Source organism: Oceanobacillus bengalensis (assembly GCF_003628445.1).
In the GTDB taxonomy this organism is placed as follows: Bacteria; Bacillota; Bacilli; order Bacillales; family Amphibacillaceae; genus Oceanobacillus; species Oceanobacillus bengalensis.
Map to the genome: position 1 here is coordinate 1 of NZ_RBZO01000018.1, position 57,671 is coordinate 57,671.

The following is a 57,671-nucleotide window of genomic DNA, read 5'->3' on the forward strand; positions in this document are numbered from 1 at the left end:
TAATCTAAATTAAGTTAGTTCGAAGTTTATACAAAGTCCTCCATTAATTTGAATTTAATGGAGGACTTAAACTTATCGTTCGGATTTTTCTTTACTAAATTTCTTTTGTCCCATCCTCTTTTTATCTAATTCAGAAACAATTGAAGATACAATATGTAGTGAGTCCCACTCACCACTTGAAACTTCTACAATTGGATAAACTTTTGGAAACAGCTTTTTATTTATTTCAACAATCGATTTTCCTTCCGTATACATCTTTTCCACTTCCCCATAAAGATACTCCAAATGATCTAGCTTTTGCTTTAATTTTTCTTTTCCATCTTTAAAATAACCTGCATGTGAACAAAATATGGCTGAGAAATCATATGTTAATAGTTTTCTTATTGAATTCATTATCATCGGTATCGACTCTGTATCCATAATAACCTTTGTCTTCGGTGAAACAAATAAGTCACCAGTAAACATACGGCCAGTTTGTTTATCCAAAAGTGCAACATGATCATCCGCATGACCTGGGGTGTATATTACTTCCCACTCAGCATTTAATGACTTTATTTTACTTCCAAGTGGAGAAGGAGAAAATTCCTCCCGTACACCCCAAGCAACTTGCCGATATTTAGGATATGGGGTCTTCCAGTGGCATACTTGTATACCTTTTGTATGAACATAAATTGGGGTGTTAAGATTTTCTTGTAACCATGATGCTGTCCCAGAATGATCCTCATGGCTATGTGTAAGTGCAACAAGTTGAATCTTATTAGAGTGTTCTTTATAAAATGAAATGATTTCCTTTTCAATGCTTTGTGGACCTGTATCGATCAACATCCCATCAACTAAGAACAGAAAAACTGGCTTACCCTTTCCATCTGCTCTAACTACCTGCATCTTGGCACACATAACATCTTCCATTACTTGTACTTCTAAAATGGCGAATCTCCCCTTTCTCTATTTTGCTAGTTCCTGATTAGGACGCAAAGATTGGTGTTTATTAAGATAAGTTAAGATACTATATGTTGCTTGTATGGTTGGTACCGATATTTCTAACTCCTGCGCTTTTCGCATCACATATCCGCAAACCGATTCCACTTCCATTTGTTTCCCACTCATTCGGTCTTGTAGCATTGACGTTTGATGTATTCTTGCACGTTCTGCATTTTTAAAAATGGTTGACATCGTTTGGTCAGTATCAATTGGAATGCCTACTTTGATAGCAACTTCCATCGCCTCCTTACATACGGACTCAGCTGTTGTTCGTAAAGGCTTGTTATCGAGTATGTCACCAACAGTTGCCGTTGAAATTGCTGACAACGGATTAAAGGTTATATTCCAAAGTAATTTCCGCCATTTTTTCTCAAAAATATTTCCTGTATACGTTGCATCAATACCAGCTTGGTTGAAACAGGTTACAATTTCAGAACACTTTTCTCTAGCTGAATGGTCAAGTTCTCCAATTACTAACGCAACCCTACCTTGTTGGTTCACTACTCCAGGTTCTTCGATGGCAGTTTGTACATATGTTGCACAGGAGAAAATTCGCTGGAACCCAAATATTTCCCCTAACCTTTCTTCATTATCAATACCGTTTTGTAGTGTTATTACCTTGGTATCCTTAGATAATATAGGAAGTAATTGCTTTGCCATATTTTCCGTATCATTTGATTTCACACAAAACAAAATGAGCTCTGCGTTTGCTAAATTCTTCGGGTCATCCGTAAATGTGCTATATAGTGTAAAAGTTCCTTCTTCTCTTTTTACAATCAACCCATTCTTTCTCATTGCTTCCAAATGCTTTCCCCTTGCTAAGAAGACTACTTGATGATCCGCTCGATGAAGTAAAGCACCAAAGAAACTCCCTACTGCCCCTGCACCAACAATTCCAATCCTCATAAGTTCATCTCCTTATACTAATCTTATATTTCTTTAATTTCCTTACGATGGTAGGTTGACTCGTCTCTAATGCTTTTGCAATGGCATACGTGTTATCATATTTTTCAGCTGCTAACGTTAGCACATTTTTCTCCGCAATTTCCACAGCATCCTTCAGAGAAACGATCCTATTTATTGTCGTTTCATTTGTTTGTCGGTATTCTGCAGGTAGGTCTTCCTTCGAGATAACCTCCTCATGGGTAGTAACAACCAATCTTTCGATCAAATTAGATAACTCTCTTATATTACCTGGCCAATCATAAGACATGAAAAAACCTTTCAGATTATAATCAAACGCTTTGTTTAAGTGATATTTTTCATTTACTTGCTTTAAGAATAGTTGAATCATTGGTAAAATATCATCACGTCGACCTCTTAATGGGGGTATTTCGATTGGAATTACATTTAAGCGATAGTATAGATCCTCTCTAAAATCCCCTTTTTCTACCATCCTTTGCAGATTACGATTCGTTGCTGTAAGGATACGAACATCTACTTTCTTCGGTCGTGTACCACCTATTCTATTAATTTCTCCCTCCTGCAATACCCTTAACAATTTAACCTGTAGGGATAAAGGCAATTCGCCAATCTCATCCAAAAATAAAATTCCTTTATCTGCTATTTCAAACATACCTGGTTTTCCTTTGCTATTTGCTCCAGTAAATGCTCCACCTTCATAGCCAAATAGTTCTGATTCTAGTAATTCAGGAGGAATTGCACCACAGTTTACTTTTATAAATTCTCCTTCTTTCGACCTTCTACTATTTGAGTAAATAAAATTTGCTAATACATCTTTACCGACACCCGTTTCTCCTAGAATTAAAACTGTCACATCAATGTTAGCAATCCGTTCTGCTGTATCATAAATCAATTTCATTTCTTCACTTTTTGTAATAATATTTTTTAATTGATCTGGTTTATTTTTCAACCGCTGTAATTCTTTTTTATACTTATCATTTAGTTTATTAACTTTCGCTATCTCCACTTGTAGTTCATTTAAGTCAGACAAATCTCGAATATTGGTTACAATCTTCTCAATTTCTCCTTCCTCATTAAAAACAGGACTCCCAGTCAAAATCGTTTCATTACCTGCGTAGTTTTTTTGTACAACAGAAACCGTTCGTTTGTATTCCAATACTTTACTTGTTACAGAATTTTTAAGTATACCTCTTTTAATGAGAGCATTAACATTTTTTCCAATATAATATTCCTTTGGTATACTCGTAATTCTTTCAATCGCAGAGTTGGTTTTTAACGTTACTCCCCTCTTATCCGTGATATAGATACCATCGTAGGAATTTTCAATAATAGCATCTAATTCCCGATTTAAATTTTTAAGGTCTTTATTTTCTTTTAGTAACGCAGCTAATCCATCTGTTTCGATTCCGTACAATATTTTATCTTCTGCATCACTAATTTTCTCTTCTATAAAGGTAAAACTACGGTCCTTATATTCCGCATGAAAAAATTTAGAGCTTGGAGCTTGTTTCCAAACAGTGAAGACATTTGCTATGTTCATACCAGCTATTTTTCTAATCCCAATAATGGATTCCATTATTGGATTACACGTTACAATCTGGTTATTAACATCAAGAGCAATAATAAGAAAAGGGGATTCTTTTAATATGACGTTATCTACTATTTGTTTTATTTAAATCATCTCCTTAAACTTCACGTTCCCTATGATACATAATATTATTAATTACTGTAATTTTCCAACAAAAGAATCCATTACACTCCCTAAGCACTAGAACCAAAATAAAAATAGAACAAGATATAATCCTGTTCTATTTTATGTGAATATAAAATGTGATATTACCTAGAGAAAATAAACATTCCTCTACCATCACGGCACCAAAACAATCTTCCCCACCGTTTGCCTACTCTCCATCAATCGGTGTGCTTCAGCAGTCTCCTGTAATGTAAACTCCCTACTAATAAACAACTGTATCTTCCCATTCTCTAGAAATTCAATTGATTGTTGTGCTGCCTCTTCCAATTCTTCTGGTCGAAACTTTCTATATGTTCCAGTACTATACCCCAAGACAGATCGGCAGGAGGAGTGAAGAAGGTTTGTATCTACCTTTCCACCATCTCCCCCAATTCCATTCCCAAAATTAACAATACGTCCAAAGAATGCGAGGCAATCTATACTTTCCTCAAACATTTTACCAGCATAGGAATCTAGTATGACATCTACCCCCTTCCCACCAGTCAATACGTTTACAAAATCAGCAAAAGATTCTTTGTTGTAATTAATAACGTGATCTGCTCCTGCCTGTTTTGCAATTCCTAATTTTTCATCACTTCCAACCGTTCCGATAACAGATGTTGCACCTAACAACTTCGAAATTTGGGTTGCAATTGTACCAATTCCACCTGCAGCACCGTGAATTAATACACTTTCACCAGGTTGTATGCGCGCTACTTTCTTTAAGAGATTATAAGAAGTAATTGCAACCGTTACATATGCAGCAGCTATTTTTGAATCAACCTCTGGTGAAATCGGATAGGTTAGTAGCTGATCAGCTTTTACGTATGAAGCATAGGAACCATTTTTAGGAAAGGCGATTACCTTTTGGCCAACTTCCAGTCCTTCTACTTCCTCTCCAACAGCCTCAATCATTCCCGAACAATCTAGTCCTGGTATAAATGGCGACTTACTTGCTCGATGATAATTCCCTCTTCTCGCTTTGATGTCTGCAAAATTCACACTAATAGCCTCTACCTTAATTAATACCTCTGTTGGTTCTACGTCCGTCAGATCAACAGTGGTATATTCTAAAACTTCAGGACCACCAAATTTTTCCACAACCACAGCTTCTACATTTTTCAATTACGATAGTCCTCCTTAATCGGTATGTAGATAATTCTACTCCCGTATATTATAACAATTATTAATATTCAGTAAACAAAGAGCAAGACAATCCTTTACATAATAAGACCTTCGCTTTAAAATCTTATTAAAAGATATATCTTGCCCTTTTATATCCTTTTCTCGTAAAATTTATTTCCTCAATTGTTCCTCTTCTCTATACGCCCTCACAACCCCCGCTTCCACCAAACTTTCAATCTGCCCATCACTTTTATCAAGCATCCCCTTTAACACTTCTTCCGTATGTTGACCGAGCAACGGCGGAGCAGACACGACTTCTCCTGGCGTTTCTGAAAACTTAATTGGTATTCCAGTCATTTTTACTTTACCTGCTGTTGGATGATCAGCTTCAACCAGCATTTCTCGTGCAAGTACATGTTCATCTTTATAAATCTCATCAAATCTTAAAACAGGTCCGGATGGAATTCCAACCCCTTCAAATAAATCAATCCAATACTGTGATGTATGTTTAGAAAACTTCCCTTGCAAAAATGGAATTAATTTACTACGGTTTATGACACGATCTTTATTCTCTCGGTATTCTGGATGATTCGACAGTTCAGGTTCATCGATTGCCTCACAGAATTTTTTCCACAGATTTTCATTTCCAACTGCAATATTAAAGTAACCATCACTAGATTCAAAAAGTTGATATGGCACAATATTTGGATGTGCGCCTCCCTGTGGTTCTGGGTTCTTTCCACTTGCGAAATAGTTTCCAGCTAAGTACGTTTGCCAGGAGATAATCGTATCTAGAAGCGAAACATCAACCCATTGTCCCGTTCCTGTTTGATTTCGGTGATGCAATGCTCCCAATATTCCCACAATTGCCCACACACCTGTTCCAACATCAGCAATTGAAAACCCTACCTTAACAGGAGCTTTTCCGGGTTCACCAGTAACACTTGTTATTCCTCCCATCCCTTGGGCGATTACATCATAACCTGGTTTTTGTGAATAAGGGCCAGTCTGCCCATAACCAGAGATAGATGCAAGAATAATTCCAGAATTTACTTCTTTTAATACATCATAATCGATTCCAAGCCTTTTTAACGTGCCAGGTCTGAAATTTTCAACAACAACATCCGCACTTTTCACTAAATCTAATAATATTTCCCTGCCCTCATCTGTTTTTAAATTAATCACAACACTCTTCTTGTTACGATTTATACTAAGGAAGTATGCACTTTCTTCTTCAACAAACGGTGGTCCCCATGCTCTTGTGTCATCTCCATTAGGTGATTCTATTTTGATAACCTCAGCACCCATATCCGCTAAAACCATCGTGCAATAAGGTCCGCTTAGAATCCGAGATAAATCGATTACTTTAATTCCTTCTAGTGCTCTCATTCTTTATCCCTCCATTAATTTGGATTTAACCCGATTAAAGGCCAGTAGAAGTATGCGAGTAATAATGTAATTGGGATGATCGCAAGAAATAGATACATTCCTACAGACGATAAATCCTTTCTCGTATATTGCCCTAAAGCAAATGTCATTAGATTTGCTGGGCTTTGGGATGGTAAAAAGTAACCAATAGAGCAGCTGATGACGACAATTTGCGCTAACCAAACAGGATTAATCGATAATGACTGTGCTAAGCTAATCGAAAATGGTAAAAATACTGCTGTAATACCTAACATATTGGCAAATCCAAAACGGAAGATGGATACAATGATGATCATTACAAGTGCTGTAAGTATTGGGCTATTTTGTGGAATAAATTGCACTAGTCCCGCAGCAACCCAATCTGCTGTACCATTTGTTTGGATTGCTTCTGCTAATGCGTAAGCTGCTCCGAATAAAATGATGACATCCCAGTTTATGGACTTGCTTGCCCGCTTCCATTTCTGCACACCTACTACTGGAAGACAGGACAATAATGCGACGAGCATTGCAGTCATGGATACAGAATATCCATGAAGTGGCTCCGTTATCCAACCGGTTAGCATGATAATACTTAAAAGGAATAATTTCATTTCTTTTGGTGAAATTGTTCCCATTTCCTCCAATTTCAAAGCAATATACGCTCTACCATCAGACCAGCTTGCTTTTTCTAATGGGAATTTCCATAATAGAACCCCCCATAATATTAGGAGCATGAGGATAGCAATGGGTCCATTTACGATAAGCCAATATCCGTATGACCAAAAGAATCCAGTCGTTAACTGAATCGTACTAGCGGCATAAACGGAAGAACTCGAACCTGTAATAATGGCAAATGACATAAAGGAAGAAGTAAACGTAACAGCAATTAAAACGCTTTTTGCATACGATGAACCGCCCCCACTTGCTTTTACTACTTCGATAAGCCCAATACACACAGGGAGAATCATCGCTATTCTTCCAGCTCCTGTTGGTATAAGCAGACCTAATACCGTTAGCGATAAAATGACAACACCAATACTCGCTGCCCCATTTCCTTTCACCAATGACAATATTGCTAGTGCAATCCTTCTACCTAACCCTGTTTCTTCAAAACCTGCCGCAATTACAAAAGTTGCTACAAGCAACCATACAAAGGGTTGCGCATAGCCTTGTAAACCTTCTTCAAACGTAAAGATCCCGAGTATTTCTAAGTATAATAAGATACCTAAGGATATAATTGACTGCGGCCAGACGCCAAATGCCCAGCCACTAAATGCGAAGATTAGGACAATGACCATTAGTGCATGTTCGATTGGAATGACTAGAACAAGAAGCCAGCTCAATAGATTAATTATATAAAAGAAGGATGTGTGATTAATTTTCATCTTCTCTACTATTTAAGTAGTTCTAAATCTTGCTTATAAATTTTCCCTTTTTTCACGTAGCTTTCTGCACCACGAATTAATCGAGCGGATTGTTCCTTTGATAACTGTTTGACCTGTTTTGCAGGTACACCTACCGCAAGCATTCCTTCTTCAACAATCATACCCTCTGTAACTAGCGCACCAGCAGCTACTAATGCTCCCTTTTTTACAACCGCACCGTTTAGTATAGATGCCCCCATTCCAATGAGTGCACCATCTTCTATCGTACATCCATGAATAATCGCATGATGACCAATAACAACATCCTCTCCAATCGTCACTGGTAAGTTTGGATCAACATGGATAACAGCTCCATCTTGTACGTTCGATCTTTTTCCTATTTTAATCGAAGTATTGTCTCCCCTGAGAACAGCATTAAACCAGACGGATGCCTCTTCTTCTAAATAGACTTCTCCAATTACATATGCACCAGGAGCGACGTATGCGGTTTCATGGATAACCGGTTCTTTTTCTTGCAGTCGATAAATCACCTAATCTTCCTCCTCATCGGATAAATTCGATAGATTGCTTGCCGCTGATTCCCAAGCTTTATAGATATGATCTTCAGCAGCTACTTTCGCTTCCTCTGGTTGTTTTTCTACAATTCCTTTAATAATTTTCACGTGCTCTTCAAACACTTCAAATTTACGATTTTCATTGATCCAAGATGTTGCCCTGATTAATGCAATGGACCAGGATAAGGTTCGTCTCATTTTGTCCAAAACGTCATTATCTGCCACTTTAAAAATATAATCATGAAGCGCATTATTTAATGCAATGATCTTGTGATTATCGCCTTTTTCAGAAAGTGCAAATTTCATATCTTCCATCAAGTTTTCGAAATACCTTTTATGTTCATTTGTCATGTTTAAAGCTGCAAGTTTCGCACCTAATCCTTCTAAAACCGCTCTCGTCTCATAATAATCTCGAATATCTTTCTCCGTTAACTTCCTTACGAATACGCCACGATGTGGTTTAGAAATCACAAGACCTTCTTCTTGTAATCGTACAAGTGCATCTCGTATTGGTGTTCTGCTTACTTCCAAATCATTACATAATTCTTTTTCCAGTAAGTGTTGTCCAGCTTTATACTTACCTGAACATATATCAGCTTTTAATCTCTCATATGCTGCAGTTGTTATTGTTTTTGTTTTTAAACTCATATCCATTACCTCGCAATCCAGAATATTCTCTATCACTAGTTACGTTCCTAATTATCTATTATATATGTAACTAGCAAGATATTCCTTAGCTATGCAGCCTTATCTTCATTTATATTTTTGTTAAATAAGCCTTTTATAAATTTAATAAAAGGAATAATGAGCATGACTAAGATTACGATTGTAAGAATTAGTGATACGGGTCTTTGTACGAAAATCAGAAAACTACCTTCAGTGGTAATTAATGTTTGACGAAGTGCATTTTCAGCCATTGGCCCAAGCACTAGAGCCAGCACTACTGCCGCTGGTGAGAAATCATACAATTTCATAAAGAAGCCAATAACACCAAAAGCTAACATAATCCACGTTTCAACCATACTTCCGTGTAAACTAAATGTACCGACCGTACATAGAATTAAAATTACTGGTACTAATAATTTATAAGGTACCCTCATAATTTTGATAAATAATGGAATTGCAAATATGTTTACAAGTATGAGAATAATATTTCCTAAATACATACTTGAAATAAGTCCCCATGCAAATTCAGGTTCTTGTGACATCATTAGCGGCCCTGGTTGTAGTCCCCACATAAGAAAGGCACCTAACAAAACAGCTGTCGCACCAGATCCAGGAATACCAAGTGTTAATAACGGTATCATCGCACCTGCTGACGCTGCATTGTTTGCTGTTTCTGGAGCAACAAGTCCTGGCATGTGTCCTTTACCGAATTTTTCGGATACCTTCGATACCTTTTTTTCCAGAGAATACGATAACAAGGACGCAACTGTAGCACCTGCTCCAGGCAACATCCCGATAAAAAAACCTAAGAAAGATCCTCTTGCAAACGTCCCTTTACTTTCAGACCACTCTTTTTTGCTTGGCCAGAATTCCCCTTTCTTCTTAAAAGAAATCTCTTCTCTATTCCCCTCTTTATGTTGCCCTTGATATATAGAGTAAAATAGTTCACCAAGTCCAAAGAGGCCGATAGCTACTGGTAGAAAGTAAATGCCGTTTATTAACTCAGGATTACCATACGTAAATCGTTGTGTACCCGTAATGACATCTACTCCGACGAGTGATATCGCTAAACCTAACAAGGCTGATATTGCTCCATTGATTTTGTTATCACCCATAACAACAATTAAAGCTAGAAGCCCTATCGCAATAAGCAAGAAGAATTCCGGAGGACCAAATGAACGTGCAACTTTAGCGAATGTAGGGGCAAAGCCTGCTATTAAGATAACACCAATTGTACCCCCAACAAAGGATGCAACAGCCTGCATCACTAATGCTGGGCCAACTCTACCTTTTTTGGCTAATGGATAGCCATCAAAAGTACTAGCCACGGTAGCAGATTCCCCAGGAGTATTTATTAATATAGAAGTGATTGTTCCACCATACATAGAGCCGTAATAGATACCAGCCAACATAATAACTGCAGTTACTGGATCCATTGAAAATGTTAATGATAGCAAAATTGCTATCCCTGCTGTAGGTCCAAAACCTGGAATAATCCCAACGATCATCCCCACAAATGCCCCAATCGTTAAAAACAGTAGATTGATAGGACTAACCGCAACGGAAAATCCCATTAATAGATTTTCTATAATATCCATATGCTTCCTCCTTTCCCTTTATCAAAATCCAAAGATACCTGTTGGAAATCCAGCATTCAACCAAACATCTAGCAATAAATATGTTCCCATCGGTACTGTGACTGAAATAATTGTATTAAGAATTAATCTTTCACGATTTAATATTAAAAGAACAGCAAAAACATATAGTACCATCGCTATTACTGCACCCAACACGTTTAATAATGCAATGAATAGAAAAGTTGCTGCTAATAATAGAAGAATGCTGTTTAGATGAATAGGTTTACGAAAGGATACCTTCTCCTTTAAAACAACCTTTAAATCTTTAAAGAAAGCAATTCCAGTAAAAACCACTAATAATATACCAATCCAAAGCGGAAAGAAACCCGGTCCAACTTGCCCTGAATGATTTACATAATCATATTCAAAACCTTTAATGGTAAAGTAAATCGAAAAGATAAATAAAATCCCTGAGAAAATTGCCCTCATAGCTATCCTCCTTAACATTTTATTAGAGGGGAACAGGTCATTATTTCCCCTCCTCCTATTTCTTCTATTCTTCTATAACACCTAGTTCACTAAGAATGTCATTAAATACAGATGTTGTTTCATCAAGGTATTCTGTGAAATCATCCCCATATAGAATCGTTTCACTTAAGTAGTTCTTCGAGATATATTCTGCCCATTCATCCGTTTCCGCTACCTTCTTCATCGTGTCAATCCACCACTGACGAACTTCCTCGTCTACCTCACCAGCAAGAATTACGCCACGTGGCATTGAAATATTTACTTCATATCCAGATTCAATGAACGTTGGGATATCTGCATAATCTGGTAATCTTTCAACACCACTAAATGCAAGGGCGCGCATGTCTCCAGATTCTAATTGGCCGATAACACCACTTGGGTTAGCAACAATAGCATCTAATGTATTAGAAAGCATTGCCGATTGTAATTGACCCTCTGCATTAAAAGAAACATATTCATATTCAAGTTCAGCTTCTTTACCAAATGTTTCAACAATCATACGATCAACGTTCGCAACACCAATTCCACCAATGTTCATTTTCTTATCTTTCGCAGCTGCAATAAAATCATCTAACGTTTCGTAGTCAGAATTGCCTGGCACAACCAAGAACATATCATCAGTTGCCATTAATGCAACATGTGTGAATGACTCATAATCCCAACCTGGATCAGATTGAAGTGGTGTTGTGATAAAGCTTCCACTTGTCGTAGAAATTTGGTATGGATCCCCTACATTTTGTTGCATATACCCCCAACCAACTGCTCCACTTCCGCCTTCACGGTTCTCAGGTACAATATCACCTGGGTATAGATCATACTGTTCCATAATTTTTATCATTTCTCTCGCCATAACATCGTTTCCACCACCTGGCCCAAAGGCAATTGTCCAATCAAGTGTTTCTGATTCAGAGGGATAATCTTCCCCTGAATCACTAGATGCCTGATCACCTGAACATGCACTAATGAATAAAGCGACGGTTATCATTAATACCAACAACATCATTTTCTTTTTCATATTAATCCCCCTTGTTTGAACAGCATGAAAGCGTTTTAAATTCACGGTATATTAATTTTTAAATAATTAATATATTGTTTAGTTTCAGATAATTATAAAGGAAAATGTAGTTATTTGTATAATCTTCTACCAGTTTATAAGAAATCCTGCTTTTCCGCTATGATTCTTACAACAGAATAAGAATTCCAAACAGTGGAATCCCTATTCTGCTTTTAACCATGTTGCTGTAGCAGTAGCTGCCAATTTACCTTTTTCATTAAATAAATCGGATTTTAATGCAATTATCTTCCTGCCCTTTTTAATAAAACTAGATTTACAATAAATTTCTCCTTCTCCAACGGGTCTTAGGTACTGTGTATTCATTTCTAATGTAACAGCGGTCCCTAAATGTCTTTTACATAAATGCCCCATCGAAACATCCAAGATAAAAACGATAACCCCTCCATGCAGGGAACCTTGTGGATTAAACATGAAATCCTTGCTAACCAAGGATACGATACAGTTTTCCTCTTGATAATCAAATTGAAGTCCGAAGAATTTTGATAGGAAAAAGTTTTCGAATTCAGCTTTTTCGTTTTCTATTGCATGATTAAAGTTCTCTTTTGCTTCCAATCGATTCATGATGATCAGCCCTTAAGAAAATGTAAATTGTGGTTTTCTCTTTTCGAGGAAAGCCTGAACACCCTCATGATAATCTTCTGTATCAAAAGAACCGTTCCTGAGTTGTTCCGTGTATTCATTGTCTTCTGTTTGACCTTGTAATATAAAGCCAATAATTTCTTTCATGCTTCGTACGGTAAATTGCGCTTTCTTACATAAACCTTCCGCAAATTTATATGTTTCTTCTACAATTTCCTCTGGAGAAAACACTTGATCCACTAATCCAATACGAAGTGCATGATCTACATCTAGATGTTTTCCACTAAGTAAAATATACTTTGCTTGGGATGGCCCCACTAGATCTACAAGTTGTTTCGTAGCAGTTAAACTATAAACAAGACCTAGATTTGCTGGTGTAATTCCAAATCTACCATTCGTATCCGTGAAACGTAAGTCACAAGCCAAAGCAATCTCACATCCACCGCCAATACACCAACTTTGAATCATAGCAATGCTTGGTTTTTTCATTGTTGCAATTGCTCGTTCTGCTTTATGGGTTGCATCATTATAAATCTTTGCACCTGCTGAATCTGCACGCAAGGTTTTAAACTCACTAATATCCGCTCCTGCAGCAAAAGATGTATGGTCTGCACCGCGTACAACTAATACTTTAATGTTCCTATCGTTTTCTACATCTTCTACTAGACCGGGAATTTCCTTCCACATCTCATGTGTTAATGCGTTTCTTTTTTCTGGTCTGTTAAAGATAATTGTTGCAATCTCACCGTTTTTTTCTAATAAAACATCTTTTTTAGCCATGAATACCTTCCTCCGCTTCCTCATACTTATTGTAAACGATTCCATTTTCATACATTTCTACTATCTCGTCTTCCGTATATCCTGCTTCTATTAATTTTTCGGTTGTATGCTGACCTAACCAAGGTGCAGGTGATTTAATTTGCAACGGCGTTTTTGAGAACTTCGCCGGAATACCAATTGTTTTAATTGGTCCGAGTTTCGGATGTTCCATTTCGACAATCATATTTCTTGCATTAACATGTGGATCATTTAATGTTTGATCATACGTATAAACTGGGCCTGCAGGAATTCCTGCTTTATCCAATCTATCCACCCAATATTCCATTGTTTCCGTAACGAAAATGGTTTCGATTTCTTGCTCAAGTTCATCGATATGATCCATTCGATTCATCAATGTTTTATATCTTGGGTCATCAATCCATTCTGGCTTATTAACTACTCCTTTGCAGAAAAGCTCCCACAGTTTCTGATTTCCAGCACCCACCGTTACATAGCCATCTTTTGCTTGATACGATTGATATGGAGTAGAACGGCGGTGCCTTGTTCCTGTTGCACTGGCAACCTCACCAGATCCGAAGTATGCTGCTGATTCCCAAATCGTCCATGCTAATCCCGCATCAACCAATGATGTATCAATGTATTGACCTTCTCCACTTTTTAGGCGATGAACATAAGCTCCTAGAATGCTATAGATTGCAGTTGCCCCAGCCGCAATATCATTAATTGCAATTCCAACTTTAGCTGGTTTTCCATTCGGTTCGCCTGTCATACGCATTAATCCAGTAATACCTTGGGCGATAATATCAAAGCCACCTTTTTGACTATAGGGACCAGTTTGTCCGAACCCAGAGATGGAACAATAAATAATTGAAGGATTTTTCTTTTCAATTGTTTCATAATCAATCCCCAGTTTTTTTACCACACCTGGTCGGAAGTTTTCGATAATAACATCCGCTTCCTCAGCTAATTTATGAAAAATCTCCTTCCCTTTATCAGATTTCAAATCTAGTGCTAGACTCTTTTTATTTCGATTTGGCATCGCAAAAGGGTATCCTTCATCATTAATAAATGGTCCTAACCTTCGAGAATCATCTCCTCCTGGAAATCTCTCAATTTTTGTTACTTCTGCACCCATATCAGAAAGTACCATTGTGCAATATGGTCCTGCTAGAAACTGAGTTAAGTCAAGAATTTTCACTCCATCTAATGGAAGCATCTAACCACCCCTTCTATAAATTGTATACAATATATAATATATATAACCACCTTTAATATGTCAATAATATTTAGAAAAATATTAAAATAAAAAATATAATAATAATTAATAGCGATATTTTTCTGATAGATTACAGTTTTAGTACTAATAAAATAACAGGGAGATTTAATGTGTAAACATTAAATCTCCCTGTTATTTTTATACCATATTTCATGCATACCTTAATGGATAGAAACGTATTTATTCATCTACTTCCCAACCCCACAAGCCTCCGCCAACAATTCAACAATATGAACAACCTCTATTCGATCAGATAGTCCTTCTTTCTCGACACCAAGCTTCATTTGCAGGTGGCAACCAGGGTTTGTCGTGACAATCATTTCAGGAGAAACCTTTCCAACATGTTTCATTTTCTCATCAAGGACATCCATTGATTCCTCGTAGTTAACAATGTTATAGATTCCAGCAGACCCACAGCACATGTCTTTGTTCGGAAGTTCCAAATACGTAATACCTGGTATCGATTTTAATAGATTAAGCGGTTCATTCACCCGCTTCTGTACATTTGACATGTGACATGACGGTTGATAGGTTACTACTTTATTCATTTCCTTCTCAAACTCTAAACGTAACTGTCCAAGGATGACACTTATATCCACATTCTTTTCCGCAAAGCGCTTCGCACGGTCTGCCCACTCTGCGTCATTTTCAAATAGTTTATCATATTCAACAAGTTGAGCACCACAGCCACCAATGCTGTTAACAATATAATCAAATTCATATTTTTCGAATGCTCGGATGTTTTCTTTCGCTAACTTTTTCGTGATTTCAGTTTCACCACTATGGTTTTGCAGGGCTCCACAACAGGTCTGTTCTTTAATTACTGTCACATCACAACCTGCACGTTGTAGCAACTTAATACTTTGTGTATTAATCGAAGAAAACATCGTATCCATCACACATCCCGTGAAAAAGCCGATTCGAAATGCAGGTTTTAGTTCTGCTGGATAATGCTCCCCACGTTTATTCCTTTCTATTAACCCCTCCACATTGGGCAAAACCTTCTCAAATGCACGTAAGTTTTCAGGTAAAATGTTCAGTGCCTTTGTTTTTCTTGCTACCTTTTGTAGGCCTGACTTCTGGTATAGCGCAATTCCACCACCAGCTGTATGGAGCATTTTCTTATTTGGAATTGCTTTATCAAAGACAAACTCCTGGAATAGCTTTGCTCGTTTTGTAATCCGCTTTTTCTTATCCTCTTGAATCACTTCCTTTGCTGATTCAAGGATTTTACCGTATTGCACATTCGTTGGGCATACAACTTCACATGCGCGACACCCTAGACATAAATTGATTGGCCCTTCTAATTCCGAGTAGGAAATATGACCTTCCGCAGCCATTTTCACTAAATTAATGCGCCCTCTTGGGGAATGTGTTTCTTTGCCCATCGTTAAATAAGTAGGACATGCAGGTAAGCAATAACCACATTGGACACAATCAAATGTTTCTTCGTATGCTAGTTCAGCCATTTGTTAACACCAACCTTTGACCAGGTTTTGGAAAGATTTTTCCAGGATTTAAAATGTTATTCGGATCCCAGCTTTCTTTGATTCGCTTCATCATATCTAGGCCAACTTCTCCAAGTTCCATTTCCATAAATGGCGCTTTCAATGTACCGATTCCGTGTTCACCTGATAACGTACCACCAAGTTCGATTGCAGCCTCAAATATTTCTTCTACTGCTTGCTCAACACGGCGCATTTCTTCCTCATCGCGTTTATCAGCAATAATATTTGGATGTAAGTTTCCATCTCCTGCATGGCCGAAAACAACAAGATCAACTTTAAACTTTTCACGTATTTCCCTTAGTCGTTTGAACATTGCAGGAATCTGACTTCTCGGAACAGTTGCATCTTCTGAGATTTTTGTTGGTTTTTCACGTACAATCGCAGGGGAAACAAGCTTTCGCGCTCGCCATAATTCTGCTGCCTCCTCACTCGTATTCGCAACACGCACATCTCTCGCTGCTGACTCTTTGCATACCGTTTCAACCCGCTGTATCTCATCCTCAATTGCAACTGGATGTCCATCTAATTCTATTAAAAGTAGTGCTTCTGCATCTGTTGGTAATCCGAGTGGTTCATATTCTTCCACTGCCACAATTGTGCCATTATCCATAATTTCTAACTTAGACGGCAAAATTCCCGAGCTTAAAATTCTAGTGATTGCACGGCCTGAGTCGACAATATCATCAAATACGGCCATCATTGTTTTCGTTGCTTGTGGTTTCGGAAATAATCGAAGTGTCGCTTCTGTGATGATGCCAAGCGTCCCTTCTGACCCAACGATGAGTTTTGTTAGGTCATATCCGGTCACATTTTTCACCGTTCTACCGCCAGTACGGATAATTTCCCCTTCAGGTGTAACGACTTCAAGTCCAATGACATAATCCTTGGTTACGCCATATTTCAAGCCCCTAGGTCCTCCTGAGTTCTCTGCTAAATTACCACCAATTGTCGATACATTCGAGCTACTTGGATCTGGTGGATAGATTAAGCCAAATTTCAATGCGGCATCATTAATATCTGCTGTCAACACTCCAGGTGAAACGACAGCAACCATATCCTCATGATCGACATCTAACTTCTCATCCCATTTCGATAGATCAAGTACGATACCCCCATTAACTGGTAGTGGCCCACCACTTAAACTCGTTCCTTGCCCACGTGGATACACAGGAATTGCCTGTTCATTTGCGAGTTTCATAATCGCCGCTACTTCATTTGTCTGCTTTGGTTGGACGACAATATCTGGAAGGTGAACACCGAATGATGCATCAAATGAATAACTATATAAATCTACTTTATCCGTAAGAATTCTTTTCTCTTCCACGACAATATTCTTTAGTAGCCCTGCTAACCTTTCTTGATTCAAATCCCTTCCCCCATTCTCGTTAAACGACTTTGCACATGCCGTTCCTTAATTTTCTGATGATGCTCCCACATGGCCTTTCTGGCTGCCTCTGGATTTTTTTCTATTATCGCTGTAAAGATATTTTCGTGTTCCTTCATTACTTGTTGATTTAAATCCTTATCTTTAATCGAATGCTGTCTACTCTCTTTTAAATTAGCCATTATCTTATCTGAAACTAAGTTGATCATGTCTAACATGACTGGATTACAGGAGGATTCTACAATTGCATAATGAAATGCATAATCCTCTTCAAGTGCAATCATCCCTTTCATTTCAACTTCAAGGAGCTGATGATAAATATTCGTTAATTTCATTTTTTGTTCCGTTGTCATTCGACATGCCGCATGGTAAGCGGCATCTCCTTCAATTGCTTGTCTGAGCTCAATAAGGTCGATAAAGTCGGACCCTTTTTCGTCCATTATTTGGGAAAATTTATGTAATAAATCATGTTGTGTGACTTCATTTAAGAACATCCCGACCCCTGCACGAACAGTGATAATACCTGATGATTCAAGAACGGTAACTGCCTCTTTTACCGATGTTCTTGAAACAGCGAATTGCTCTGCTAAGGCCCTTTCAGATGGTAGTTTTTCGCCTGGCTTAAGACTTCCATCTGCAATCGACTCTTTAATTTGTCCGATAATTGTTTGATAGATTCTTTTACGCTTCCCAATTGGTTTAAAACCCAACGTTACCCCTCCCATCTGTCTAGTGGCATAGTGGACAGTCCAGAATAATTTTAAGAAAAAGAAACAATATCATTTGTTTCTTTTTCCTTAGACTTTTTTGAAAAGTTTATTTCTTATTCATTTCATTTTGGACTTATTTAATTCAGAATTTTGTAGCTCTCGCTTTCACTTATTAATGTTATGCGCTGTCTTTCGCTCCGACAGAATACTTCGCTTTCCACGGGAACGGCACGAGCCCACTCGTGATGCCAATAACGCTTCTTCCTGGTCTTCGGACACGTGTTGTTCCCGTAGGACAAGGAATGCTTCGACAGCAACACATCGCACGAAGAAAATTGTTCTTTATTTTCGAGGAGTCTTCGTATTCTGCCTACGCTAAGATAGATTTTCTGATAGCTTTAGCCTTTTAAGTTACGTTTATAATATTTCTCATATCACTTAGATATCTAGTCTACATACAAGTAGAGCAGGATCTGAGTGGAGGAAAGACACGTAGACTTCTGCGGGAGGACAGGCCTAGGTGAGACTACGAAGTGCGTTAGCACGGAGGAGGCTCACCAGCCGCCCGCGAAAAGCGAAGTGTCTTTCCGGAACGACGTCTTTAGGACTATTCTGAATTAAATATGTCTACACTTTATATAAATAGTGACTAATTGTATCTTTCCTTAAGTAAATGCTCGCTTATATTTTACTTACCGTGAAACTTCCCTTCACTTCATTTCCCCATTTCAGCACATATTCATCCTTATCAGTGATCGCTTGAACGCCCTCTGGTGTACCTGTGTAGATAATATCCCCCTTACCTAAACCAAATTTCTCGTGAATATATTCTAAAATCGTTTGAAAGTCAAAAATCACAGATTGTATATTGCCATGCTGGACTGTTTCCTCATTACAAAGGAGCGAGAAGTCTGTTTCTTTACACGTTTCAACTCCTGGAAAATCCCAAAAGTCCGTAATTACTGCAGAATTTTTAAATCCTTTTGCAATAAGCCATGGATGTCCCTTCTTTTTCTGTACGGATTGAACATCCCTTAATGTAAAGTCAATTCCTAATGCCATGTTTGTAACAACATCATCAACCTTAAAACCTTCTTCTACATCGTTACCAATGTAAAGGACAAGCTCTAATTCATGATGTATATCCCCCTGATCATTCGGATAAGAAATAACACTTCCATCCCCTTTAACAAGTGCATGAGTTGGTTTAGAAAATACCATCGGCGTATCTGGCACATCATTCCCTAGTTCTAAAGCATGATCCTTATAATTGCGTCCAATACAAAATATATTTTTAATTTCCATCGTTGCCCTCATTCCCATCTTTTTTCATCACTCTTTTATCATGTAGTTTGATTCGTGCATTGGTTAAATGGTTAATAACGGCATTTCTTGCTGCCGCCCCATCCCTTTCTTTAATTGCTTCATATATTTTCTCATGTTCTAAATACACTTCTTTTCGTTTTGCTGTCCAACCGAGATTTTTTTCTAAAGAAAACTTTAGTGCGCGTTGATGAAGATCAGACAGGTGATCCATTGTTTGTGTTAAAAACGGATTATATGCCGCTTTCACCAATGCAATGTGGAATACATAATCTGCTTCATATCCTACTGCCTGCTCGTCATTCATCACCTTTTTAAAAGCATCCAAACTCGTTTTTAAATAGGTAAGATCCTTCTCTTTTCGTCTGTTTGCTGCAAGATATGCAGCTTCTGATTCTACAATCGTTCGCATTTCTAGTAAATCTTGCACCTGCCTAACATCAACCATTTCAAATTGAACGGGATCAAGCATTGTAGCTAAGTTTACTTCCCTGACCCAGCTACCGCCACCTTGTTTCGACTCAATAACCCCACTTGCTTCTAACACACTTAATGCTTCTCTTAGTGGAACGCGACTTACACCAAATCTTTTAGCGAGTTCGTTTTCGGTTGGAAGCTTACTGTTAGGAGGTATTTCACCAGATTTAATTAATGAAATGATTTCTTCACGTACTAATTCGGACACTTTTTTTCTTTGAATCTGCAATAAAGACACCCCCTAGGTAAACTAACATTTAACTTGCCTCAGTCTCTTGCGCGGCAATAGCTCCCACTTTCTTAGAACGAATAATATGCCATGCAAGTAGTAAAATACCGATGACTAAACCAATCGTATCTGTTAAAAGACCTGGTTTAATTAATAGGAATGCAATGGAGAAGAATCCAATTCTTTCAATAATATTGAGCTTCACTCTAAAGAAATTAAAAACTGCAATTGATAGTGCAAATACACCTAATAATGCTGTGATAAACACCACTATACCATCTAAGAAGGATGCAACCTCTCCTGTTTCCGTTTGCATAACCATAATTGGGTTATAAGCAATCATAAACGGTATGAGAAATCCTGGTAAACATAATTTCAGTGCGGTCCATGATGTCTTCATCGGATCTGAACCAGATATTCCTGCAGCAGTGTATGCTGCAAGTGCTACAGGTGGTGTAATATTAGATAATGCACCAAACCAGAACACGAAGAAATGTGCTGCAACTGGGTTTACACCCGCTTCTACCAATGCTGGTGCAGCAGTTACTGCTACGACAATGTAAAGTGCAGTTGAAGGTAGACCCATACTCAAAATGATACAAGTGATCATTACAAGAACTAAGATAATCGCTAACACGCCACCTGATAATTCAATAATGTTATATGCTAGTGTTGATCCAAGACCAGTCATCGTAACAACTGCAATAAGAATCCCTACAGAAGCACAGGCAACAGCTACTTGAATGGTTCCTTTAGCACCATCAATAAGCGCTTTCCCTGCTTTCATAATGGTAATTCGGTTTTCTTTATCCTTTGTCAACCAGCTTGCAATAATTGCAGCGGCAATACCTGCGAATCCAGCAGCAATAGGCGTTCTTCCTGATAACAACGTACCGATTACAATGACAAGTGGTACAAGTAAAATTCCGCCTTCTTTAAGCACAGCCCATACTTGAGGAATCGAATCTTTGCTCATTCCTTTAAGTCCTTGCTTTTTCGCTTCAATATCAATTGCAATAATTAGACCAGCATAATAAAGAAGTGCGGGAATAATTGCTGCAATAATAATGACGTTATAGCTAACACCTAGAAACCCGGCCATAATGAATGCTGCTGCCCCCATGATTGGTGGCATGATCATTCCGCCTGTGGATGCTGCTGCTTCAACCGCACCTGCAAATCGAGGTTTCAATCCTAGACCTTTCATTAATGGAATGGTAAATGTACCTGTTGTTGCAACGTTGGCAACCGCACTTCCGCTTAAAGAGCCTGTTAAAGCACTCGATATAACCGCTACTTGAGCTGGTCCACCACGACGTTGTCCAGCAATCGCAATGGCAAGGTCATTAAATAATTTTGTTGCTCCACTCGCATTTAGGAAAGCCCCAAATAGGATAAAGAGGATGATATAAGTGGTTGCAATGGAGAAGGTCATTCCAAAGATACCTTCTGTCGTCATATAAAAACGGAATAATAACCGTTCTAGTGTAAATCCTGCATGACCGAATACCCCTGGAAAATATGGTCCGAACAATGCGTATACAATTGCTAAAAGCGAGAGAATTGGAATAAAAATACCTATACTTCTTCTAGCAACCTCTAATAAAACAATTAGTGTAATAATCGCAAACACATAATCTATCACAATTGGCTGCGACATTCTCACATTATGAATGACAGAGTAATTAATAAGTATATAAATAACCCCTGACAACCCAGCTAATACTAGGGCAACATCAACATAAGAAAATTTTTCTTTGTTTCCTTTCTTCGTTGCTGGATGTAAGAAGAAACCCAATACGAAGATGAAACCTAGAAATATGATATTACGATAAATCTCTTGAATGTTCATAAAACTATTCACATAAATAGAGAATATCGATAAACCTAAGGCAAAGGCTGCAACAATTGTTGCTTGCTTTCCTATTAACTGCCTACCGCCCCCGCCACCTTCTTTATCCAAATCTATATTTTGGCTGTCATCTGCTGTCTTCTTTTTAAATAGCATTGTTTTCACCTTCATTTCTAACAAAATTTTATCGTGTAAAGGCTGGAGGGTATCACCTCCAACCTACTTATATGCGTGCAGTCCGTACGTTACTGAACCGGCGATTTCGCTTTTCTTATTACTTCGCTTCTTCTGGAATTAGTTCTTCTGGGATTTCTAAACCTTGTTCCTCAAAATATTTGTACGCTCCAACGTGAAGTGGCGCTGGTAATCCATCTAATGCAGTTTCTAGTAAAACTTCTTTTGCCGAATTATGAATTTCATGTACTTGATCTAGATTTTCATACATCGTCTTTGTTAATTCATAAACCATATCTTCATCTAAATCAGCTGGAACACCTAGGAAGTTAGGCATTGCAATTGTATTAATATCTTCTTCCTGACCAGGATAGGTTTCACTAGGAATGACAAAGCGGTACCACGTATTGTAGATACTATTGATTGATTCAAGTTGCTCATCCGTAATATCTAGTACTCGTGCATCAACGCCACTTGCATACATATCCATAATTGCTGATACAGGCGTTCCACCAGGTGTCGATCCCCCATCTAGTCGACCATCACGCATAGCAGAAACAGCATCATCATAACCTAAGTATTCAGGAGTAATATCGTCTTTCGTAAGTCCTACACCTTCCATCATGATAAGGGTAGACTGCTCTGTCCCACTCGCCTGTGGCCCAACTGAGAAGGTATTCCCAGCAATATCTTCAATTGTTCCTGTTTCTACTTTGTCATTCATTAATACAAAATGCTCTACATTTCCCCAAAGCATTGAAATCGAACGTAAATCTTCATAAGCATTTCCTTCAAAGTTTCCTGTTCCCCCAACTGCTTGTGCACCAATTAACCCTTGTAAAATAGCCATATCAGCTTCTCCATTTCGGAGTAGATCAATATTTTCTACAGAACCCGCAGATGATTGACCTGTAGCATTCATCCCATCAATATGTTCTGTCCAAAGATTACCCAATCCTACCCCGATTGGATAGTATGTACCGCCAGATGATGCAGTAGCGATAGTTAGATATTTCGTCCCTCCACTACCTTCTTCTCCACCTCCACATGCAGCTAAAACGATTGCAACGACAATTAAAATCGGTGCTAATAACTTTCTCATGAATTTTCCCCCTATTTCGTTTATTGTGTAATGTAAGCGCTTTTCTAAAGTTGTAATATGATTATATAATATGACGAATATAGAATCAACAGTTTTTTGTCAATTGTTAAAAAATTAGGTATATTTACTGATGAGTATATTAAATGTCGGTTATCGGAATTACTTCATGACGTTTTTTAGGGCATAATAAAGAGCTGATACCGAAATCTCGTATCAGCTCTTAAGTCCATTAAACCTTTATAAAGCCTTAACCAACCCACCATCAACAACAAAGGACTGACCTGTAACATACGTATTTGCACCAGAACATAGAAAAACTACCATTTTCGCAAATTCATCTGGACGGCCATATCTGCCAATCGGGATGGATTTTTCCGTTTGCGCTCTTAATTCTTCATACGAAACTCCTGTTGCTTTTGCTCTGATCTCATCAAGCTCAGCTACTCTATCTGTTGCAATTCGACCAGGGCCAACAGTATTGATCATAATGTTATCTTTCGCCAGTTCCTGTGATAGACTCTTCGCTAAACCGACAATTCCTGCTCTAAAAGTGTTTGATAAAATTAAGTTATCCAATGTTTGTTTAATAGAAGAAGAAGCAAAGTTAACAATTCTACCAGCACCTGTTTCGCGCATATGTGGCAATACTTCTCTAATTAAACGAACAAAACTTAATAGATTTAATTCATACGCTTTTTGCCAATCCTCATCTGAGAACTTATCAAATCCCCCTGCTGGTGGTCCTCCAGCATTGTTAATAAGTACATCGACCGTACCATTCCATTCTACGGCTGTTTCTACTACTGCTTTTATTTGCTCAAGGCTAGTAATATCACACACTTGATAACGGACATTATCATTGCCTGTTTGTTCTTTAATTTCTGCTACTGTTTTTTCTAATTCTGCTTCATTTCGGCTGGAAATCAGTACATGTGCACCCTCTTCAGCGAATTGTAATGCTGATGCTTTTCCTAGCCCTTTACTACCTGCCGTTATAATGACTGATTTTCCTTTTAATCCTAAATCCATCGTAATCGCTCCTTTTTATTTTGGCTCTTTTCTAAAAGATTGTTGCTTTTGACACAATAGATATAATCTGCGAGGTAACATCGAACTTAAAAAAATATCTTGTTTGTACTCTCAAGATCAATAAAGAATTATGAATGCCAATACTCAACGGAGCTATCAAAATTGAAATAGAGCAAAATCCTCTTCAAATGAACTTGATAAGCCTTCTCAAGATTGAAATAGAGCAAAACCCTCTTCAAATGAACTTGATAAGCCTTCTCAAGATTGAAATAGAGCAAAATCCTCATGAAATGAACTTGATAAGCTCTCTCAAGATTGAAATAGAGCAAGATTCTCATGAAATGAACTTGATAAGCCTTCTCAAGATTGAAATAGAGCAAAATTCTCTTCAAATGAACTTGATAAGCCTTCTCAAGATTGAAATTGAGCAAAATTCTCTTCAAATGAACTTGATAAGCCTTCTCAAGATTGAAATAGAGCAAGATTCTCTTGAAATGAACTTGATAAGCCTTCTCAAGATTAAAATTGAGCAAAATTCTCTTGAAATGAACTTGATAACCCTTCTCAAGATTAAAATTGAGCAAAATTCGCTTCAAATGAACTTGATAACCCTTCTCAAGATTGAAATAGAGCAAAATTCTCTTCAAATGAACTTGATAACCCTTCTCAAGATTGAAATTGAGCAAAATTCTCTTCAAATGAACTTGATAAGCCTTCTCAAGATTAAAATAGAGCAAAATTCTCTTCAAATGAACTTGATAAGCTCTCTCAAGAAAATTCCCCAAATTATTGTTACTTCGCAGTTTACATCAACTACGAGACCAAAGAAACAACAAACATTATGAAAACAATCTTATTTTACTTTTAGATCTTTTACTGTATTTGATAGGGTAGTAAACCCATCGATTTCACATGCAACAACATCTCCGTCACGAATAACGACCGCGCCTGGGGTACCAGTTGAGATAATATCCCCTGGTAATAATGTCATCACTTTCGAATGGAAGGATACGAGATTCCATGGAGTAAATGTCATATTCGAAACAACGTTCTTGCGATGTAACTCGCCATTAATAACAGTAGAAACTTCTAATGCATTCACATCTTCTACCTCATCCGTCGTTACCAATTCTGGTCCAAAACTAAAAAACGTGTCAAAGCTTTTCGAGCGCGTTAAGTAACGGGGATTTTTTTGCAAAATATCTTCTGCAGTCATATCAATAATTGTCGTATAGCCCGCAACATAATTGATTGCAGCTTCTTCAGAAACATCTTTACATTCTTTGCCGATAATAATGCCAAGCTCTGACTCAGCAGTTGTTCGTTCCGACTGATGCGGCACGTTTATCGTATCGTTCGGTCCAATAATTGTCGTATCAGGCTTCATAAAACTTGCTGGTTCTGTGTTTGGTGCTTTTTCACTTAAATCAGATGCATGTTCCACATAGTTTAATCCGATTCCCCAAATCTTCCGTGGATGACGATATAGAGGGCCATATGTAACGTCATTCCCGTTTAAAGCTTCCACGTTTTCCAGTTCATTTTTCCCTTCTGCCTGATACCAATCTCGTAAGCTATCTAACTCGCCCTTTTTGATAAGATTAAATAAATTGGTGCTCCATTCTTTTCCAAGTTTTTTGTTCACACTTTCAACTAAATAAACTTTCTCACCAACAATGATTGCAGCTTTTTCATTATGTTCTTTTATACTAGCTAAACGCATGCTTCCACTCTCCTCATACTATTAGTTTGTGATCTCTAATCCTTCTGGAATGTTGACCTGATATTTGATGCTAATATCCTTTAATTGTCCAATAACTTCATCAGATACTGGAATCCCTTCTAGTTCCCGCTTCTTAGAAAGCTCCCATTCGATTTCACCAGGGAGGTAAATCCGACTTACATTCTCCATCTTGTCCACATTTCTTATTTCTTCCACTAATTTATCCATCCGGTTTTTGAATACATGCAAGTCTTCAAATAAATCAGCACGCATGACGAAGAAAAATTGTCCGACATCTTGTTTGTTCTCGAAATCATGAAATAAATTACTAATGTGCGGTCCATATGTTGCACCTGTAAATAATGATGATAAGACCTCAACGAAGAAAGTAATCCCATATCCCTTTGGTCCACCACTTGGGAGGATCATTCCTTCGAGTGCTTCCTTTGGATCGGTTGTATCCTTGCCATCTTTGGTAATTGCCCAGCCTAATGGGATTTTTCGATTTTCCATTTCCGCCAAAACAATTTTTCCTTTTGCAACAATGGTTGTTGCCATATCAAAGACGATATTCATTTCTTCCCCAGTTGGTATCCCATAAGAGATTGGATTTGTCCCAAAGAATTTTTCTTTCCCACCCCATGGTGCCATGGATGGTGCTGCATTTGTCGTAGCTAATGCAATACAGTCATTGGCCGCTGCATAACTTGTATAAGCAGCAAGCATGCCCCCATGGTTGGAATGTTTAACTCCTACGATACCAACACCTGATTTCACAGCTTTCCGGGTAGCTAATTCCATTCCCTTTGTTGCAAGTGGAATCCCCATGCTGTTTTGTCCATCAATCAAGGCACTTACAGGTGTTTCTTTTTCGATGGAATACGTTAAATCCATATTAACAATTTTTTTCTCTAATCTTTTTGAATAAATATCAACCTTACTAACCCCATGAGAATCTACCCCGCGTAAATTAGCTAATACAAGGTGGTTAGAAATGGTAGCTGCTTGGTTCTCTCCCATTCCCATCCCACAGAAAATATCTTTCACCCAGTCCGTTAAAATCTCCCGCTTTACTTGCATAAAGCTACTCCCCCTATTTATGTACCGCTTAATGGGCAGCTAGTAATCGATTACTAAATTCCCCATTTTCGAATTGTAATTCTAGCTTTCTAATGATCTTAAAGTCTACTTTTTCTTTATTAATTTTGTTTAGTGCACTCTCGGAAATATATAACCTACTTAAATGAAGCGTATTGGGAACTTGGATTAAGTCAATTTCGTCACGATTTACTTCTGGCCCCAAGCTCGTGATCGCTGCTTCTAGCGCTTCCTCCTCCGTTGCATAGTGCATTGGAAACATAACCCTTCTTAAAAATGTGCTTGTGATTGCATTCATATAGGTAGGTTTTCGGTCAATCTTATTGATAAAATTCTCCGTCGTAAAATCAGCCAGTCCAATTCCTTGTGCATTACCATGTGATGGCTCTGATAAATCTAGAACAAGAATCCGTGCGATATTGATATCTGTCGGTTCCTCTACACCTTCGATTCGCATTCGGCCAATAATATTCGGATCCATCCCAGTACCACTATAGTTTTTCCCCATTTCTTCTACGACTAGAACATCAAGGTCTGATAATGGCAAAGAAGGCATGAAATCCTTTGATTGTTTCAGTAATGCTTCTTCTTGTTTATGCCAGTCCTTTACAGTGACACCTTTAATGACAGCTGTTTGGTCATAGCCATTTTCGATAATAGCAAGCCCCATACAGATTGGTGAATGTGCTATTGCGTATTTCGAAACTTCCATAATATTGTGCTCCATATTATTCGCACCTTGGGTATGTACGAAGCTTGCACCTTTTTGTTTGCCTAATCCGATTGTTACCATTTTACTTAATCCACTTTCTACCTTTCCATGAAAGGCAGTGTGTGCTTTCACTCGATTGATAACAATAATTCCATCTGCCTCGTAAGCGTTTTTATCCATGTAGACAGGTAGATCATCAGGAGTCGTTCCTAAATGCAACACTTCCATTGATGAACGTATCGGAACCCCCATTGATATTTCCGTAATCCCCAAGTGGTGGAGTACTTCTACTTGCCCCTCGGCAGTTGCACCACCATGACTTCCCATCGATGGGACGATAAATGGCTTATAATTCTTATCTTTTAGGTATAAAACAATTTCTTTTAAAATGAGAACGATATTCTCGATTCCTCTACTCCCTGCTGTAATCGCAATTTCTGCCTGTTCTGGAAGTGTGTTTAGTTGCTTATTTGCTTGTAATTCTGCCCATACGGTTTCTTTGATATCGGTAACTTTTTCACCTTTGAATGTTTGCTCGATTTCGTATAGTTGCAATGATATCCCCCCTTATACAGTGATTGCACATCATGAAAGTGCTATCATTTATAAACGTATCATATGAATTTGGAAGTCAATGAATAGTATGTATTACAGTGAACGCTAACAATCCTTAGATCGGTTCATTGAAAAATTTCTTGTTAGAGGTGAATTTCTTTGGTGGATCACTTGTCAGCTCATAAAGGGCAAGTTCATAACTTACTGCCATATGTCCCTTCATATATTCAGCAGCTTTTACCCCGTCCCTTTCTTTAATAGCAGCAGCGATTAGCAAATGATAATCGGCAGCTCTCTCTTTCATACCATAAATATTCGTATGTGCTCTCCCCTGCCTTAATTGTGCTCTGCCACGCGTTAATTGTGGCTGTAAATTCTCATAAAGATGTATCGCATGGTCATTATGCGTTGCATAGGCAATGAGTAAATGGAATTTCAAATCCTCATCGATTGTTGGCGAGTTACTTTCAACAAGCTCCGACATTCTAGTAGCTGAATCACTAATAGCGTCTATTTCATTTTGATATGCTAATTTAGCAGCAGTTTCAGCATAAGTTGGTTCAATCATCATTCGAAATTCAATTAACTTTAGAAGTTCAAAAACGGATGAAGCTGGAACACTTTTTTCTTCATCTGGTAGTTCTGATGATACAAATGTACCCCTACCTTGTTGAATTGTGATATACCTTCTACTCTCTAATACTTTTAAAACTTCCCTTGCTGTCGATACGCTCACATTGTATTCACTAGCTAATTCAGGTAAAATCGGTATTTTCTCCCCCTTACCCCATGTACCTTCCATGATTCGATTCGTCATGTCATCTAACATCTGATGATATTGTGTTTTTTTCATGCATTTCATTCCTATTCTGTTGATGATTTTATTATACATACAATGATTTAATGCGTCAATATAATATCTGTAAATTCGGAAGGTTATAACGTCTATACTTTATCGCATTAATACACTTTGGGGATACAGAGATATTAACAAAATATATAGACTTTGGATCTATTTAATTCAGTATTGTGCAAAACACATCGTTCCGGAAACACACTTCGCTTTCCACGGGCGGCTGGTGAGCCTTCTTCGTGCTAACGCACTACGTAGTCTCACCTAGGCCTATCCTCCCGTAGGAGTCTCCGTGTGTTTCCTCCACTGAGTTTAAGTTACTAACCATTATCTCCTGCGATATGGAAAGTCGAAAGCATTGTACTACCTCACCAGTCCGGGAGAGTGGAGGGCGGTGACTCCTCGAAAATAAAGAGCCATTTTCTTCGTGCGATGTAACGCTGACGAAGCTTTCCTTGTCCTGCGGGAATAGCACGTGTCCGAAGACCCCGCAGCGGCGTTTTTTCCGCGAGGAGGGCTGAGGCCGTGCCCTAAGGTCCGCATCCGCCCGGAGCGATCCCGGACGGCGAGACTTGCTCCGATTTAAGATATTCTGAATTAAATTAGTCCGAAGTTTACATAGATTGCAAAAATGCACAATAAAACTTACGAAAAGTTTAATCATCTTTATAGTATTACACCTCTTCCAAAAATTTTGATTATTTATTGACAGTATGAATGCAAGCCATTTATGATTGAATCATTCATTACATTCATCCATCCTATCACCAAAAGATGGGATGAATTTTAACAAGGAGGAGATCCACATGAAAAAAAGTACTTCCTACGGTGATGCAGGTTTTAGTAATTTTATCAAAATGGCTTTTCAACGGCATTTGGGTTATGACGAGCAGGATTTTAATAAACCAATTATCGGAATAGCAAATACATATAGTGAAATCAACCGTTGCCATAGCCATGTTCAGCCAATGGTACAAGCAATTAAACACGGAATCATTATGGCAGGCGGTATTCCTCTCGAATTCCCAACGATTTCTGTCGGGGAAATGTTTACAAGTCCAACAACAATGCTTTACCGAAACCTTGTGGCAATGGATACCGAAGAAATGATTACCGCACAACCAATTGACGGTGTTGTACTAATCGGTGGGTGTGACAAAATGGCGCCAGCTCAATTAATGGGTGCAGCAAGTGCGAATAAGCCTGCAATCCTGTTCACTGGTGGGCCAATGGATAACGGAGAATATAATGGAAAGACACTTGGTGCTTGCTCTGACTGTCGCTTCTTCTGGCAAGAGTATCAAGGTGGAACCGTTGATGAAAAGGAAATCAACGAAATCAATGAACAATTAGCCCCTACTGCAGGACATTGTATGGTAATGGGCTCGGCAAGTACGATTGCATCATGTGCTGAAGCCTTAGGGATGATGTTACCAGGTGCTGCCGCTGCACCAGCAACAGTTAATGAACGGCTACGTCTTGCGAAAGAAACTGGAAAAGCAATTGTCCATTTGGTAGAAAAAGATATTCGGCCATCAGATATAATGACAGAGAAAGCCTTTGATAATGCTGTTCGAACATTGATGGCAATTGGCGGTTCAACAAACGCTGTCATACATTTAATTGCAATCGCTAGAAGACTAGGAATTAACTTAACATTAGATCGATTCGATGAACTAAGTAAAACTACTCCATTTCTAGCCAATCTAAGGCCGGCTGGAGAATACCAAATGAAAGAATTTTACTATGCAGGCGGGGTTCCTGTTGTATTAAAGGAACTTTCTCCACTCCTTCACCTTGATGAGCGAACAGTTACAGGAGAAACATTAAAAGATAATTTAGCAAGTACCTGGCGTAATCCAACCTATGATCATGTGATTCGTCCTTATGAGGCACCGTTATATGAAGAAGGTGGCATTGCTGTCTTAAAAGGAAACCTCTCTCCAAATGGATCGGTTATCAAACCAAAGGCAATTGTCAATGAAAGGTTTTTAAAACATAAAGGAAAGGCCGTTGTTTTCACATCCCTTGAAGACATGGAAAAACGTGTGAATGATCCAGACCTTGAAGTGGATGAAAACAGTGTGCTTGTGCTGCAAAACGCAGGGCCAGTTGGTGCACCAGGGATGCCAGAGGCGGGAATGATTCCGATCCCTAAGAAACTTTTAAAAGAGGGTGTTCGGGATATGGTAAGACTTTCTGACTGCCGAATGAGTGGGACAGCATTTGGTACGGTTATTTTGCATGTCGCCCCAGAGGCTGCGGTCGGTGGCCCAATTGGATTAATACGTGATGGTGATTGGATTGAGCTTGATGTAGCGAATCGAAAGCTAGCATTACTTGTTTCTGATGAAGTGCTTGCAGAGAGAAAAAATGCATGGCATGCCCCTGAAACTGCCCCAGAGAATAAGCGAGGATACAAATGGTTATACCGCAGGCACGTTCTTCAAGCAGATGAAGGATGTGACTTTGATTTTGCCTTACCAGAAGGGAAAGAAACAATGGAATTAACCACTGCGAAAAGCGGTGATACGATATGATGATTTATTTAAATGAGCATATTCATCCTGAAGCATTGGAGACGGTAGGGCGTCATGCTGAAATTGTGCAAGACTATAGCCAAATAGAAGAAATTCATGCAATTATCGTTCGTACAGAGCCCGTAACCCGTGAAATTATTGAAAAGGCAAAGAATTTAAAAGTAATCGGGAAACATGGGATTGGTTATGACAACATTGATGTGGAGGCTGCCAAGGAACTTGGTGTGAGCGTTGTCTACACGCCAACAGCAAACTTCCAAGCTGTTGCTGAGTTAATTGTGACACTTATGTCTTCCACATCTCGAAATATTGTTCAGAATGTGGAGAGAATAAAAGGTGGAAAGCTTACGACAAACGCACCAGCTGATTTAGTAGGGACCGAAATGGTTGGGAAAACCGTTGCCCTCATTGGAATGGGAAATGTTGCTTTAACCGCTGCGGCTATCTTAAGGAACGGTTATCAAATGAATATTACCGGATATGACCCTTTTGTTAGCAATGAAAAGGCAACATCCCTAGGAATTAAAAAATACGATTCTGTTGCCGAACTATTGCCTGAAGCAGATTATATTAATGTAAGTGTTCCACTAACAGATACAACAAGAAACATTATTTCAGAGAATGAATTACGCTTATGTAAAAGAAGTGCTATTTTAATCAACACCTCTCGTGGTGGAACGGTAAATGAAACGGACTTGTATCAAGCATTAAAAGATGGAACAATTCGAGCTGCCGCAAGTGATGTATTCGTAACGGAGCCGCCAACATTGGATCATCCATTAATACAGTTGGAAAACTTTGTCCCTACTCCGCACATCGGCGCTTCAACAGAAGAATCCATGTATCGCATGGGAACAACGGTTGTTAGGGAAGTATTAACGGTATTAGCTGGTGATAAAGCGAAATATCACGTTTTGTAAACATAGAAAAAGACGAATGACATAGCAAAAACCTTTTTCACTATAGACGAACGTTTCAACTAATGCCGGGTATGCTGAATACCGTGTAACGGATGTAAACACAGGAAAATCTATGTTGGTAGACCGAGTAACTATCGCAAAAAGAATTTATAAAAAACCATTCATATACTACCTAAACGGGTACGCATTAAGAGAAAAGAGAATTCTGGTTTAAATCTATCAAAAAGCATCAGCTTAATTGCTAATGCTTTTTGTATTTCCATTTTTCTTATTATAATAACTATACAATATAACTGTAACGCAAACTGAATAATAAATGATGCTGAACCAGAGGTTAGAGGGATATATCAGTACCAGATAAGCAATTATTGCAAACATTGTATTACGAAGAGGTTCTTTTTTTGATACGCCCTTTAAACTTTCCTTGCTTTTCCATTTAAAGAGATTAAATAAAATGCTACCGATTAGAATTGATAAAGTTACAACATAAGCCCAAATTGGATAATCAGTTTTATTTAAAATCAGAATACAAATAAAAACAGTAACTATACTATATCTTTTCGTTCTCTCTTTGTAAGATGATTCATTATATTTCTTTAACACTACCGCTCTCCCCTCCGACTATCATCACATTTATTTTATATTGTTAATATATGGTGGTAGTCTAAAGCAGTAAAATAGAAATAATTTGATAAAATAAAAATAAATAGTTAAAAATTTTATCAAAATGGTTGTTTTTCTTTAAGTTGAAGTTCCTTTAATAAGTGAATAATAAAAAAGAAAATTGTTCTTTTTTTCGCCGAAAACAGAACGTATGTTTGTTTATCTCCCTCTAAAAAATTGAATAACCTTTAAGCAATGAAAACCCCAACCTGAATCCAAACTTGAGCAAGAACATAAATCACAATTGCAAACTTCCAATTATAGCCAATGCCGTTTTTTAGTGCACTCTGCCCGTTCATGCTACTGAGGATTATAACTGGCATAATAAGTGGCGATAATAGAATACTAATCGTACTTCCCGAGGTTACTGCTAATACAATGAGCTCTGCAGGGTATGGAAGATTAATAGTCTCCAAGATTCCCCCTACCAGTACCATTACCGTTAAAGGCCCAAGCCCAAAGAATCCGAGAACAATAACGATAAACGGCAAGAAATATAAAACATTTAGAAACGGAAAAGCTTCCTGCATCGAATAGATCCCATCAACAACAAATGCAGCAAACCCCGTTTGGTTTAATCCGTAGATGAGTACTCCAGCACCAAGCATGACGCATAGCTGATATGCTTGTTTTTCCATATCTTTATCAACATACTTCTTCGCTTCCCAAATCAGCTTTCTCGGCCTTCTTTTTACAATAAAATATAGAATGATCCATACGAAAACAACAAGAGGAATCAAAACAAGTAGTTCAATATTTGAGAATGCTTGTAAAATTAGAATGGAACCAAACAAAGTGATAAAAAGAATAGCAAATTCAATCACATTCCGGTGCATCTGCTTCTTATCTTTCGTATGACTTAGCACCTCATCAATTTCCGTTTGTAATCCTGCCGTTAAATTGACACCGTAGCGTTTTTCTTCAAAATGAGAGAAGATAAGTGCAATCATAATGCCAATAGAAGAGATTACTAACCCTTGTAATATGGATAATCCAAGGGAAGCACCCATTATTTCTACCACAAAGGCAAAACTTGGAATACTCACTACCCACATAACAGATAGGGCAAAACCTCTGATCAATGCAGTCCCTTTATAATTTTCCCAGGGCTCACCATGTTCATCTTTCAGAATCATATTTACAAATTGATACATCATCGAGATGGAACCAAACAATAAAAAGTATGCAATAATTTGCGTGAATGATGCAATACCGAAATAAAATTTCCGACTCGTATCGAGAAGATTATGGGCAAAACTCATAATCGAATCAATATACGGTTCTTCATTTAGTACCCAACTAATCATCGGCACAATAATGAGGAGTCCAACCATGTTCCGCATTTCTAGAAAGCCGTTTATCAATCCATCAGTCATGGATGTCCCTGATGCTAACATTACGATTATACCTACTAAAATAAGTCCAAATGGCATTTTAATGTATTTTAGTTTTAACCTGATAGCTGCAAGAACAAATAAACTAATTCCACTAATTGCGACTAACAAAATAAGAATATTATTTTCATAAAAATATGTAGTAAAATGAAAAATTGCATAAATCAATATAGATAGCTTTAATCCCACTCGAGGAATCACACGCATGTAATGAACTCCTTTTCGAAAACTCAGGTCTTGCCCAAGCCTTTTCATCGATAGCCTTAGCCTGCACCTATACAGATAAGCTCGTTATATGCTTTCTTGCCTACCCAAAAATAGAGAAAGAAGGGAAATTCCCCTCTTTAATTAATATATCACTTTATTCCATTAATTTGTTTACCTTTTGGTTTTCTTTACCTTTTTGAATTCCTATAAATCAATTACTAATGGGAGCATCACGCTGCATGTTTTGCTTCATACTTCTACAGAATCTCGCTACAAGTTAACCTCAATGCTAATTTTCACGCCCCCACCCTTTCGACAAATACCTTCAAAATTCGACAGGTGCCTGTCACCTTACTTCATCTTTTCATATTCCTTTAACACTTCTTCAAGCATCCTTCTCACTTCAGCGCCAATTTCCTCATTCTGTAATGCAAATTCTAAATTTGTGCGAATGAATCCAAGTTTTTCCCCAACATCATAGCGTTTCCCATGAAAATCATAGGCATAAACTTGTTCAACTTTATTTAACCGCTGGATAGCATCTGTCAGCTGTACTTCCCCACCAGCACCAATTTCCTGTTTATCTAAAAATGTGAAAATCTCAGGGGTAAATACATAACGCCCCATGATGGCTAGATTGGAAGGTGCTGTTCCAGCTTTTGGCTTTTCAACAAAATCACTTACTTGATAACGCCTCCCCTCGCTTGTACTAGGGGCAACAATACCGTACCTAGATGTTTCATCATCAGGAACTTTCTGCACACCGACAACAGAACACCCTGTTTCTTCATATTGTTCGATTAACTGATGTAATGCAGGGTTGTCACTTTGTACGATGTCATCTCCTAAAAGGACCGCGAACGGCTCATCGCCAATAAATTTACGCGCACACCAAACTGCATGCCCAAGCCCTTTTGGCTCTTTTTGTCTTATGTAATGAATATCTACTTCTGATGGTTGCTTAACCTTTTTTAGTAATTCATATTTCTCCTTGTCAATTAAATTTTGCTCAAGTTCAAAGTTATTGTCGAAGTGATCTTCAATCGCACGTTTTCCTTTTCCCGTTACAATTATAATATCTTCAATCCCTGATTGTACCGCTTCTTCTACTATGTACTGAATTGTTGGCTTATCAACGATTGGTAGCATCTCTTTCGGCATCGCCTTTGTTACAGGTAAAAACCTTGTACCAAGACCAGCCGCTGGAATAATCGCCTTTTTTATTTTTTTCATCATCCATACCCTCCGATTTCACATTCTTCTTATTTTATATAAATATGTTACTACAAACGAAAAAATAAATAAAACTGTCCTCTCGTAATGTTCGTGAAATGTCAGAGAAAATTGCATCACTTATCCCTGACATGAATGGATCAACACGTGCTTGCTAAGCCATATTCGACAAATCACAACAAAAAACGACAAGTGACAGGCACCATTTGAGAGTGTGCCATAAGTCCCTGTTTTGAGGGCGAATGTAGAAAAAATGTTTACCTACATTTTCGACATGAAGTAGGAAAATCACACGGAAAATGATCGATTTTAGTCGAATTTAATCTAATATTATTTATAATTTAAATTTTTACAACATTTTACTTTTATTTCCCTAAAATTATGTTATTATTCTTATGTCATATTATTCTACCAAGTCAAATAGTAGCGAAAGAGGTGGTGCATAGCGGTCTAGGTATATCTAACCTGTAATCTAATACGTACTATTACAAAGGAACTAAGGGAGGAATGAAGGTTGAAGGGGAAGTTGTCAAATAAGTTTTCTAGTATTCTATTAATCATTACATTAATTTTTTCTCTATTTAATCCGGTATTGATATCGGCCAATTCAAGCAATGATTCTAGTAAGCAATTAAACACGGAAGAAAGAATCGCGCACTTAAAAGAAACCGTTTCAAAACAACGAACAATGTTGGAGCAAAAACCTGCTATCAATCCATCCTTACAAGAAATAAGCGGGAATAAGGAAGTTGCCGTCATTGTTCAACTATCTGAGCCCCCTGTTGCTTTAGAAGAAGGACAGAATAAGGTTCAAGGGAAATCATTTAGTGCATCTCAAGCAACTACAGCAAAAACGAAAGTCATTAACGAGCAAGCTCGATTTGAAAAAGCTTTGAAATCCAAGAAAATAAATTACGAAAAAGGATTTACATATCATCAAGCATTCAATGGTATGTCAATAAAGTTAAAGGCGAGTGAACTAGACGAACTACTAACCATTGATGGGGTCTTAAATGTAGAACCAGATGAAGTAGTACACGCACTAGACATTTCTCCAGATGACCGTGTGGATAGTGCAATGGTTGATAGTGTTCCACATCTTGAAGTACCTGAACTTTGGGAGGATGGTTATGAAGGAGAAGGGGTAAAAGTAGCTGTCCTTGATACTGGGATTGATTACAATCACCCCGATTTTGAAGGGATTTATAAGGGTGGATATAATTTTATAAAGCATGGTCCAGACTATGCGCGTGAACGTGCTGATGACGATCCATATGAGACGACACCTGAAGACTGGCCAGAACATATGCCTGAGTTTAGTGCAAATGGTAGTTCTTTCTATACCTCTCATGGTACGCATGTAGCTGGTATTATTGCCGCTACAGGAAACAATGATCACGGTATTAAAGGCATTGCCCCTAAAATAGATTTATATGCTTACCGCGTTTTGGGTGCTTATGGAAGTGGCATGACTTCTGGAATAATCGCTGGTATTGATAAAGCAGTTGAAGAAGATATGGACATTATTAATCTATCATTAGGCGGTGGTAGTAATAGTCAAACTGCCCCAGATTCAATTGCAATCAATAATGCAACATTAGCTGGTGTTACCTCCATTGTTGCAACTGGTAATAGTGGCCCAGGCCGTGGTACAGTCGGAAATCCAGCATCAGCTGCATTAGCAATTTCCGTTGGTAACTCGACTTTACCGGAAGAAACGATTCAGGCTACGTTATCAGTAGAAGCTGGTACTTACAGCGATGAATATAATGTTGCTTTAATGGGTTGGACATTTGCTGAAGACCCTGCAGAAACATTATCAGGTTCATATGATGTAGTCGCAGTCCCTGGTTTCGGTGCTGCATCTGATTATGAGGGGATCGATGCTGAAGGAAAAGTAGTCCTCGCATCTCGTGGCGAAATCGCATTTGTAGATAAAATTGCTGCAGCTAAAGATGCTGGTGCAGTTGGCATCATCATCCATAATAATGTCGAAGGGGATGGACCAGCAGATGTTTTACTTGGTAATTCATTTGGCTTTATTCCAACCTATGATATCGCTACTGCAGATGGACAAGCTTTTAGAGAAGCAATTGAGGCAACTGAAAATAAAACAGGAAAAGTAACTTTCTCAGATTATGAAAAAGATACTACAGAAGGCGATCATATCAATGATTCAAGTTCACGTGGACCATCGACACCAGTATTTGATATTAAACCAGATGTTTCTGCACCTGGAACAAATATCATGTCGACAATCCCTGCCTATGGAAAAGATGATCCAGAAGCTGATTACGCGAAAGCCTATGATCGTAAAACAGGTACAAGTATGGCTGCCCCTCAAGTTGCGGGAATAGCAGCATTATTACTTTCTAAAAATCCAGATTGGACACCATACGATGTTAAAGTTGCATTATCAAATACAGCAAAACAATTAGATACAGAACTGTATGACGTGTTTGCACAAGGGCCTGGTCGTGTACAACCCCTTGAAGCAGTGTCCGCAGAAGCATTGGCCTATGCATTAGACACTACTGAATCTGATGGGGAGATTGTCAATTATGAAAAGGGTACCGTGACATTTGGCAGAGTTTCACCAGACCCTGAACAAGAAACAACGAAAACGAAAGAAATTGAAGTAAGAAACTTAAGCGGAGCATCAAGCAATTATGATGTTAGCGTCGAGGTAACAAAAGCAGCTACAGGTGAATTAGCGGATGCTTCTGTTTCAGTAGACAAATCATCATTCACATTAGGAGATTCTGAGACACTTAACGTGGAATTAACCGTACCTGCAGGAGAAGAATCACCTGGTAATGAACTACTTGGATATATCCATATAACAAATGGAACGACGAATCTATCCTTACCATTTGCAGTAGAGTTCTCGACGCAAAGTCCAACAGGCTTGGAATATTTTGAGTTGGAAGAGTATGCAATTTCTCCAAATGGGGATGGAAAACATGAGGAAGCACTTCTACAATTTGGTTTATTGAATGATGAAGAGGCAATGTCCATTGAACTTTGGGACGCAGTGAATCCAGATGGTGGAGCTTTCGGTGATGGATACCTAGGATATTTTGCATTCCAACCATTACAAGCTGGATATTGGTCAATTCCAATAGGCGGAACGTACGTTGACTGGGGAACAGACGAAGAAACAGTGATACCTGATGGTGTATATACCATCGATTTCAATTCATGGGATCTTGAATCAGGTGATATAACATTCCTTGCAGATGATGGTCCATTTTTTGTAAAAACAACTGCATCGGAAATTGAATTTGATACGGTCGAAGAAGAAATCGAATCATCTGAATATGAAGTTACTGGAACGATTACCGATGGCTTCATCGATTTTAAAGAAACCGTAGAAAACATGTTCGCCCTACCATATGATGTTAACGAAAAGTTAACCGTTACTTATGAAGTAACAGATAAAGACGGAAACACATCAGAACAAAATGAAGTTGTATTAGAACAAGATGGTACATTTGCCATTCCATTAACAGAACTTCCAAGCGGTGAAAATACACTTAGCTTACATGTTAATGATATTGTAGAGAATACTGCAACAGCAGATGTGACATTAAATGTAAAAGCAGAAGCACCAAAAGAAATGAATGTTACATTAACACCTTCTACAACTGAGCCAACAGAAGGGCCTGTTACGATTACTGTCGATACAGACAGCGAAACTGAGCTTGTTGCTCTGAAATGGCTTGAAGGCGAGAAAACTGCCGCAGATTTTGCAGAGGCAGGAAATGATATTGCCCTTGAAGCGGGAGCTTTTGATGTTACGGAAAATGGTACGTACACCGTTTATGTGAAGAATAGTGATGAGGTTGAAGCTGTTCAGACCATTGAGGTTGCAAATATTACAGAACCTGTGGAAGAAGTCAATATCACATTAACACCTTCCACTACTGAGCCTACAGAAGGGCCTGTGACGATTACTGTCGATACTGACAGCGAATCTGAACTTGTTGCTTTGAAATGGCTTGAAGGCGAAAAAACTGCGGAGGATTTTGCAGAGGCAGGAAATGATATTGCCCTTGAAGCGGGAGCTTTTGATGTGTCGGAAAATGGGACGTATACCGTTTACGTGAAGAATAGTGATGAGGTTGAAGCTATTCAAACGATTGCAGTGGAAAATATTACAGAACCTGTGGAAGAAGTCAATATCACATTAACAGCTTCTACTACTGAGCCTACAGAAGGACCTGTTACGATTAATGTCGATACAGACAGCGAATCTGAACTTGTTACTTTGAAATGGCTTGAAGGCAAGAAAACTGCGGAAGATTTCGCAGAGGCAGGTAATGATATTGAACTTGAAGTGGGAGCTTTTGATGTAACGGAAAATGGAACGTATTCCGTTTATGTAAAAAATAGTGAGGAGCTAGAAGCTGTTCAAACGATTACGGTTACGAATATAACGAATTCGGATGATACAGATCCAGAAGTGGAATTTAATGTCACACTAACACCTTCTACTACCGAGCCTACTGAAGGCCCTGTTACAATTAGCATTGATACTGACAGTGCTTCTGAACTTGTTGCTTTGAAATGGCTTGAAGGTAAGAAAACTGCTGAGGATTTTGCAGAAGCAGGTAATGACATCGCACTAGAAGACTTAGCGTTTGACGTTACGGAAAATGGTACGTATTCCGTTTACATGAAGAATACCGATGATGTTGAAGTAGTTCAGACGATTGCAATTGAGAATATTACAGAACCTGTAGAAGAAGTCAATATCACATTAGCACCTTCCACTACTGAGCATACTGAAGGCCCTGTTACGATTAGCGTTGATACTGACAGTGTTTCTGAGCTTGTTGCTCTAAAATGGCTTGAAGGCGAGAAAACTACTGCAGATTTTGCAGAAGCAGGAAACGATATTGAACTTGAAACCGGATCATTTGATGTTACGGAAAACGGCACATACACCGTTTACGTGAAGAATAGTGATGAGGTTGAAGCGGTTCAGACGATTGAGGTTGAGAATATTACTGATCCAGTGGAAGAAATTAACGTTACGTTAACACCTTCTACTACAGACCCAACAGAAGGTCCTGTCACTATTTCTGTTAACACGGATAGTGAATCAGATCTTGTTGCACTGAAATGGCTTAAAGACGAGAAATCTATTGGAGATTTTGCAGAAGCAGGAAATGAAATTAACCTTGAAGCGAAGGCATTTGATGTTACGGCAAATGGTATGTACACTGTTTACGTGAAGAATAGTGATGGGGTTGAAGCTGTTCAAACGATTAAGGTTACAAATATTGAAGTTCCAGATGTTACTAATCCAGCAGAAGAAATTAACGTTACGTTAACACCTTCTACTACGGAGCCAACAGAAGGTCCTATTACTATTACTGTTGATACGAATAGTGAAACAGATCTTGTTGCTTTGAAATGGTTAAAAGGCGACAAAGCCGCAGAGGATTTTGTTGATGCAGGAAATGATATTGACCTTGAAGTGGGGGCATTTGATATCACGGAAAATGGTACGTACACTGTTTACGTGAAGAATAGTGATGGGGTTGAAGCTGTTCAGACTATTGAGGTTACAAATATTACTGAACCGCCTAATAAACCTAGTACTGGAACTGACACAGATGGTCAAAACAAAAACAACGGTGTAATTAAAGATAATAATAACCAAGGTAACAACAACGGATCTAGTACAAATAACCAACAAGGCGGAAAAACATTACCAGATACTGCAACTAATACCTTTAACTACATTGCAATCGGAGCAATATTATTAATGGTCGGGATACTAGCAGTATTTATTCAGTACAGAAGAAAAAATATTTAAGAAGGAACGAAAAACCTACCTTTAAAGGTAGGTTTTTCTATATAGTGACAGAAAAGTGAATAGAAGTTTCTCTTGTTTTTCCATCTATACGCTATCTTTATCTTTTCGAAATAATAGTTAGGAAACTTATAAATGGATGTTAGCAATTTATTGGAGAATTTCCATATAAGAATGTGAAGTCATTGGGAATGAATCGTGCGTTTATATGCGGAAGACATATTTTTGTAAATAATAGCTGTGGAATGACATGGGTGAAAATACTGTGGGAGAATATCTTGTCACTTATTTCTAAATTTATTTGACCCTATTAAATAAAGGCATCTAATGGAATTCATGAGGTTCCTGTCACCTGTTTTTAAATAAGTGTCTATCATGCTCGCCAATCTTCTTATCATAATAGACCAGGTCATCTTTAGTCGCAAGTTTCTCAAAACTAGACATAATTTCTGTATGATATTCGGTAAGTTTACCCGTCTGATTGTAGATAAGGCTTTGTTTCGTTTCTATATTTGTTAATCGCTCATTAGTAATTCTTTGCTCTTGTTTCATGCCTTGTTGCTCTTGCCTCAAAGCTGCCAACTCTTGTTTCGTACCTTGTTGCTCGAGTTTCATTTCATATTGCTCTTGCTTCAAAGCTACCAGCTCTTGTTTCGTGCCTTGTTGCTCGAGTTTCATTTCATATTGCTCTTGTTTTGTTTCTTGTTGAAGTTGTTTTATTCCCTGTAATTCCTCTATTATCTTTTCTAATAATTGTTCACTCATACCACTTCACCTCCTTCTAAAGCTTTAATACTATATATTTTACCACAAAAAAATTATTATCCACAAAAATATCCCCGCATTTTTGAGAAGGAAGGAAATATTCAAAAAGGGTTAACACTTTTTGACATAAAATGTGTTAACCCTTTTTCCTTTATGAAATTATCGACAAAATCCAACAAATCCCGACAAGTGACAGGCACCCTATCGTAATTCTAGTAATTTCTGTTTTAGTTCGTTTTCCATGTTTTGTATTTCTACTTCTGCTTGCCTGCGTTTGGTTCGTCCTTCTGTTTGGATGCGTAGTGTTTCTTCAATTGTTGACACAAGATCCTCTTGGGTTTTCTTCAAGGTTTCTACATCAACAAGACCTCGTTCATTCTCTCTTGCTGATTCAATCGTGTTCGTTTTTAACAGCTCTGCATTTTTTAACAGTAAATCATTCGTTGTTTTTGATACTTGTTTCTGTGCTTCAACGGCATTTCGTTGACGTAGTAATGTAAGTGCGATTGCGATTTGATTTTTCCATAAAGGAATTGCAGTCAAAATCGAAGACTGGATTTTTTCCACCAATGCTTGATTTGTGTTTTGAATGAGACGAATTTGAGGTGCACTTTGCAACGTAATTTGCCTACTTAACTTCAAGTCATGCATCCGTTTCTCAAGTCGCTCTGCAAATTGCATCGTGTCATTTACTTCTTGCACATCCATTTGGTTTTGGCTAAGTTCTGCTTTTTTCCTCAGTGCTGGAATGGTCTGAGTATCTAATTCTTCCATCTTTACTTCGCCTGCAGCAATATAAATATTTAACGCATCGTAAAAATCACGATTTCGGTCAAATAAATCTTGTAGCAAATGATTATCCTTCATTAGCGCACTTTTACTTCTGTCAAGTTTTACACTAATACGATCAATTTGTGCCCCTGTTTTTTGATATTTTGATAAAATTTCATTAACAGAGCTTGAAATTTTTCCGAAAATCCGAGAAAAAACACCACGTTTTTGCGTAGATAGTTCATCAGGATTTACTTGCTCTAACCTTTTCATTAAATCCTTGAGAATCTCCCCAATCTCCTCCGCTTCATTGCTGTCTACACGTTCAAGCATCGAATGGGAGAAATCTAAGAGTTTAGACTGTGCCTCGGTACCATATGCAACAATAGATTGCTGGTCCTTTGGGTCAATTTGCTTTGCAAGCTGTACCGCCTTTTGCTTGTCTTCCTCTGGTAACGCATCGATGATTCTAGTAGGCTTATCTGAATTTTGTACTACCTCTGTCTGCACACCATTATCCACTTTTTTCCCAAACGGGTTCGCTAATAAATCATCCATTTCATTTGATTGCTTTTGTTCATTCATTTCGAAATCCTCCCCTTCGCTTTTTTGACTGAATTCTTCGCAACATCTAATTCAAAATGTAAGGTATCCATATCATCATTGAGCATGAGATGTAAATCTTTCTTCACCGTCTCGCCTAAGCTAAAAAGCATGCGTCGTGTATCCCTTAAAGAGTCTGCCATCTCTTTTGAATTAACAGGTTGTGTGGATAAAAATGCGTATTTTTCCGCTAATTCGACGAGTGAATCCAAATGCTTATAGTAAAATCCTTCCGCCTTATAAAACCGCTTCGGATCATTCTTTGTGTTGCTGTATATTTTTTTCACTGTTCGGACCATTTCTAGGTTGTATTTCGCTTGGTCAACCGATTTGACACGCCAAATTGATTTTTGTAGACGTGCAATTTTCTCTTTTGCTTCTTTTAAATTTTTATCAATAAACTTATACTCTCTCCTTGTCAGGCCATTGCCCCGAACCAAGCGAAAATGCATAATTTGTTTTAAAGCAACATAGACAACTACTCCGCCAATGAAAGCAAAAAGACTAGATATAAGAAAAGTTTGCCCAAGTGCAAACATACTCACAAGCCACGTTGTAACCATCCCGCAGAATCCAGCCACAGATCTTAGTACAAACTGGAAAAAGGACTTCATTATAATCAACTCCTGTTTGGCAAAATATTTATTAAAAAAGGTGGATAAACCGGACTTTTTAAATATCCTCTATAAAAGTAATGTTATTTGAATTCCCTTAACTAGTTATACGTTAGTAGATTTCAAAAGGTTTCATACTTAACTCTATTTTAAGCCACTATCAAGGAAGTTGCCAACTTGGAAGGATTTCTCTACCATTGTGTCGAAATAATCTATAAGAAACAGTGCTTAATACGGAAAGGAACGGTTATATGCCTAGAAAAATAGGAATTGATGCTGGTGGGTCGCTGATTAAAGTAGCATACGAAGAACAAGGAAATTTTCATGTGAAAACATACGGGAACGAGGAGACAAAGCAGCTATTAAATTGGCTTGGGATAATTTCTCCAGAGTCGACACTTCTTCTAACTGGTGGAAAAGCCCAGTACATAAAGGAAGTTGCAAAACAGCGTGGACATCTTATCGAGGAATTTTCGGCAGTAGTAGAAGGAACGCGTTACTTGTTGAGAAAAGAAAAATTATTGGTGAATGAGGATTTTATTCTTGTAAGCATTGGCACAGGGACATCTGTCTTCCATGTAAAGGCTGATTCCTATGAGCGAATGTTTGGCAGTGGAATTGGTGGGGGAACATTAATGGGCCTCGGATCACTCATTACTGGACGCAATGACTACCACCATCTAATTGAACTCGCTAATAAAGGCAAACATGAAAACAGTGATTTATTGGTAAAAGATATTTATGCACCGAATGAGCCACCGATTTTTGGCTACTTAACAGCAGCAAATTTCGGAAAAGCTCATCTGAACGAGAAAGCAAGGGTCGAGGACCATGTTGCAGCACTTGCTCAGCTTGTGGGGGAGACGATTATTTCCCTTGCAGCACAAGCAGCAGGAAGTAAGCAAGTTGGGAATATTGTTTTTGTTGGTAGTACATTACAAGGAAATGCGCCATTAAGGGATGTGCTAATTGGCTTCCAGCGCATGATGGACTACGAGGCCGTGTTTTTGGAAAATGGTCCATATGCAGGGGCGATTGGTGCGCACTTGATAGGATGATTTTCAGGCGGATGACGTAAGAGACAACAAGTGATTAAAGAATAAAAAACACTTGGAGCTTTGTTTGTTCACTCCGGGTGTTTTTCTTTCGCAGGTTTATTCTACTATTAACTTCTTTACAATCATACCATTCGCGCCAGTGTACTTATTGGCGCCTCTCCCCTATTCTGTAAAAGAAATTTGCCCATAATAAGATGGTAATGTCTGTTTGAGCCGCTCCCCATAGCTTTCTGGTATAAGTATTCGTGTAATATCATGCATAGAAAAATGTAAATCTCCTACGATCCTCCATTCTCTTTCCATGTAATAATTATCTTCATCTGCATCTGTTTTTGATGCATCGAATGGTTTTAAAAAGGAAAAAATGTTCTTTGTTAGGAACGTATCTAGACGGTTTAATAGTGCGTGGCTCTCTGAATCATCGAGATGACTGCGTATTTCTTCTATAAGTTTAAAATATCCCTTGATGTTTTCTTTGAAATAATCCTCACGATGGAGCCAGTTTCCTCCTGGGGATTCTTCTAATTTCCCATTAGCGGCGATGTAAAGAACAGGATTTGCACCATTTTCAACGAGAAAATCCTTCTTAAATGCCAAACCAAAATTGCTATACTTCTCCATATGTAAAGATAAGTCGTTAATTGGAATATCTGCAAAACAAGTAATTCCTGGTTTGACTATATCCTCAAGTCCTTTTGCATCAATGTTTATTTTCATGTCCCCATCAATGTTTTTATGTAAAATCCAGCCACTTTTTATAATATCTATCAGTAGATCAAAGCGCTCCCTTTCTGGGCGATGTCTTCCAACAAAATGCGTTAATTCCTTTGATACGTATCTTTGAATCAGATCCATACTTGTTCCCCTTTTTCCAATTAGCTTGTGTAGAAAAAAGAAAAAAATACGTGGAAAGGTGCCTGAGGCTTACTGAAATTCGAGCGAGACCCGTGGTATTTCGCGCGTGGGCCGAAGAATTTCGAGCGAGGTCAATCGAATTTCGCGCAACAACCAAGAGAATTCGAGCGAGGTCAATCGAATTTCGCGCAACAACCAAGAGAATTCGAGCAGGGTCAATCAAATTTCGCGCAACAACCAAGAGAATTCGAGCAAGGTCAATAGAATTTCGCGCAACAACCAAGAGAATTCGAGCAGGGTCAACCGAATTTCGCGCAACAACCAAGAGAATTCGAGCAGGGTCAATCAAATTTCGCGCAACAACCGAAGAAATTCGAGCGAGGTCAACCGAATTTCGCGCAACAACCGAAGAATTCCGAGCGAGATCCGAAGAATTTCACGCGTCTATATATCCTAGGCAAATCATTTAAACAGACTGTCTATTCCCTTTTTTTAATGTACGGTAATAAAATAAGACTGCCAACATACATCAGCAGCCCCCATCCTTCATTAATCCAATAACCAACCTACCATTGATTTAACAAAACGAGTACCAGATTGATAGAATCGAACGAGAATATTATTCGCTTCAGTCAATTCAGTCTCATCTGATGAAGTCATTTTTGTTAAATCATTTTCATTTCCTACCTGTTTCATATCTGTCACTACTCTCTCCTTGCTGCCTTCTATGTCAAAAACACCACTAGAAATCCCACTACGCAGTTGATATTGCTGCGCTAGGCCCGCTGAAGAATCCAACATCACACAGTCCTTATCGCTTTCATCCGAATTATCCTGGCCTGAGACTGTGTCATCCAAATCAGGAAAAGCTTCTTCCACAGAATCCTCACCTGTTCTCTCAACAATTGTCTTCCCTTTCGACTGATTTCCCATTGCATCAATAGTATAAACACTCACGGTGTATTCCGTGTCTGCCTCAAGGTTTTCAAATGTGAATGAGGATTCCGAAGCATCACGCGGAATAGAAATAACAAACGAATCATTCAAATAAATATCTACTTTTTCAAAATCAGTATCTTCAGGGTTTTCCCACCTGATAGAAATAGATGTTGGTGAATTCCCAGTCACTACCAGATTGCCGACTTCAGCTGGAGCATCCTGATCAAGGGCATCATAACTGATAAACCCATGTCCAAAATACGCATCCCTACCAGCATCACCGATATCTTGACTATGCTGGACTAACATTTCTCTGAGTTCCTCGTTCGTCATATCAGGATATTTTTCCTTTAAAAGTGCAAGCATTCCTGTTACATGTGCTGCAGCTTGAGATGTACCATTTGCAATGCCATAAGCACCGTCGATAAACGTGCTAACAATGCTAAAGCCTGGTGCAGTGAATTCTACCTCTTGTCCATACGAAGAAAAAGGTGTAAGGTTCAAGCGCCCATCCACCGCTGATACCCCAATTACATTTTCAAATTTGGCTGGATATACAACCGAATCAGGAACGCTCTCATTACCACTCGCCGCAACTATCAAAATACCCTCCGCATATGCCTCATTGATAGCCTCCTCTAATAATGTACTCTCAAAGCCTGTACCAATTGATAGATTAATAATGTCCATATTATTTTCAATCGACCACCTAATGGCACGGAGTACGTCCTCCAATTGCCCTTCTCCGTTCTGATTTAGAGCCTTGACAGAATACAGATTCGCACCGGGTGCTACCCCAACTACTCCATGACCATCGTTCTTCGCCCCAATTACTCCGGCAATATGTGTGCCATGACCATTATCGTCGGACCACTCACTTGTATAGTCGACCGTTGATACTCCACCAGCTATTTTTAAGTCTGGATGGTTGGAGATTCCCGTATCAATAACGGCAATATTAACGCCCTTTCCTGTAAAACCTTCTAGCCATGCTTTCTTAGCACCAACACTAGAAATGTTCCATCTTTCAGCTTCTTCTGTATGATCTAGTTCAGTGACCTTCGTAATTTCTCCTTCTCCTAATGTCCGGCCAGTATGTGTTATGTAAGCATGATTCTTTATGACAAAAGGAAATGGAAGCTCTAGGCAATCGGTAACATTAGTAGGATGAACTTGTGCATTCGTTTCATATACATGAACCAATTGGTAAGTTATGAGACAAAATGTAATCATCATCAACAAAAAGCTACGAACTAATTTCCACAACGTAACAATCTCCTTTGTCTAATTTTGTCTTTTTACAAAGTTTATCAGTAGAAAAAGGAGATGTCTGTAGAAGAAAGATTAAAATTATATTGAAAAATGATTACAAATTTCAGGGTGAACATAAATAACATGATTAATAGTCGCATGCTCCATAAACCCTCAAACCAAACCACATACTATTTTCGACAATATCCCCCAAATTCCGACAAGTGACAGGCACCCAAAAAGCGGCATGCTTCATAAACGTATGAAACATACCGCTTCCTTGCTCTGCTTCGACATTATTCAACAAAATTCGAGGAGTGACAGGCACCTAAGAGAGTAAATTCTCGACCTGTTTCACTACGTTTTCAACTGTGAAGCCATATTCTCTTATTAGTCTTTCTCCTTGCCCTGATGCGCCAAAGGTATTAATGCCAAGAATGCTTCCTTCATCACCTACGTAACGATCCCAACCAAACGGGGATGCCATTTCTACCGCCAATCGTTTTTTCACGTTTGGCAAGAGAACAGAATCCTTGTATGCTTTATCTTGTTCTTCAAACAGGTCCCATGATGGCATACTTACCACACGAACATCGACACCTTTTTCTCTTAACATAGCCTGCGCTTTCACTGCTAACTGTACTTCAGAACCAGTTGCAAGGATCAATGCATCCGGTGTTTCTTTTTCCGCATCACTAACGACATATGCACCTTTTTTCACACCATCATACGCATTTTCCTTCGTACCTTCTAGCGTTGGTAGGTTTTGACGCGTTAGGACCAATGCAGTTGGTTTATCTTTTGATTCTACCGCTAGTCTCCAAGCTGCTTGCGTTTCATTGCCATCAGCAGGGCGAATAAGTGATAAGCCTGGCATCATACGGTATGACGCTAAATGTTCAACAGGCTCATGTGTCGGACCATCTTCACCAACCGCGATGGAATCATGTGTCCAAACATAGGTAGCCGGTAACTTCATCAATGCTGAAAGTCTAACAGCTGGACGTAGGTAGTCACTAAATACGAAGAATGTTCCACCAAATACATTTAATCCGCCATGAAGTGCCATCCCATTTAATGCAGCTGCCATTGCAAATTCACGGACACCGAACCAAATATTCCTTCCAGCATAGTCTTCACGTGAAAAATCAGTAACACCATTAATTGTTGTTTTATTTGAGCCAGCTAAATCTGCACTTCCACCAATAAAGTTTGGCACTGTTTTTGCAATCGCATTTAACACTTCAGCCGAAGATGCGCGGGTTGCAAGGGATGAACCGACTTCATACGTAGGTAGGTCTTTATCCCAGTTCAATGGTAATTCACCATTGATTGCTAACTGCAATTGTTTACCTTCTTCTGGATATGCTGCCTTATAAGCATCAAGTAAACTGTTCCATGCTGCTTCTGCTTCTGTTCCTTTTTTCACAACTTTTTCATTAAAATCTTTGTATACATCATCCGGTACATAAAAAGCTTCATGTTCCCAGCTATAATTATTTTTTGTCAATTTCACTTCTTCTTCACCTAGTGGTGCACCGTGAGAAGCAGAAGAACCTGATTTATTAGGTGAACCAAAGCCAATTACTGTTTTCACTTCAATTAACGTTGGTTGTGCCGTATTTTCCTTCGCCTGTTGCAGGGCATCCTGCAAATCACGAACATTATTACCATCTTCTACACGAAGAACTTGCCAACCATATGCATTAAAACGTTCGCCAATATTTTCAGAGAATGATTTATTTAAGTCCCCATCAAGTGAAATGTCATTGGAATCATAAAGGACAACTAATTTCCCTAATCCAAGATGACCTGCAAGGGATGCTGTTTCATGTGAAATTCCTTCCATTAAATCGCCATCACCAACAAGTGCGTACGTGTAATGATCGACGACAGGATATGCTTCTTTATTATAGGTGGCACCGAGATGTGCTTCAGCCATCGCCATCCCAACAGCGGTTGCAATTCCTTGTCCAAGTGGGCCTGTCGTTGTTTCTACACCGTCTGTATGATGTACTTCAGGATGTCCTGGTGTCTTGGAACCCCATTGACGGAAGTTTTTCAAATCGTCCATGGATACATCATAGCCTGAAAGATGTAGCAGGCTGTATAACAGCATAGAACCATGTCCTGCCGAAAGAACAAATCGGTCACGGTTAAACCATTTTGAATGTTTCGGATTATGTGTCATAAAGTCCGTCCATAACGTATATGCCATTGGTGCAGCGCCCATTGGCAACCCCGGATGCCCCGAATTTGCTTTTTCAATCGCATCAATGGAAAGTGTACGAATCGTATTGATTGATAATTGTTCTACAGAAGTAGCAGTAATGTTTGACATTTCCATCCATCCTTCCAATTATAATGTTTCCACTTTTTTTGGAACCTTTTCCCAATCAGCTAAAAATTGCGTGATTCCATTGTCTGTTAAAGGATGTTTCCATAACTTCGGTAAAAGTGATCCTGGAATGGTTGCAATGTCAGCTCCAGCTAGTGCAGCTTTTTCTAGATGGCCAATTGTTCTGATACTAGCAGTAATAATTTTTGCCTCGTATCCATAGTTTTGTAGTGTTGTTTTAAGGTTTTGAATCAGTTCGATTCCATCTTCTCCAATATCATCAATTCTTCCAACGAACGGACTAATATACGTTGCGCCTGCTTTTGCAGCCATTAAGCCTTGAGCAACAGAGAAAATTAGCGTCACATTTGTTTTAATCCCTTCTTTTGATAAAGTATTTACCGCTTCAAGACCAGCTTCTGTCATTGGAATCTTAACAACAACATTTGGTGCCCAAGTTGCAATATTTCTTGCTTCTTCCACCATTTCTTCAACAGTTAGGCCAATAACTTCAGCACTTACAGGGCCGTCTACGATACTACAAATCTCTTTAATTGTTTCCTCAAAATCTCTGCCTTCCTTCGCAATAATGGAAGGATTTGTTGTCACACCATCTACAAGACCTAGACGGTTAATTCGTTTAATTTCTTCAACGTTTGCAGTATCTAAATAAAATTCCATGTGTAAAACCTCCTAGCGTTTTTATACAGTTTGAGCAATTGGATATGTACTTTTCACATATCGTAACTGTTTATCTTTGCCATTTGCTAGAAAAGAGTGGGTAATATAATTCGTATATTCCGTCTCGATTCCATCGATTAATAGATTATCCGTGATACCTGTTGCCACGAATACACAGTCATCCGAACTTACTAGCTGGTCATGTGATAGAACGCTTTCAAGATTCGAAATTCCCATCTCATTACATCTTCTTATTTCCTCATCATTACGCGGTAGGAGTTTCGCCTGCATTTCTCCGCCTAACGTTCGAACAGCAACTGCCCCAAGTACGCCTTCTGGTGCGCCACCAATTCCAAAAAACATATCAATTCCAAGTTTCTCAATGCAGGTTGCGGTTGCATAAATGACATCACCATCATTAAATAATCTTACCTTTGCCCCCATCTGACGAATGCGTTCAATATATTCCTTATGTCTTGGGCGATCCTGAATTAGAACAGTTAACGCTGAAATTGCTTTACCGTTCGCTTCAGCAACGGCCTTTAAGTTTTCTTCTATTGGCGCATCAAGATTAATTTTACCTTTCGCCTTTGGTCCAACGGCCATTTTCTTCATGTACATATCAGGTGCATGGAGAAGTGTGCCTTTTGGCGCTGCTGCAATAACTGTGATTGCATTCCCTTGGCCATTTACGGTAGGCGTTGTTCCTTCAATTGGATCAACAGCAATGTCCACTTCATGGGATCCACCTGCACCAAGCTTTTCCCCTATGTAAAGCATTGGTGCTTCATCAATTTCCCCTTCACCAATAACAATTGTGCTATCCATTTTCATCTTATTTAAGTTTTCACGCATTGCATTTGTTGCAGCCCCGTCAGCAGCAATTTTATCCCCACTGCCAACCCAAGGCATTGCAGCCACTGCTGCTGATTCGGTTACTTTTAAAAAATCTAATAACAAGGATTGCATGACACCACTCCTCAAAATTTAGTTGACGCTGCAATTACTTCCTGCTACTGCACTCCTGAAATTTTGACTTACAAATTCTTGTTCTTTTTCAACAATTTTATCTACTTTACGTTTTGAACCTTCAGCCCACGCTACGCTCAAATATGCGTCTACAACTTTTTTCGCAGCTTCTGGTCCAATAATTTGCGATCCTAATGTAAGGATTTGTGCATTGTTACTTAATTGTGCTCTTTCTGCTGAATATACATCATGAGCAAGTGCTGCACGGATTCCAGGATATTTATTTGCTGCAATACATACACCAATTCCTGTTCCACAAATTAAAATCCCACGTTCCACTTTTCCTTCGCTAATCGCTTCTGAAACCTCAAAAGCCACATCTGGATAATCCACTGCATCCTCTGAATAACAACCGTAATCTACTACTTCATGCTCTGTATCTGCTAAAAAGTGTTTAATCGTCTCTTTTAATTCAAATGCGTTATGGTCACTGCCGATACCGATTTTCATTTTATATGTCCCCCTAGATGTTTATCTTATTATCTATTTTCATTTTATAACAAGACTTATTATTTTTCAATGTTTTCTTTCGTTTTTTATCGTTATATTTTTATATTATTTTTCATTTATTTTCGTTTTGCGATTTTTGTTAAAAAAAAGAATCAGAATACAAATCTGATTCTTTTTTACAGTATTGCTTCGCTTCTAATTAGCTAGCTGTAGCTGTTCGTTCTTTTGCAATATCTAAGAAAGTAGATAGTATAAAAAATGCAGACGTTGCACCAGGATCTTGTGCTCCAACTGATCGTTCTCCTAAACGACTGGAACGACCTTTTTTAGATACAAGATCTTTTGTTGATTCCATGCCTTTTTTCGCTTCAGATACAGCCTTTGTAAAAGCAGTTAAGAAATCAGGTGTTTCTGCAAAAGCTTTCTCAAGTGCAATATAAAACGGTTCAAGTGTATCGATCATCGTTTTATCGCCAACTTCCGCTTGTCCACGTTCTTTAATTCCTTTAGCAAAAGCAATCCAGTATTCAGCTAAATCGTTATCATTTACAACTGTTTTCCCTTTTACAACCTTTGCTCCGCGCATGAACCCAGTAGCATATAATGGACCAACAGATGAACCTACCGCACTTAAGAACGTCTTTCCAACTGTAATACTTACTTTTGCACAGTCTTCTTCCTCTAGTAATTCATTGTTTAATTTTTCATTTACAGCTTGCCAACCGATAGACATCGTTACCCCGTGGTCTCCATCGCCTAATTTACGGTCCAATTCACATAAATAATCTTTTTCCTCTTCAACCATCGTTACAATCGCTTTAAAAAAGTCTTTAAAATCTTTTGCTGAAAATTCCACTTTTATCCCTCCTTATTTTTGAACAAACATTGGACAATCTACTGGATGATCTACCATCTTCGTTAATTCATCATCCAATTTCATTAACGTTACAGAACATCCACCCATTTCAAGTGATGTAATATAATCTCCAACATAAGAGCGATATATTTTGATGCCTTTTTCACTTAAGATTTGTTCAACTCTTCTAAACACAATATATAAATCCATTCTTGGCGTTGAACCAAGACCATTAACAAGGACTACAACATTATCCCCTTCGTTAATCTCGATATCTGCTAAAATATCCTGAACGAGACGATCTGCAACACGATCTGCTGTTTCAAGTGGTCCTTTCTCGATACCAGGTTCCCCGTGATGACCAAGACCAATTTCCATTTCATCATCTTCAATTTCAAAGCTTGGTTTGCCGGTTTGAGGTAGATAACATGGACTCAAGCCAACACCCATTGAACGTGTGTTATCGTTTGCTTTATTCGCTACGCGTACCACTTCATTTAGGTCATAACCAAAATCCGCTGCCGCACCTGCTGCTTTATAAATAAAGAATTCCCCAGCAATACCACGACGTTTTTCCTTTTCAGCTTTCGGCGCAGATGCAACATCATCTGAAGCTTTCGCCATTCCTACTTGAATATCTTCTTCTAAGTCTGCCATTTCTGCAGCCATTCCAAAATTCATTACATCTCCAGCGTAGTTACCATATAAATAAACAACTCCAGCACCTTTATCGATTGCCTTCGTTACTTCCAAAATAGGATCTGGAGATGGTGATGCAAAAATATTACCAACGGCAACACCATCAGCCATACCGTCACCAACATACCCTAAAAATCCAGGCTCATGACCAGAGCCTCCCCCAATTAGAATACCCACTTTTCCATCGCTCGTTTCCCTAGCTGTAACAAGGGCTCTATCATTTTCAGGTAATTGCTTTATATAATCTGGATGTGCTTTCACATACCCTTCTACCATTTCTTCTACTACATTTTTAGGATCATTCATTAGTTTTTTCATCGATGCGCACTCCTATCGCTTTCATTTGTTTATCAGACGAATCATCTATTTTTATTTTATCATATAAAAAAGCGCTTTCGCAGTTCGTATTAAACTTAAACTGCTTCTTTCACTTCTGTAGACTGCTTTTCTTCTTCTGGAAGCTTCAAGAATCTAGTAAGGATAGCAGCTACGAAATATAGACCCGCTAAGATCCAGATTAGACCTTGTGTATCTACTAAATCGTAGAATAATGCAACTAGTCCTGGTCCAACGAAAACACATAATCCAGCTCCAAGATTTAGAATAGACATCGCAGCACCCTTGTCTCCATCACCAACTAAAGATGGTGTTAAAGCTGAAAGTGGGACGAACCCTGCGATACAAGCTCCCCAAAGCATACCAACAATTGCTACTAGAACAACGTTTCCAGTAAAGATTTGCGGCGTATAGAACAACATTAGTGTGAATACTCCACAACCAACAGCTCCAAACCATGTTACTGTATTTCTCCAACCAATTTTATCCCCAAGATAGCCAAAGATTAAGTTGAATACAATATTGGAGATAAAGATTGTACCCCAAATATTTAACCATACAGTCGTATCTATTCCATGATCACCCAAATAAAGTGGAAGGAATAAAGGAAATGCATACTGTGACGATTGGTTTATGACACGTACAATACCTGCAATCGCAACTTTTGGTTCTCTTTTTAATATCGTTATACCATTCAGTAACTCTTTTGTTTTAGACGTTTTTTCTACGCCTGCTTTCTCAACAATTTCAAACTTATCACGATTGACTACAATGGCAAAGAATCCACCAATTAGTACCCATACAATTGCGCTCCATAATGTTGGAATATGACCAAAGGCTTGAATAGACCAGCTAGAATAGAATGCTCCAAGAACACTTAATCCTCCAGTAAATACGAACCAGAACCAACCTACCGCTTTCCCTAATTGATGCTGTGGTGTACGGTATGTTATCCAAACTAAGAACGCATAAGCAAATAATGGATAACCAAATCCTCTAAGCGCATATGTTGGTATCATTAATCCAAAATTTAAGTCAGGAATTGCAAGTCCAACAAATAATACATGTCCTACTACATAGAAAGCAATCCCCATTAACATGGTTTTCCGAGGCCCGATCGCCTCCACTAATACGCCTGAAAACCATGCAGCAATAGCAATTGTTACACCATATGATGTTGTAAGAAGAGCTGTTTGCTGAACGGTAAGTCCTTGATCAACAAGATATGGACTAATCCAAGCTAATTCCAAACCATCGCCCATCATGAAAATAAGTACACCTACATATCCCCAAACTAAATGTGAAGGAATACCTATTCTATCTAAAAAGGAATCATTTGCTCTTAAATCTGACATTCCATTCCCCCCTTTATCCATTTATTATGGTTTCAAGATAACTTTTAGTGATTTATCCCCTTTTTTCATTAAGTCAAAGCCTTCTTCAAAGTCTTCTAATGGTAATTGATGTGTTACAACTCCTTCAGTTGGGTAGTCACCATTACCAATTCCTTCAATTACCAACGGGTAGCAATATGGCCCTAAGTGGGAACCTAGTAAATCTAGTTCTTTACGGTCACTAATGATACTCCAGTCAACCGTTACAGGTTCACCGAATACACTAAACTCAACAAAAGTACCTAATTTACGAATCGCATGCAATCCTTGCTCCACTGATTTCCCATGTCCAGTAGCTTCAATATAAATATCGCAGCCATATCCTTCTGTCATATCTTTAATTTCTTTAACAACATCCACTTTTGCTGGGTTCATTACAATATCTGCACCGAATTTCTTCGCAAGCTCTAAACGATCATCTTTCATATCTAGTACAATAAGTTTGCCTGCACCTGATTTTTTAATTGCTCCAATCATTCCCAAACCAAGCGTTCCAGCACCAGATAATACGACAAAATCCCCTAGTTGAATGTTCGCTCTTTGTACAGCGTGAAGACTACAAGCATATGGTTCTATTAAAATAGCTTTTTCAATTGGCATGTCTTCAGGAACTTTATAATTGATACCTTCCTTCGTAAATTTCATATATTCTGCCATGCCACCGTTTACATTGTTTTGAAAACCATAAAGATCATGTTTTTCACACATCCAATATTGGCCGCGCTTACAAAAACGACATTCTTCACATGGTACGATTTGTTCTGAAATGACGCGATCGCCAACTTCGAGATCTGTTACCGCAGCCCCTTTTTGTACAATATGACCAATAAATTCATGACCTGGAATCATCGGAGCTTTAATATAAGCTGGTTGCGTTTCATCTCCCCAGAAACTTGGTGCTCCACCGTAAGCTTTAACATCACCAGCACAAAT

The 57,671-nt window shown here is 38.4% G+C and carries 46 protein-coding genes (1 of these 46 running past the window's edge); 5 read left to right on the top strand and 41 right to left on the bottom strand.

Annotated elements, in window-relative coordinates:
* Positions 1–72 precede the first annotated feature (72 nt).
* The 22 genes from D8M05_RS11870 to D8M05_RS11975 all read right to left on the bottom strand — a co-directional run bounded on the left by D8M05_RS11870 (position 73) and on the right by D8M05_RS11975 (position 24,377).
* Positions 73–909: an MBL fold metallo-hydrolase gene (locus tag D8M05_RS11870; RefSeq protein ID WP_245985336.1), complete on the bottom strand. Its 837-nt coding sequence runs from the start codon at positions 907–909 to the stop codon at positions 73–75.
* A gap of 36 nt (positions 910–945) precedes the next feature.
* Positions 946–1,887: a ketopantoate reductase family protein gene (locus tag D8M05_RS11875; RefSeq protein ID WP_121132051.1), complete on the bottom strand. Its 942-nt coding sequence runs from the start codon at positions 1,885–1,887 to the stop codon at positions 946–948.
* Positions 1,888–1,891: 4 nt separating this feature from the next.
* The gene (locus tag D8M05_RS11880) at positions 1,892–3,481 is read right to left on the bottom strand and encodes a sigma-54 interaction domain-containing protein (protein WP_121132053.1); all 1,590 of its coding nucleotides are present in this window, start codon (positions 3,479–3,481) and stop codon (positions 1,892–1,894) included.
* A gap of 291 nt (positions 3,482–3,772) precedes the next feature.
* Entirely contained in the window at positions 3,773–4,762 is a 990-nt protein-coding gene (locus D8M05_RS11885) for a quinone oxidoreductase family protein (protein ID WP_121132055.1), read from the bottom strand.
* A 171-nt stretch (positions 4,763–4,933) separates the two neighbouring features.
* Positions 4,934–6,151 carry a CaiB/BaiF CoA transferase family protein gene (locus D8M05_RS11890; protein WP_121132057.1) on the bottom strand — a complete coding sequence of 406 codons (1,218 nt, stop codon included), beginning with the start codon at positions 6,149–6,151 and terminating at the stop codon, positions 4,934–4,936.
* A 14-nt stretch (positions 6,152–6,165) separates the two neighbouring features.
* The gene (locus D8M05_RS11895) at positions 6,166–7,554 is read right to left on the bottom strand and encodes an SLC13 family permease (RefSeq protein WP_121132059.1); all 1,389 of its coding nucleotides are present in this window, start codon (positions 7,552–7,554) and stop codon (positions 6,166–6,168) included.
* A gap of 8 nt (positions 7,555–7,562) precedes the next feature.
* Positions 7,563–8,084 (bottom strand): gamma carbonic anhydrase family protein, encoded by a 522-nt coding sequence (locus tag D8M05_RS11900; RefSeq protein ID WP_121132061.1) that lies wholly within the window; start codon positions 8,082–8,084, stop codon positions 7,563–7,565.
* Positions 8,085–8,756, bottom strand: coding sequence for a GntR family transcriptional regulator (locus D8M05_RS11905; protein WP_183072783.1), 672 nt, complete (start codon positions 8,754–8,756; stop codon positions 8,085–8,087).
* A gap of 89 nt (positions 8,757–8,845) precedes the next feature.
* Positions 8,846–10,372: a tripartite tricarboxylate transporter permease gene (locus tag D8M05_RS11910; protein WP_121132065.1), complete on the bottom strand. Its 1,527-nt coding sequence runs from the start codon at positions 10,370–10,372 to the stop codon at positions 8,846–8,848.
* A 21-nt stretch (positions 10,373–10,393) separates the two neighbouring features.
* A complete protein-coding gene (locus tag D8M05_RS11915; RefSeq protein WP_183072784.1) occupies positions 10,394–10,840 on the bottom strand; it encodes a tripartite tricarboxylate transporter TctB family protein in 447 nt (148 codons plus the stop codon).
* Between the two features lie 64 nt (positions 10,841–10,904).
* Positions 10,905–11,894, bottom strand: a complete 990-nt coding sequence (locus D8M05_RS11920; protein WP_121132069.1) for a Bug family tripartite tricarboxylate transporter substrate binding protein — start codon at positions 11,892–11,894, stop codon at positions 10,905–10,907.
* A 201-nt stretch (positions 11,895–12,095) separates the two neighbouring features.
* Complete coding sequence (locus tag D8M05_RS11925; protein WP_121132071.1) at positions 12,096–12,515, bottom strand: PaaI family thioesterase; 420 nt, start codon at positions 12,513–12,515, stop codon at positions 12,096–12,098.
* 12 nt (positions 12,516–12,527) lie between these two features.
* Positions 12,528–13,313 (bottom strand): enoyl-CoA hydratase-related protein, encoded by a 786-nt coding sequence (locus tag D8M05_RS11930; RefSeq protein ID WP_183072785.1) that lies wholly within the window; start codon positions 13,311–13,313, stop codon positions 12,528–12,530.
* Positions 13,306–14,529 carry a CaiB/BaiF CoA transferase family protein gene (locus tag D8M05_RS11935; RefSeq protein WP_121132073.1) on the bottom strand — a complete coding sequence of 408 codons (1,224 nt, stop codon included), beginning with the start codon at positions 14,527–14,529 and terminating at the stop codon, positions 13,306–13,308. Before D8M05_RS11935 ends, D8M05_RS11930 begins: the two co-directional genes overlap by 8 nt.
* Positions 14,530–14,777: 248 nt before the next feature.
* Entirely contained in the window at positions 14,778–16,058 is a 1,281-nt protein-coding gene (locus D8M05_RS11940; protein WP_121132075.1) for a (Fe-S)-binding protein, read from the bottom strand.
* The gene (locus D8M05_RS11945; RefSeq protein WP_121132077.1) at positions 16,051–17,463 is read right to left on the bottom strand and encodes an FAD-binding oxidoreductase; all 1,413 of its coding nucleotides are present in this window, start codon (positions 17,461–17,463) and stop codon (positions 16,051–16,053) included. Before D8M05_RS11945 ends, D8M05_RS11940 begins: the two co-directional genes overlap by 8 nt.
* Entirely contained in the window at positions 17,460–18,191 is a 732-nt protein-coding gene (locus D8M05_RS11950; RefSeq protein WP_121132079.1) for a FadR/GntR family transcriptional regulator, read from the bottom strand. The genes D8M05_RS11945 and D8M05_RS11950 overlap by 4 nt, the downstream gene beginning before the upstream one ends.
* A gap of 681 nt (positions 18,192–18,872) precedes the next feature.
* Positions 18,873–19,496 carry a fumarylacetoacetate hydrolase family protein gene (locus D8M05_RS11955; protein WP_121132081.1) on the bottom strand — a complete coding sequence of 208 codons (624 nt, stop codon included), beginning with the start codon at positions 19,494–19,496 and terminating at the stop codon, positions 18,873–18,875.
* Positions 19,486–20,220, bottom strand: a complete 735-nt coding sequence (locus D8M05_RS11960) for a FadR/GntR family transcriptional regulator (RefSeq protein ID WP_121132083.1) — start codon at positions 20,218–20,220, stop codon at positions 19,486–19,488. Before D8M05_RS11960 ends, D8M05_RS11955 begins: the two co-directional genes overlap by 11 nt.
* Positions 20,221–20,248: 28 nt before the next feature.
* Positions 20,249–22,228 (bottom strand): TRAP transporter permease, encoded by a 1,980-nt coding sequence (locus tag D8M05_RS11965; RefSeq protein ID WP_121132180.1) that lies wholly within the window; start codon positions 22,226–22,228, stop codon positions 20,249–20,251.
* 118 nt (positions 22,229–22,346) lie between these two features.
* Positions 22,347–23,348: a TAXI family TRAP transporter solute-binding subunit gene (locus D8M05_RS11970; protein WP_121132084.1), complete on the bottom strand. Its 1,002-nt coding sequence runs from the start codon at positions 23,346–23,348 to the stop codon at positions 22,347–22,349.
* Positions 23,349–23,585: 237 nt separating this feature from the next.
* The gene (locus D8M05_RS11975) at positions 23,586–24,377 is read right to left on the bottom strand and encodes an SDR family oxidoreductase (protein WP_121132086.1); all 792 of its coding nucleotides are present in this window, start codon (positions 24,375–24,377) and stop codon (positions 23,586–23,588) included.
* 134 nt (positions 24,378–24,511) lie between these two features.
* On the opposite strand from D8M05_RS11975, the gene D8M05_RS11980 reads away from it, so the two are divergent.
* Complete coding sequence (locus tag D8M05_RS11980) at positions 24,512–25,222, top strand: hypothetical protein (protein WP_121132088.1); 711 nt, start codon at positions 24,512–24,514, stop codon at positions 25,220–25,222.
* An 8-nt stretch (positions 25,223–25,230) separates the two neighbouring features.
* Here the strand turns inward: D8M05_RS11980 and D8M05_RS11985 are convergent, their stop codons facing one another.
* The 4 genes from D8M05_RS11985 to D8M05_RS12000 form a co-directional block, all read right to left on the bottom strand.
* On the bottom strand, positions 25,231–26,100 hold the full coding sequence (locus D8M05_RS11985) for a fumarylacetoacetate hydrolase family protein (RefSeq protein ID WP_121132090.1): 870 nt from the start codon (positions 26,098–26,100) through the stop codon (positions 25,231–25,233).
* 21 nt (positions 26,101–26,121) lie between these two features.
* Positions 26,122–27,180 (bottom strand): Ldh family oxidoreductase, encoded by a 1,059-nt coding sequence (locus D8M05_RS11990; RefSeq protein WP_121132092.1) that lies wholly within the window; start codon positions 27,178–27,180, stop codon positions 26,122–26,124.
* A gap of 28 nt (positions 27,181–27,208) precedes the next feature.
* Positions 27,209–28,465, bottom strand: a complete 1,257-nt coding sequence (locus D8M05_RS11995; RefSeq protein WP_183072786.1) for a nickel pincer cofactor-dependent isomerase, group 22 — start codon at positions 28,463–28,465, stop codon at positions 27,209–27,211.
* Positions 28,466–28,580: 115 nt separating this feature from the next.
* Positions 28,581–29,318: a FadR/GntR family transcriptional regulator gene (locus tag D8M05_RS12000; protein WP_183072787.1), complete on the bottom strand. Its 738-nt coding sequence runs from the start codon at positions 29,316–29,318 to the stop codon at positions 28,581–28,583.
* Positions 29,319–30,097: 779 nt separating this feature from the next.
* Here D8M05_RS12000 and D8M05_RS12005 point away from each other — a divergent pair.
* Both D8M05_RS12005 and D8M05_RS12010 read left to right on the top strand, forming a co-directional pair.
* The gene (locus D8M05_RS12005) at positions 30,098–31,858 is read left to right on the top strand and encodes an IlvD/Edd family dehydratase (protein WP_121132098.1); all 1,761 of its coding nucleotides are present in this window, start codon (positions 30,098–30,100) and stop codon (positions 31,856–31,858) included.
* Complete coding sequence (locus D8M05_RS12010) at positions 31,855–32,778, top strand: hydroxyacid dehydrogenase (RefSeq protein ID WP_121132100.1); 924 nt, start codon at positions 31,855–31,857, stop codon at positions 32,776–32,778. The genes D8M05_RS12005 and D8M05_RS12010 overlap by 4 nt, the downstream gene beginning before the upstream one ends.
* Before the next feature lie 851 nt (positions 32,779–33,629).
* Here the strand turns inward: D8M05_RS12010 and D8M05_RS12020 are convergent.
* A complete protein-coding gene (locus D8M05_RS12020; RefSeq protein WP_121132104.1) occupies positions 33,630–35,042 on the bottom strand; it encodes a hypothetical protein in 1,413 nt (470 codons plus the stop codon).
* Between the two features lie 351 nt (positions 35,043–35,393).
* Positions 35,394–36,275: a UTP--glucose-1-phosphate uridylyltransferase GalU gene (galU, locus tag D8M05_RS12025; protein WP_121132182.1), complete on the bottom strand. Its 882-nt coding sequence runs from the start codon at positions 36,273–36,275 to the stop codon at positions 35,394–35,396.
* Between the two features lie 514 nt (positions 36,276–36,789).
* On the opposite strand from galU, the gene D8M05_RS12030 reads away from it, so the two are divergent.
* Positions 36,790–42,102 carry a S8 family serine peptidase gene (locus D8M05_RS12030; RefSeq protein ID WP_121132106.1) on the top strand — a complete coding sequence of 1,771 codons (5,313 nt, stop codon included), beginning with the start codon at positions 36,790–36,792 and terminating at the stop codon, positions 42,100–42,102.
* 345 nt (positions 42,103–42,447) lie between these two features.
* Here the strand turns inward: D8M05_RS12030 and D8M05_RS12035 are convergent, their stop codons facing one another.
* The 3 genes from D8M05_RS12035 to D8M05_RS12045 all read right to left on the bottom strand — a co-directional run bounded on the left by D8M05_RS12035 (position 42,448) and on the right by D8M05_RS12045 (position 44,852).
* Complete coding sequence (locus D8M05_RS12035) at positions 42,448–42,864, bottom strand: hypothetical protein (RefSeq protein WP_121132108.1); 417 nt, start codon at positions 42,862–42,864, stop codon at positions 42,448–42,450.
* Between the two features lie 201 nt (positions 42,865–43,065).
* A complete protein-coding gene (locus tag D8M05_RS12040; protein WP_121132110.1) occupies positions 43,066–44,220 on the bottom strand; it encodes a toxic anion resistance protein in 1,155 nt (384 codons plus the stop codon).
* Entirely contained in the window at positions 44,217–44,852 is a 636-nt protein-coding gene (locus tag D8M05_RS12045) for a 5-bromo-4-chloroindolyl phosphate hydrolysis family protein (RefSeq protein ID WP_121132112.1), read from the bottom strand. Before D8M05_RS12045 ends, D8M05_RS12040 begins: the two co-directional genes overlap by 4 nt.
* A gap of 251 nt (positions 44,853–45,103) precedes the next feature.
* Here D8M05_RS12045 and coaW point away from each other — a divergent pair, with 251 nt between their 5' ends.
* On the top strand, positions 45,104–45,910 hold the full coding sequence (coaW, locus tag D8M05_RS12050) for a type II pantothenate kinase (RefSeq protein ID WP_121132113.1): 807 nt from the start codon (positions 45,104–45,106) through the stop codon (positions 45,908–45,910).
* 162 nt (positions 45,911–46,072) lie between these two features.
* On the opposite strand, the gene D8M05_RS12055 is transcribed toward coaW, so the two are convergent.
* The 10 genes from D8M05_RS12055 to D8M05_RS12105 all read right to left on the bottom strand — a co-directional run.
* Entirely contained in the window at positions 46,073–46,765 is a 693-nt protein-coding gene (locus D8M05_RS12055; protein WP_121132117.1) for an abortive infection system antitoxin AbiGi family protein, read from the bottom strand.
* Between the two features lie 549 nt (positions 46,766–47,314).
* The gene (locus D8M05_RS12065; protein WP_121132119.1) at positions 47,315–48,970 is read right to left on the bottom strand and encodes a S8 family serine peptidase; all 1,656 of its coding nucleotides are present in this window, start codon (positions 48,968–48,970) and stop codon (positions 47,315–47,317) included.
* A gap of 313 nt (positions 48,971–49,283) precedes the next feature.
* Complete coding sequence (tkt, locus tag D8M05_RS12070) at positions 49,284–51,296, bottom strand: transketolase (protein ID WP_121132184.1); 2,013 nt, start codon at positions 51,294–51,296, stop codon at positions 49,284–49,286.
* A gap of 18 nt (positions 51,297–51,314) precedes the next feature.
* The gene (fsa, locus tag D8M05_RS12075) at positions 51,315–51,974 is read right to left on the bottom strand and encodes a fructose-6-phosphate aldolase (RefSeq protein ID WP_121132121.1); all 660 of its coding nucleotides are present in this window, start codon (positions 51,972–51,974) and stop codon (positions 51,315–51,317) included.
* 21 nt (positions 51,975–51,995) lie between these two features.
* Positions 51,996–52,943: a class II fructose-bisphosphatase gene (gene glpX / locus D8M05_RS12080; protein WP_121132122.1), complete on the bottom strand. Its 948-nt coding sequence runs from the start codon at positions 52,941–52,943 to the stop codon at positions 51,996–51,998.
* Positions 52,944–52,961: 18 nt separating this feature from the next.
* Positions 52,962–53,453, bottom strand: a complete 492-nt coding sequence (gene rpiB / locus D8M05_RS12085) for a ribose 5-phosphate isomerase B (RefSeq protein ID WP_121132124.1) — start codon at positions 53,451–53,453, stop codon at positions 52,962–52,964.
* 199 nt (positions 53,454–53,652) lie between these two features.
* Entirely contained in the window at positions 53,653–54,309 is a 657-nt protein-coding gene (gene dhaL, locus D8M05_RS12090) for a dihydroxyacetone kinase subunit DhaL (protein ID WP_121132126.1), read from the bottom strand.
* Between the two features lie 12 nt (positions 54,310–54,321).
* Positions 54,322–55,326, bottom strand: coding sequence for a dihydroxyacetone kinase subunit DhaK (locus D8M05_RS12095; RefSeq protein WP_121132128.1), 1,005 nt, complete (start codon positions 55,324–55,326; stop codon positions 54,322–54,324).
* Between the two features lie 95 nt (positions 55,327–55,421).
* Entirely contained in the window at positions 55,422–56,699 is a 1,278-nt protein-coding gene (locus D8M05_RS12100) for an MFS transporter (protein WP_121132130.1), read from the bottom strand.
* 24 nt (positions 56,700–56,723) lie between these two features.
* A protein-coding gene (locus D8M05_RS12105; RefSeq protein WP_121132132.1) for an MDR/zinc-dependent alcohol dehydrogenase-like family protein crosses the window boundary here: on the bottom strand, positions 56,724–57,671 show its 3' portion. 162 nt of this gene lie beyond the right edge of the window; the window shows 948 of its 1,110 coding nt (coding positions 163–1,110); its start codon lies off the right edge, out of view; it ends in the stop codon at positions 56,724–56,726.

What these genes read in the sequence shown, in the direction of transcription:
- D8M05_RS11870 (WP_245985336.1), bottom strand. Translation starts at nt 909, where the DNA reads ATGGAAGATGTTATGTGTGCCAAGATGCAGGTAGTTAGAGCAGATGGA.
- D8M05_RS11875 (WP_121132051.1), bottom strand. Translation starts at nt 1,887, where the DNA reads ATGAGGATTGGAATTGTTGGTGCAGGGGCAGTAGGGAGTTTCTTTGGT.
- D8M05_RS11880 (WP_121132053.1), bottom strand. Translation starts at nt 3,481, where the DNA reads ATGGAATCCATTATTGGGATTAGAAAAATAGCTGGTATGAACATAGCA.
- D8M05_RS11890 (WP_121132057.1), bottom strand. Translation starts at nt 6,151, where the DNA reads ATGAGAGCACTAGAAGGAATTAAAGTAATCGATTTATCTCGGATTCTA.
- D8M05_RS11895 (WP_121132059.1), bottom strand. Translation starts at nt 7,554, where the DNA reads ATGAAAATTAATCACACATCCTTCTTTTATATAATTAATCTATTGAGC.
- D8M05_RS11905 (WP_183072783.1), bottom strand. Translation starts at nt 8,756, where the DNA reads ATGAGTTTAAAAACAAAAACAATAACAACTGCAGCATATGAGAGATTA.
- D8M05_RS11910 (WP_121132065.1), bottom strand. Translation starts at nt 10,372, where the DNA reads ATGGATATTATAGAAAATCTATTAATGGGATTTTCCGTTGCGGTTAGT.
- D8M05_RS11915 (WP_183072784.1), bottom strand. Translation starts at nt 10,840, where the DNA reads ATGAGGGCAATTTTCTCAGGGATTTTATTTATCTTTTCGATTTACTTT.
- D8M05_RS11920 (WP_121132069.1), bottom strand. Translation starts at nt 11,894, where the DNA reads ATGAAAAAGAAAATGATGTTGTTGGTATTAATGATAACCGTCGCTTTA.
- D8M05_RS11925 (WP_121132071.1), bottom strand. Translation starts at nt 12,515, where the DNA reads ATGAATCGATTGGAAGCAAAAGAGAACTTTAATCATGCAATAGAAAAC.
- D8M05_RS11930 (WP_183072785.1), bottom strand. Translation starts at nt 13,313, where the DNA reads ATGGCTAAAAAAGATGTTTTATTAGAAAAAAACGGTGAGATTGCAACA.
- D8M05_RS11935 (WP_121132073.1), bottom strand. Translation starts at nt 14,529, where the DNA reads ATGCTTCCATTAGATGGAGTGAAAATTCTTGACTTAACTCAGTTTCTA.
- D8M05_RS11940 (WP_121132075.1), bottom strand. Translation starts at nt 16,058, where the DNA reads ATGGCTGAACTAGCATACGAAGAAACATTTGATTGTGTCCAATGTGGT.
- D8M05_RS11955 (WP_121132081.1), bottom strand. Translation starts at nt 19,496, where the DNA reads ATGGAAATTAAAAATATATTTTGTATTGGACGCAATTATAAGGATCAT.
- D8M05_RS11965 (WP_121132180.1), bottom strand. Translation starts at nt 22,228, where the DNA reads ATGCTATTTAAAAAGAAGACAGCAGATGACAGCCAAAATATAGATTTG.
- D8M05_RS11970 (WP_121132084.1), bottom strand. Translation starts at nt 23,348, where the DNA reads ATGAGAAAGTTATTAGCACCGATTTTAATTGTCGTTGCAATCGTTTTA.
- D8M05_RS11975 (WP_121132086.1), bottom strand. Translation starts at nt 24,377, where the DNA reads ATGGATTTAGGATTAAAAGGAAAATCAGTCATTATAACGGCAGGTAGT.
- D8M05_RS11980 (WP_121132088.1), top strand. Translation starts at nt 24,512, where the DNA reads ATGCCAATACTCAACGGAGCTATCAAAATTGAAATAGAGCAAAATCCT.
- D8M05_RS11985 (WP_121132090.1), bottom strand. Translation starts at nt 26,100, where the DNA reads ATGCGTTTAGCTAGTATAAAAGAACATAATGAAAAAGCTGCAATCATT.
- D8M05_RS11990 (WP_121132092.1), bottom strand. Translation starts at nt 27,180, where the DNA reads ATGCAAGTAAAGCGGGAGATTTTAACGGACTGGGTGAAAGATATTTTC.
- D8M05_RS12000 (WP_183072787.1), bottom strand. Translation starts at nt 29,318, where the DNA reads ATGAAAAAAACACAATATCATCAGATGTTAGATGACATGACGAATCGA.
- D8M05_RS12005 (WP_121132098.1), top strand. Translation starts at nt 30,098, where the DNA reads ATGAATTTTAACAAGGAGGAGATCCACATGAAAAAAAGTACTTCCTAC.
- D8M05_RS12010 (WP_121132100.1), top strand. Translation starts at nt 31,855, where the DNA reads ATGATGATTTATTTAAATGAGCATATTCATCCTGAAGCATTGGAGACG.
- D8M05_RS12020 (WP_121132104.1), bottom strand. Translation starts at nt 35,042, where the DNA reads ATGCGTGTGATTCCTCGAGTGGGATTAAAGCTATCTATATTGATTTAT.
- galU (WP_121132182.1), bottom strand. Translation starts at nt 36,275, where the DNA reads ATGAAAAAAATAAAAAAGGCGATTATTCCAGCGGCTGGTCTTGGTACA.
- D8M05_RS12035 (WP_121132108.1), bottom strand. Translation starts at nt 42,864, where the DNA reads ATGAGTGAACAATTATTAGAAAAGATAATAGAGGAATTACAGGGAATA.
- D8M05_RS12040 (WP_121132110.1), bottom strand. Translation starts at nt 44,220, where the DNA reads ATGAATGAACAAAAGCAATCAAATGAAATGGATGATTTATTAGCGAAC.
- D8M05_RS12045 (WP_121132112.1), bottom strand. Translation starts at nt 44,852, where the DNA reads ATGAAGTCCTTTTTCCAGTTTGTACTAAGATCTGTGGCTGGATTCTGC.
- coaW (WP_121132113.1), top strand. Translation starts at nt 45,104, where the DNA reads ATGCCTAGAAAAATAGGAATTGATGCTGGTGGGTCGCTGATTAAAGTA.
- D8M05_RS12055 (WP_121132117.1), bottom strand. Translation starts at nt 46,765, where the DNA reads ATGGATCTGATTCAAAGATACGTATCAAAGGAATTAACGCATTTTGTT.
- tkt (WP_121132184.1), bottom strand. Translation starts at nt 51,296, where the DNA reads ATGTCAAACATTACTGCTACTTCTGTAGAACAATTATCAATCAATACG.
- fsa (WP_121132121.1), bottom strand. Translation starts at nt 51,974, where the DNA reads ATGGAATTTTATTTAGATACTGCAAACGTTGAAGAAATTAAACGAATT.
- glpX (WP_121132122.1), bottom strand. Translation starts at nt 52,943, where the DNA reads ATGCAATCCTTGTTATTAGATTTTTTAAAAGTAACCGAATCAGCAGCA.
- rpiB (WP_121132124.1), bottom strand. Translation starts at nt 53,453, where the DNA reads ATGAAAATCGGTATCGGCAGTGACCATAACGCATTTGAATTAAAAGAG.
- D8M05_RS12095 (WP_121132128.1), bottom strand. Translation starts at nt 55,326, where the DNA reads ATGAAAAAACTAATGAATGATCCTAAAAATGTAGTAGAAGAAATGGTA.
- D8M05_RS12100 (WP_121132130.1), bottom strand. Translation starts at nt 56,699, where the DNA reads ATGTCAGATTTAAGAGCAAATGATTCCTTTTTAGATAGAATAGGTATT.